The organism is Desulfovibrio psychrotolerans, from assembly GCF_013340305.1.
In the GTDB taxonomy this organism is placed as follows: Bacteria; Desulfobacterota; Desulfovibrionia; order Desulfovibrionales; family Desulfovibrionaceae; genus Halodesulfovibrio; species Halodesulfovibrio psychrotolerans.
The window spans coordinates 577,108-634,661 of the sequence record NZ_BLVP01000008.1 but is presented as its reverse complement, the minus strand read 5'-3'; the positions used below and the strand labels follow the sequence as shown (position 1 = coordinate 634,661).

Annotated in this window: 53 protein-coding genes (2 of these 53 only partly in view); 28 read left to right on the top strand and 25 right to left on the bottom strand. The window is 58.8% G+C overall.

Annotation, left to right across the window (positions count from 1 at the left end):
- Together HUV26_RS10500 and HUV26_RS10495 are read left to right on the top strand one after the other, a co-directional pair.
- Nucleotides 1–387, top strand: partial view of an HDIG domain-containing metalloprotein gene (locus HUV26_RS10500; protein ID WP_174410046.1) — the 3' portion only. The gene continues 174 nt to the left of window position 1, outside the view; the window shows 387 of its 561 coding nt (coding positions 175–561); its start codon lies beyond the left edge, outside the window; it ends in the stop codon at nt 385–387.
- Between the two features lie 21 nt (nt 388–408).
- Nucleotides 409–1,368, top strand: coding sequence for a glycosyltransferase (locus HUV26_RS10495; RefSeq protein ID WP_174410045.1), 960 nt, complete (start codon nt 409–411; stop codon nt 1,366–1,368).
- 122 nt (nt 1,369–1,490) lie between these two features.
- On the opposite strand, the gene HUV26_RS10490 is transcribed toward HUV26_RS10495, so the two are convergent.
- The 5 genes from HUV26_RS10490 to HUV26_RS10470 all read right to left on the bottom strand — a co-directional run bounded on the left by HUV26_RS10490 (nt 1,491) and on the right by HUV26_RS10470 (nt 7,921).
- Nucleotides 1,491–2,396 carry an isoaspartyl peptidase/L-asparaginase family protein gene (locus HUV26_RS10490; RefSeq protein WP_174410044.1) on the bottom strand — a complete coding sequence of 302 codons (906 nt, stop codon included), beginning with the start codon at nt 2,394–2,396 and terminating at the stop codon, nt 1,491–1,493.
- A gap of 44 nt (nt 2,397–2,440) precedes the next feature.
- Nucleotides 2,441–4,351: a 1,4-alpha-glucan branching protein GlgB gene (gene glgB, locus HUV26_RS10485; protein ID WP_174410043.1), complete on the bottom strand. Its 1,911-nt coding sequence runs from the start codon at nt 4,349–4,351 to the stop codon at nt 2,441–2,443.
- 22 nt (nt 4,352–4,373) lie between these two features.
- On the bottom strand, nt 4,374–5,825 hold the full coding sequence (gene glgA / locus HUV26_RS10480) for a glycogen synthase GlgA (RefSeq protein ID WP_174410042.1): 1,452 nt from the start codon (nt 5,823–5,825) through the stop codon (nt 4,374–4,376).
- A 404-nt stretch (nt 5,826–6,229) separates the two neighbouring features.
- Nucleotides 6,230–6,685, bottom strand: a complete 456-nt coding sequence (locus HUV26_RS10475) for an NUDIX domain-containing protein (RefSeq protein WP_174410041.1) — start codon at nt 6,683–6,685, stop codon at nt 6,230–6,232.
- Nucleotides 6,686–7,228: 543 nt separating this feature from the next.
- Nucleotides 7,229–7,921 carry an L-threonylcarbamoyladenylate synthase gene (locus tag HUV26_RS10470; RefSeq protein ID WP_174410040.1) on the bottom strand — a complete coding sequence of 231 codons (693 nt, stop codon included), beginning with the start codon at nt 7,919–7,921 and terminating at the stop codon, nt 7,229–7,231.
- A gap of 112 nt (nt 7,922–8,033) precedes the next feature.
- Between HUV26_RS10470 and HUV26_RS10465 the strand changes: the two genes are divergently transcribed.
- Nucleotides 8,034–8,504 (top strand): 23S rRNA (pseudouridine(1915)-N(3))-methyltransferase RlmH, encoded by a 471-nt coding sequence (locus HUV26_RS10465; RefSeq protein ID WP_174410039.1) that lies wholly within the window; start codon nt 8,034–8,036, stop codon nt 8,502–8,504.
- Nucleotides 8,505–8,578: 74 nt separating this feature from the next.
- Here the strand turns inward: HUV26_RS10465 and HUV26_RS10460 are convergent, their stop codons facing one another.
- Nucleotides 8,579–10,744 carry an STT3 domain-containing protein gene (locus tag HUV26_RS10460; RefSeq protein ID WP_174410038.1) on the bottom strand — a complete coding sequence of 722 codons (2,166 nt, stop codon included), beginning with the start codon at nt 10,742–10,744 and terminating at the stop codon, nt 8,579–8,581.
- A 515-nt stretch (nt 10,745–11,259) separates the two neighbouring features.
- Here HUV26_RS10460 and HUV26_RS10455 point away from each other — a divergent pair.
- A complete protein-coding gene (locus HUV26_RS10455; protein WP_174410037.1) occupies nt 11,260–11,484 on the top strand; it encodes a hypothetical protein in 225 nt (74 codons plus the stop codon).
- On the opposite strand, the gene rsmG is transcribed toward HUV26_RS10455, so the two are convergent.
- A complete protein-coding gene (gene rsmG / locus HUV26_RS10450; protein ID WP_243451348.1) occupies nt 11,445–12,101 on the bottom strand; it encodes a 16S rRNA (guanine(527)-N(7))-methyltransferase RsmG in 657 nt (218 codons plus the stop codon). The two genes, HUV26_RS10455 and rsmG, sit on opposite strands and share 40 nt — an antisense overlap.
- Before the next feature lie 169 nt (nt 12,102–12,270).
- Between rsmG and HUV26_RS10445 the strand changes: the two genes are divergently transcribed.
- The 8 genes from HUV26_RS10445 (at nt 12,271) to HUV26_RS10410 (ending at nt 19,955) form a co-directional block, all read left to right on the top strand.
- Complete coding sequence (locus HUV26_RS10445) at nt 12,271–13,230, top strand: ACP S-malonyltransferase (RefSeq protein ID WP_174410036.1); 960 nt, start codon at nt 12,271–12,273, stop codon at nt 13,228–13,230.
- 391 nt (nt 13,231–13,621) lie between these two features.
- Entirely contained in the window at nt 13,622–15,277 is a 1,656-nt protein-coding gene (gene argS / locus HUV26_RS10440; RefSeq protein WP_174410035.1) for an arginine--tRNA ligase, read from the top strand.
- A 12-nt stretch (nt 15,278–15,289) separates the two neighbouring features.
- Nucleotides 15,290–16,123: an SPOR domain-containing protein gene (locus HUV26_RS10435; RefSeq protein WP_174410034.1), complete on the top strand. Its 834-nt coding sequence runs from the start codon at nt 15,290–15,292 to the stop codon at nt 16,121–16,123.
- A gap of 183 nt (nt 16,124–16,306) precedes the next feature.
- Nucleotides 16,307–17,113 (top strand): MlaE family ABC transporter permease, encoded by an 807-nt coding sequence (locus tag HUV26_RS10430; RefSeq protein ID WP_174410033.1) that lies wholly within the window; start codon nt 16,307–16,309, stop codon nt 17,111–17,113.
- A gap of 21 nt (nt 17,114–17,134) precedes the next feature.
- Nucleotides 17,135–17,956: an ABC transporter ATP-binding protein gene (locus tag HUV26_RS10425; protein ID WP_174410032.1), complete on the top strand. Its 822-nt coding sequence runs from the start codon at nt 17,135–17,137 to the stop codon at nt 17,954–17,956.
- A 40-nt stretch (nt 17,957–17,996) separates the two neighbouring features.
- Nucleotides 17,997–18,443, top strand: coding sequence for an outer membrane lipid asymmetry maintenance protein MlaD (mlaD, locus tag HUV26_RS10420; RefSeq protein ID WP_174410031.1), 447 nt, complete (start codon nt 17,997–17,999; stop codon nt 18,441–18,443).
- 3 nt (nt 18,444–18,446) lie between these two features.
- A complete protein-coding gene (locus HUV26_RS10415) occupies nt 18,447–19,100 on the top strand; it encodes a Tgt2/MlaC family protein (protein WP_174410030.1) in 654 nt (217 codons plus the stop codon).
- Nucleotides 19,101–19,118: 18 nt separating this feature from the next.
- Nucleotides 19,119–19,955 carry an MlaA family lipoprotein gene (locus HUV26_RS10410; protein WP_243451347.1) on the top strand — a complete coding sequence of 279 codons (837 nt, stop codon included), beginning with the start codon at nt 19,119–19,121 and terminating at the stop codon, nt 19,953–19,955.
- 130 nt (nt 19,956–20,085) lie between these two features.
- Here the strand turns inward: HUV26_RS10410 and HUV26_RS10405 are convergent, their stop codons facing one another.
- The gene (locus tag HUV26_RS10405; RefSeq protein ID WP_174410028.1) at nt 20,086–20,403 is read right to left on the bottom strand and encodes a cupin domain-containing protein; all 318 of its coding nucleotides are present in this window, start codon (nt 20,401–20,403) and stop codon (nt 20,086–20,088) included.
- 270 nt (nt 20,404–20,673) lie between these two features.
- Between HUV26_RS10405 and HUV26_RS10400 the strand changes: the two genes are divergently transcribed.
- The 5 genes from HUV26_RS10400 to HUV26_RS10380 all read left to right on the top strand — a co-directional run bounded on the left by HUV26_RS10400 (nt 20,674) and on the right by HUV26_RS10380 (nt 24,085).
- Nucleotides 20,674–20,958, top strand: coding sequence for a LysO family transporter (locus HUV26_RS10400; RefSeq protein ID WP_174410027.1), 285 nt, complete (start codon nt 20,674–20,676; stop codon nt 20,956–20,958).
- Nucleotides 20,948–21,547: a LysO family transporter gene (locus tag HUV26_RS10395; protein WP_174410026.1), complete on the top strand. Its 600-nt coding sequence runs from the start codon at nt 20,948–20,950 to the stop codon at nt 21,545–21,547. The genes HUV26_RS10400 and HUV26_RS10395 overlap by 11 nt, the downstream gene beginning before the upstream one ends.
- Nucleotides 21,548–21,726: 179 nt before the next feature.
- Entirely contained in the window at nt 21,727–22,467 is a 741-nt protein-coding gene (locus tag HUV26_RS10390; RefSeq protein ID WP_174410025.1) for a basic amino acid ABC transporter substrate-binding protein, read from the top strand.
- A gap of 96 nt (nt 22,468–22,563) precedes the next feature.
- Entirely contained in the window at nt 22,564–23,355 is a 792-nt protein-coding gene (locus HUV26_RS10385) for an amino acid ABC transporter permease (protein WP_174410024.1), read from the top strand.
- Nucleotides 23,342–24,085, top strand: a complete 744-nt coding sequence (locus HUV26_RS10380) for an amino acid ABC transporter ATP-binding protein (RefSeq protein WP_174410023.1) — start codon at nt 23,342–23,344, stop codon at nt 24,083–24,085. Before HUV26_RS10385 ends, HUV26_RS10380 begins: the two co-directional genes overlap by 14 nt.
- An 87-nt stretch (nt 24,086–24,172) precedes the next feature.
- On the opposite strand, the gene HUV26_RS10375 is transcribed toward HUV26_RS10380, so the two are convergent.
- The 4 genes from HUV26_RS10375 to HUV26_RS10360 all read right to left on the bottom strand — a co-directional run bounded on the left by HUV26_RS10375 (nt 24,173) and on the right by HUV26_RS10360 (nt 29,449).
- Entirely contained in the window at nt 24,173–24,901 is a 729-nt protein-coding gene (locus HUV26_RS10375; protein ID WP_174410022.1) for a sulfite exporter TauE/SafE family protein, read from the bottom strand.
- 156 nt (nt 24,902–25,057) lie between these two features.
- Nucleotides 25,058–27,715 carry a [protein-PII] uridylyltransferase gene (glnD, locus tag HUV26_RS10370; protein ID WP_174410021.1) on the bottom strand — a complete coding sequence of 886 codons (2,658 nt, stop codon included), beginning with the start codon at nt 27,713–27,715 and terminating at the stop codon, nt 25,058–25,060.
- Between the two features lie 83 nt (nt 27,716–27,798).
- Nucleotides 27,799–28,137 (bottom strand): P-II family nitrogen regulator, encoded by a 339-nt coding sequence (locus HUV26_RS10365; RefSeq protein ID WP_174410020.1) that lies wholly within the window; start codon nt 28,135–28,137, stop codon nt 27,799–27,801.
- Between the two features lie 106 nt (nt 28,138–28,243).
- Complete coding sequence (locus HUV26_RS10360; RefSeq protein ID WP_174410019.1) at nt 28,244–29,449, bottom strand: ammonium transporter; 1,206 nt, start codon at nt 29,447–29,449, stop codon at nt 28,244–28,246.
- A gap of 443 nt (nt 29,450–29,892) precedes the next feature.
- Between HUV26_RS10360 and tpx the strand changes: the two genes are divergently transcribed.
- Both tpx and HUV26_RS10350 read left to right on the top strand, forming a co-directional pair.
- Entirely contained in the window at nt 29,893–30,408 is a 516-nt protein-coding gene (tpx, locus tag HUV26_RS10355) for a thiol peroxidase (protein ID WP_174410018.1), read from the top strand.
- A gap of 356 nt (nt 30,409–30,764) precedes the next feature.
- Complete coding sequence (locus HUV26_RS10350; RefSeq protein ID WP_174410017.1) at nt 30,765–31,217, top strand: hypothetical protein; 453 nt, start codon at nt 30,765–30,767, stop codon at nt 31,215–31,217.
- A gap of 121 nt (nt 31,218–31,338) precedes the next feature.
- Here HUV26_RS10350 and HUV26_RS10345 read toward each other — a convergent pair whose 3' ends face one another.
- On the bottom strand, nt 31,339–31,578 hold the full coding sequence (locus HUV26_RS10345; protein WP_174410016.1) for a hypothetical protein: 240 nt from the start codon (nt 31,576–31,578) through the stop codon (nt 31,339–31,341).
- Between the two features lie 114 nt (nt 31,579–31,692).
- Between HUV26_RS10345 and HUV26_RS10340 the strand changes: the two genes are divergently transcribed.
- The gene (locus HUV26_RS10340; RefSeq protein ID WP_174410015.1) at nt 31,693–33,867 is read left to right on the top strand and encodes a Tex family protein; all 2,175 of its coding nucleotides are present in this window, start codon (nt 31,693–31,695) and stop codon (nt 33,865–33,867) included.
- Between the two features lie 144 nt (nt 33,868–34,011).
- On the opposite strand, the gene HUV26_RS10335 is transcribed toward HUV26_RS10340, so the two are convergent.
- The 9 genes from HUV26_RS10335 to HUV26_RS10295 form a co-directional block, all read right to left on the bottom strand.
- Nucleotides 34,012–35,676, bottom strand: coding sequence for an AMP-binding protein (locus tag HUV26_RS10335; RefSeq protein ID WP_174410014.1), 1,665 nt, complete (start codon nt 35,674–35,676; stop codon nt 34,012–34,014).
- A 290-nt stretch (nt 35,677–35,966) separates the two neighbouring features.
- Nucleotides 35,967–36,524, bottom strand: coding sequence for a helix-turn-helix domain-containing protein (locus HUV26_RS10330; RefSeq protein WP_174410013.1), 558 nt, complete (start codon nt 36,522–36,524; stop codon nt 35,967–35,969).
- A 261-nt stretch (nt 36,525–36,785) separates the two neighbouring features.
- Entirely contained in the window at nt 36,786–38,345 is a 1,560-nt protein-coding gene (gene dnaA / locus HUV26_RS10325; RefSeq protein WP_174410012.1) for a chromosomal replication initiator protein DnaA, read from the bottom strand.
- A 358-nt stretch (nt 38,346–38,703) separates the two neighbouring features.
- Nucleotides 38,704–39,426 carry an FAD-dependent thymidylate synthase gene (gene thyX, locus HUV26_RS10320; RefSeq protein WP_174410011.1) on the bottom strand — a complete coding sequence of 241 codons (723 nt, stop codon included), beginning with the start codon at nt 39,424–39,426 and terminating at the stop codon, nt 38,704–38,706.
- Nucleotides 39,427–39,700: 274 nt separating this feature from the next.
- Entirely contained in the window at nt 39,701–40,657 is a 957-nt protein-coding gene (gene ruvB, locus HUV26_RS10315) for a Holliday junction branch migration DNA helicase RuvB (protein WP_174410289.1), read from the bottom strand.
- A gap of 26 nt (nt 40,658–40,683) precedes the next feature.
- Entirely contained in the window at nt 40,684–41,289 is a 606-nt protein-coding gene (gene ruvA / locus HUV26_RS10310; protein ID WP_174410010.1) for a Holliday junction branch migration protein RuvA, read from the bottom strand.
- 145 nt (nt 41,290–41,434) lie between these two features.
- Entirely contained in the window at nt 41,435–41,950 is a 516-nt protein-coding gene (gene ruvC / locus HUV26_RS10305; protein ID WP_174410009.1) for a crossover junction endodeoxyribonuclease RuvC, read from the bottom strand.
- A gap of 165 nt (nt 41,951–42,115) precedes the next feature.
- Nucleotides 42,116–42,859 carry a YebC/PmpR family DNA-binding transcriptional regulator gene (locus HUV26_RS10300; RefSeq protein ID WP_174410008.1) on the bottom strand — a complete coding sequence of 248 codons (744 nt, stop codon included), beginning with the start codon at nt 42,857–42,859 and terminating at the stop codon, nt 42,116–42,118.
- Between the two features lie 73 nt (nt 42,860–42,932).
- Complete coding sequence (locus HUV26_RS10295) at nt 42,933–43,580, bottom strand: RlmE family RNA methyltransferase (protein WP_174410007.1); 648 nt, start codon at nt 43,578–43,580, stop codon at nt 42,933–42,935.
- 53 nt (nt 43,581–43,633) lie between these two features.
- Here HUV26_RS10295 and HUV26_RS10290 point away from each other — a divergent pair, with 53 nt between their 5' ends.
- From HUV26_RS10290 to HUV26_RS10280, 3 genes are all read left to right on the top strand, one after another.
- A complete protein-coding gene (locus tag HUV26_RS10290) occupies nt 43,634–45,328 on the top strand; it encodes a glycosyltransferase family protein (RefSeq protein WP_174410006.1) in 1,695 nt (564 codons plus the stop codon).
- Nucleotides 45,329–45,660: 332 nt separating this feature from the next.
- A complete protein-coding gene (locus HUV26_RS10285; RefSeq protein WP_174410005.1) occupies nt 45,661–49,677 on the top strand; it encodes a response regulator in 4,017 nt (1,338 codons plus the stop codon).
- 93 nt (nt 49,678–49,770) lie between these two features.
- Nucleotides 49,771–51,381 carry a hybrid sensor histidine kinase/response regulator gene (locus HUV26_RS10280; RefSeq protein WP_174410004.1) on the top strand — a complete coding sequence of 537 codons (1,611 nt, stop codon included), beginning with the start codon at nt 49,771–49,773 and terminating at the stop codon, nt 51,379–51,381.
- A 130-nt stretch (nt 51,382–51,511) separates the two neighbouring features.
- On the opposite strand, the gene HUV26_RS10275 is transcribed toward HUV26_RS10280, so the two are convergent.
- The 3 genes from HUV26_RS10275 to rpmB form a co-directional block, all read right to left on the bottom strand.
- Entirely contained in the window at nt 51,512–52,195 is a 684-nt protein-coding gene (locus HUV26_RS10275) for an FxsA family protein (RefSeq protein ID WP_174410003.1), read from the bottom strand.
- 253 nt (nt 52,196–52,448) lie between these two features.
- Nucleotides 52,449–53,318 carry a DMT family transporter gene (locus HUV26_RS10270; RefSeq protein ID WP_174410002.1) on the bottom strand — a complete coding sequence of 290 codons (870 nt, stop codon included), beginning with the start codon at nt 53,316–53,318 and terminating at the stop codon, nt 52,449–52,451.
- Between the two features lie 438 nt (nt 53,319–53,756).
- Nucleotides 53,757–53,966 (bottom strand): 50S ribosomal protein L28, encoded by a 210-nt coding sequence (gene rpmB / locus HUV26_RS10265; protein WP_174410001.1) that lies wholly within the window; start codon nt 53,964–53,966, stop codon nt 53,757–53,759.
- 220 nt (nt 53,967–54,186) lie between these two features.
- On the opposite strand from rpmB, the gene HUV26_RS10260 reads away from it, so the two are divergent.
- The 5 genes from HUV26_RS10260 to fabG all read left to right on the top strand — a co-directional run.
- Nucleotides 54,187–54,717, top strand: a complete 531-nt coding sequence (locus HUV26_RS10260) for a YceD family protein (protein WP_174410000.1) — start codon at nt 54,187–54,189, stop codon at nt 54,715–54,717.
- 53 nt (nt 54,718–54,770) lie between these two features.
- Nucleotides 54,771–54,947 (top strand): 50S ribosomal protein L32, encoded by a 177-nt coding sequence (gene rpmF, locus HUV26_RS10255; RefSeq protein ID WP_174409999.1) that lies wholly within the window; start codon nt 54,771–54,773, stop codon nt 54,945–54,947.
- On the top strand, nt 54,940–55,992 hold the full coding sequence (plsX, locus tag HUV26_RS10250) for a phosphate acyltransferase PlsX (protein ID WP_174409998.1): 1,053 nt from the start codon (nt 54,940–54,942) through the stop codon (nt 55,990–55,992). Before rpmF ends, plsX begins: the two co-directional genes overlap by 8 nt.
- A 54-nt stretch (nt 55,993–56,046) precedes the next feature.
- Nucleotides 56,047–57,036 (top strand): beta-ketoacyl-ACP synthase III, encoded by a 990-nt coding sequence (locus HUV26_RS10245; RefSeq protein WP_174409997.1) that lies wholly within the window; start codon nt 56,047–56,049, stop codon nt 57,034–57,036.
- 136 nt (nt 57,037–57,172) lie between these two features.
- Nucleotides 57,173–57,554 carry the 5' portion of a 3-oxoacyl-[acyl-carrier-protein] reductase gene (fabG, locus tag HUV26_RS10240; RefSeq protein ID WP_174409996.1) on the top strand. Its footprint extends 362 nt past the window's final position, so only the first 382 of its 744 coding nucleotides appear in the window; its start codon is at nt 57,173–57,175; the stop codon falls past the right edge of the window.

Genomic DNA, 57,554 nt, shown 5'->3' with positions numbered 1-57,554 from the left:
ACCAAGGATTCTCCCGAACGCCACGGAATCATGGCCGCCGAGCTGCTGCCGGACACACTGCCCGCAGCCATGCTGCAGGCCATCCGTGCCCACAACTCGGAATATACCGGCCACGAGCCGTCTTCCCGCCTTGATCACGCGCTGCGCTGCGCAGAGAGCGTTACCGGCCTTGTCTCCACCAATGCCCTTGTCCGCCCGGAAGGAATGGACGGGATGCAGCCCAAAAGCCTGAAAAAGAAAATGAAAGACAAGGCATTTGCCGCCAGCGTGAACAGAGACCGGATACGGGAGTGTGAACAGGTTGGACTGGAACTTGGTGATTTCTTCCAGATTGCGATTGACGCGATCACACCCATTGCCGGCAATGTGGGGCTGGCAAAACGTTAAGACCGCAAGGAACAGCGCACAATGAACATCTCCTTTGTCATCGTCACGAGCAACGTGAAAAAGTTAATCGGCAACTGTCTGGAGTCCATTTTCGAAACCGCCGCTGAACTGGAAGGCGCGGATGTGAAAACCGATGTGGTGGTCGTGGATAACGCCTCTGCAGACGGCACAGCCGATACCGCCAAAAGCGCCTGCCCCCAGATCACCCTCATCCGCAACGCAGACAACAGGGGCTACGCCGCCGCTGCCAATCAGGGCATTGCCGCTGCTGCGGGCGACCTGATTTTCTTCGTTGATCCGCAGCTTGCGCTGGAACCCGGTTCCGCACGCCGCCTGCTGGATTACATGGAAACCAACACCGCCTGCGGCATAGCAGGCGGCAAGATAGTGGACCCGAAGGGCTTCGCGCTCAAGGCTTCGCGCCGCCTTCCCGGATTTGTTTCCAAAATGGCTTCCGCGCTGGGCATACGGTGCCGCTGCAAGGCAACCATCTCCCAGCCCAAGGAAGTCTGCGCCGTCGACTTTTCCTTTACCGTGGTGCGCAAGGCTCTCTTCTGCAACATCGGCAAACTGGACGAGCGGTTCTTCGGCACCCATGCAGACATGGACCTCTGCCGCCGCGCCCATAAAGCCCTCAATCCCACATGGAAGGTGGCCTATGTGCCGCAGGCAAGTGCCCGTGTGCTCGACCGCTTTGCCATGAAGGCAGAACCGGCAGACTTCGCCCTCTACGGCGAAGGCGTGGTGCGCGCCCGCACCCGCAGCGAGCAGATGTATTTCTGGAAGCACTATTGCTCTCTCACCGTGCTCTTCTTTGCCCTTACGGACATCGCCGTCCACTCCGTGCGGTACGGCATCAATCTGCTGCCCCGCATAGGCGATGCCGACAAACGAGCCTACCATTGCGCCGTGGTGCGTGAAACGTCTAATGCCATGCTGGATACCCAGCTCGGCAGCCAGTTCCCCACCAAGCCTTGGTAGCAGCCTCCGGGCTGTTTTCCCAAGCCGGAAACGGAAAAAGGGCGGGATGCGCATGCATTCCGCCCTTCTCTGTTCCGAACATTCCGTTCACCGGACTGCCGCTGAAAATTACCCGCAGCCCCTTACGCATCCCTGTGCACAGAGGCGTGCACGCTGCCGTCCGGCAGCACGTAGGCGTGAGCCATATGGTCCGTGTTGTGGAACAGGCCGTACTCGCCCTTGCTGTTCAGCATAATCAGCCCTGCATGACCCTGCACGCGGGCATGCAGCAGCTCTATACCCATGCGCGCGGCGGTCATGGCATCGTGCTGTGCCAGATAATCACAGGCGGAACGGCACATGAGCGTACGGATGATCCCCTCCCCGAAGCCGGTGGCAGAGGCCCCGCCCAGCAAATTATCACAATAGACACCGGCCCCGCAGATGGGCGCATCGCCCACCCGGCCGGGACGCTTGCCCGGCGTTCCTCCGGTGGAGGTAGCCGCAGCCATGTTGCCGTACCGGTCTATGGCCACCGCCCCCACCGTGCCCTGCGGCACAGGCTTAAAGGCATCGTGCGTGCAGTAGCCCTGCTGGTTGCATATGGTTTCAAAAAGCTTGAGCTCCCGTTCTGTCACCAGAGCGCGAGGGTCGCATTCCTTCAGCCCCTGTTCACGGGCAAACCGCTCAGCTCCTTCACCCACCAGAAAGCAGAACTCCGTTTCCATAAGCTTGCGGGCAATATCCACGGGTGTCATGAACCGCCGCACCGCCGCCACCGCGCCAAAATTAAGATCGCGCCCGTCCATGATAGAGGCATCCAGCTCTATCTGCCCGTCGCTGTTGAGCACCGCACCTCTGCCCGAGTCAAAGGTAGGGTCCATCTCCAGCACGTTCACCGCCGTCTGCACGGCGTCCAGCGCACTTGCCCCGCGTTGCAGCATGGGCCATGCGCGCTCCACCGCCTCGCGGCATCCGTCAATATGCGCCTTCTGGCGCTCGGGCGGAATGGTCCACGCTCCGCCGTGCACAATAATCTTCGGTTCCATGAAATTCCACAGTGTTTGAATGTTGCACAAAATGGCCCGGCCCGTTACCCCGCAGGGCACAGGCACAGCGCACCCAGCGGCGGCAGGGTGAGTTCCAGATAGTGGTCCCCGCTGAAGTGGTCCCGTTCCGCCGTAACCGCGCCGTTATTGCCTACATTGGAGCCGCCGTAAAGCTCGCTGTCAGAATTGAGCAGTTCCGACCACAGCCCTCCCTGCGGGGCGGCTATGCGATAGTGCGTGCGCACCACGGGAGTAAAGTTAAAGACCCACAGCAGCGGTTTTGCGCCGGGAGCCATACGTATAAAGCTGATGACCGAAGCCGCATAGTCCGTAACATCCACCCAGCGGAACCCGGACCAGTCATGATCGCACCTATGCAGTGCCGGTTCACGCACCAACAGACGGTTAAGCTCCCGCACAAGGCTGCGTATCCCTTCATGGGCAGGAAACTGCCTGAGGCACCAGTCCAGTTCCCGCGAGGCATTCCACTCGTTCCACTGCCCGAACTCGCCTCCCATGAAGAGCAGTTTCTTGCCGGGGTGTGCCCACATGTAGGCATACAGCAGGCGCAGGTTGGCCTGTTGCTGCCACATGTCGCCCGGCATCTTGGAGAGCAGGGCGCCCTTACCGTGCACTACCTCATCATGAGAAAGCGGCAGAACAAAATTTTCCGAGAACGCGTAAAGCATGGAAAAGGTAAGGCTGTTGTGGTGGTGCGGCCGGTAGATGGGGTCCTTGCGCATGTAGTCCAGCATGTCGTGCATCCAGCCCATGTTCCATTTGAACGTGAACCCCAGACCGCCCGTATAGAGGGGACGCGAAACCCCCGGCCACGACGTGGACTCCTCCGCAATGATGCTCGCGCCGGGAAACTCCGCATGAACCACCCGGTTCAGTTCGCAGAGAAAGGAGATGGCGTCCAGATTCTCCTTGCCGCCATGCTCGTTGGGCACCCAATCGTCCCCTTCCCGCGAGTAGTCCAGATAGAGCATGGAGGCCACCGCGTCTATGCGCAGTCCGTCAAAATGGAATTCCCGCAGCCAGTACAGGGCGTTGGCGAACAGGAAGTTGCGCACCTCATGCCGCCCGTAGTTAAAAATGTAGGTGCCCCAGTCCGGGTGTTCGCCTTTGCGGGGGTCCATGTGCTCGTACAGGGCACTGCCGTCAAACCGGCCCAGGCACCACTCATCCTTGGGAAAATGCGCGGGCACCCAGTCCAGCAGAACGCCTATGCCCGCCTGATGGCAGCGGTCCACAAAAGACTTCAGTTCTTCCGGCGTACCGAACCGCGAGGTAGGCGCATAGTAATGGCTGGTCTGATATCCCCATGACTCGTCCAGAGGATGCTCGGCCACAGGCAGCAGTTCCAGATGCGTGAACCCCATGTCCAGCAGGTACGGAATGAGCCTGTCGGCAAGCTCCCCGTAGGAGAGGAACGGCGCCTGCCCCTCGTACCCGTTGGGCCTGCGCATCCACGACCCCAGATGCACCTCATAGATGGAAATGGGAGAGGCCAGCGGCGGCCCTGTCTCACGCCTGCGGGCCATCCAGTCTGCGTCCTGCCACTTGTAATTGTCCACATCCCACGTCACCGCAGCAATGCCCGGCCGCAATTCCGCATACAGGGCAAGGGGGTCAGTCTTGTACACAATCCGCCCGTCTCCGCCCATCACACCGAACTTGTAGAGGGTTCCGCGCTCCATATGCGGCACAAACGCCGCCCATATGCCTGAAGACCCCACGGGGTATAACGGCAAATCGCCGTATCGCCAGTCATTAAACGGCCCTGTCAGATGAACTTCTTTGGCATTGGGAGCCCACACGGCAAAGCGGTATCCGGCCTCCCCCTCCTGTTCCACGGGGTGCGCCCCCAGAATACGGTACAGGTCCCAGTGTTCGCCCTTTCCGAAGAGGTACAGATCAAACGGCTCAATGAAGGTCGGTATGGTGTGCATGCGCTGTCCTTGCGATATCCGGCTACTGCATGCCCAATTCGCGGTAGAGTTCTATGTATTCGGCTCCTGAGTGCTCCCATGTGAACGCCTGCTGCATGGCCCTGCGCACCATGGCCTGCCATGCGTCCGGCATGGTACGCCAGACGGAAACGGCAAGCATGATCGCCTCGTAAAAAGCCTGTGGTGTGGGCTGCTCGAAGATGAACCCCGTGGCCTGCTTGTCCGGCCATGGGATGATGGTGTCCTTAAGGCCGCCCACAGCGGTTGCCACCGGGGGCGTGCCGAACCGCAGCGCGTACATCTGTGTAAGCCCGCACGGTTCGTAGGTGGAAGGCATGAGAAATATGTCGCACCCGGCCTGAATGCGGTGGGCCAAATCCTCGGTATAGCTCACCAGCGTGGCAAGACGTCCCGGGTAATCTTCCATCATGGCCAGCAGACGGGCTTCCTTTTCCAGATTCCCCTCGCCCAGCACCACCACGCCCACATCCTGCTGCATCAGCCGGGGCAGAATATCTATGAGCAGGTCCACACCCTTCTGCCGCCGCAGCCGCCCGATGAACCCGAGCAGAGGTCTTTCCTTCAGCGCGGGGTTCAGACGCAGTTCGCTGATGAGGTCCGCCTTGCAACTGCGCTTGCCCTTCAGGGCGTTGGCTCCGTAGTTGCATGAAATAAACTTGTTGTCGCCGGGATTCCATATGGAATAGTCCGCCCCGTTCAGAATGCCGTGCAGCTTGTGCCGCCGCGCCCGCAAAACTCCCTGCAATCCGCAGCCGAATTCATCGGTAAGGATTTCCGATGCGTAGCTCGGCGAAACCGTTGTTATCTTGTCCGCACAGGCAATGCCGCCCTTCAGGAAATTGAAGTCTCCGTAAAACTCCACCCCCTCGGGCGACCACGCTTGCGGCGGCAATCCGCAGTTTTCAAACAGACGCGAAGAAAAACGCCCTTGAAAGGCCAGATTGTGAATGGTCATGACACTGCGCGTATCCTGCCAGAACGGATCGTGCTGCCGCCAGTAGTGCAGATAGGCGGGAACCAGCGATGCCTGCCAGTCATGGGCATGCAGGATATGCGGCGCGGGTCCGAGCCGCTTCAAAAATTCCATGACCGCGCGGTTGAAAAAGATAAAGCGTTCGGCATTATCAAAGTAATCGCCCTTGTGGTCGTTGTAATAGAACCGCCGGTCGAAAAACTCGCTGCGGTGAACAAAGTACACCGGCATGCCGTGAAAATTCGCCTGAAAAATGTCGGCTGTTATGGGCCCCCACGGATACCCCACATGGCAGTCGGACCATGCCAGATGCACGCCAAACTGTGCCGAACCCAGCCTGCCGTAAAACGGCGTGACAACGGCCGTTCGTATACCCATGCGGTGCAGGGTAAGCGGCAGTGCCCCCAGAACATCTCCAAGCCCGCCCGTCTTGGAAAAGGGATAAATTTCCGATGTGACAAAGACAACCTGTGGTCTCATCTGTCTGTCTTCTCCTCCGTTCATGAACGGCTCGCGACACTCCCGGAATGTAGCCGCTCACAAGGCAGCGACACGTGTGCCCTGTTGCCGCTCCGGCCCTACCGTTCAACCCGCCCTTTCCGCCTGCCCGCCCAACTTTCTCGCCTGTCCACCCAAAGCTCTCGCCCAAATTTCTCGCCCAACCTTCCCACCTGTCCGCTCAGTCTGCGGAAACATCATCCGGTCACAACCATGATACATGGCCTGCAGACCGCACCATATCATACATGACCGGAAGCTCCCCGCACACACAGCAAAAAGAAATTAAATCCGCTCTATAGTACCGGGGCAAAAAGTCTCTCAACAATTATTTCCGGAATCCGCCCGACGTACTGCGCCAGCCACCGCCCTTACCGTCTCCACGCTTACCGCTTCAGCCTGTTCAGGCTCCGCTCAAAATCCCGGAGAATGCGGGCATGGTCAAAACAAAGCCCCGGCAGGTCGGAGAGCGGGAAAAACCTCGCCCGCCCTGCGTCGTCCCCCGCGCGCAACCGCGAAAGGTCCTCCGCCTCAGCCGTAAACACACAACTTATGGTGTGCAACCGGGCATCACGGGCAGGGTCGGAATACACGCCAAGCAATCCTGTAAGCCGCACATCCAGTCCCGTCTCCTCCCGCGCCTCACGAACGGCTGCGTGCTCCACCGTCTCGCCGTAGTCCACAAATCCTCCGGGCAGCGCCCAGCCCAAAGGCGGGTTCTTCCGCTCAATGAGCAGAACACCCAGCCTCGGTTCATGAACCAGGATATCCACGGTGGGAACGGGATTACGCCATGTGGGAACTGCCGCCCCGCAGGCGGGGCAGGGAATGGAGTGCTGCATGCGGTCCTCTTTTTCCGGTATGATGCCAGCATACCGCAATATGCGGACAAGGTGTACAAAAAAACGGCCGTATCGGGTGCCACCCCGTACGGCCGTTTTTTGCAAAAGAAAGAAGGTATATCTCTTTAAGCAGAAATTGTGCCAACCTCCCACCGCACACATCCGCCCTTTTCATCTCGCACCTATCTACTCGCAATAAAAAAACTTTACCACAAAGCCCATCGTGCAATGCCGCGCTTTGACGCGTACCGCCCGTGTAAAAAACTGAACCGCCGGAAAGAAACGCCTGTGCCCCAATGCCTGCGGATTCAACTTCTTGAACCAAAACGCGCGCGACAATGCCCCGGAAACGCAGCAAACCTGCAGTCCCCCTGCCCTCCGCGCGCTCTTTCGGAAGCCGGACAAGGGTACCGTTCCCGCACGCTGCACCATAACCAACGGGAAGGTACAAAAAATCAGACCCCGCGCATGCTAGCACGCGCCAAGGCCTGAAAAGTCTGCACCGTCTGCATCATATAAGGCTTTTCACCGGATAAGGGTATGTCAAATCACCACGGCAAACCCTGCCGCGCGCAGGGCCTCTTCGTCCACAGCACCATGGCGCACGATGCGCACCGTCTTCTGCCCTGCAATTTCCACAAGGGTGGATGCCTTTCCGCCCGCCGGGGCCGGAGGCATGTCCAGCACGCCCCCTGTTGCCGCCACCAGTTCGGGATCAAGCGACTGCGCAGCCGTAACCGGAGCTCGCCCGCTTATGTTGGCACTTGTGGAAACAAGCGGTCCGCACACCTCACGGCACAGTTCCCGCGCCACGGGATGCGGGGTGAGCCGCACGGCAACCCGGCCGGATTCTCCCGTGAGCACGGCGGGCACCCGCACGGATGCGGTTACAAGCACAGAAAGCGGCCCCGGCCAGAAGGCCTTTGCAAGGGCTTCCACCGTACGCGAACCGGTATCGGTAAGCATGGCGAGTTGCTCCATATCCCCGATAATCACCGGCAGGGGCATGGCTTCCGCCCGTTTCTTGACGGCAAAAATCTGATTGATGGCAAACACGTCAAAGGCTGAGCATCCCACCGCGAAAAAGGTCTCCGTGGGGTAGCAGACCAGTGCCCCCTCGCGCAGCAGCCGTGCGGCAGCAGCCACATCCAAGGCAGAACCGGGTGCGGCGGAAACGGCTGAAAGGCCGGGTATGCCTGGCTGGCAAGGCGTTACTGGAATCTTATCATGCGTCATGGCTGCACCTCCTCTCAAACTGCGCTCTGTTCCGGCACTTGCGGGTTGACATCTGCGCGCCCGCCGCTCACCTTTGAGCAGCATCCACACCGTAGCACAGCGCAAGGCAAGAATGAAACAGATACGCATCATCGCAGTGGGAAAAATCAGGGAACCTTTCTGGGCACAGGCTGCCGGGCACTATCTCAAACGCCTGAGCCATTCGATGAAGGTTCTAGAGGTCATAGTCAAAGACGGCAACGCCCGCATGTCCACCGAAGCCCGTTCCGCTGAAGAAGGCGAACGCATACTTGCCGCCCTGCTGCCCACGGATATTCCCATATGCATGGACGAACACGGCAAAACCCGCACATCAGTGCAGTTTGCCCGGTTTCTGGAAGACGCATTACTGGACGGCAACCGCACGCCATGCTTCATCATCGGCGGCGCATTCGGCCTTTCCGCCCCCGTGCTGGAAGCATGCCGCCACAAGATCAGCCTCTCCCCCATGACCTTTACCCACGAGATGGCCCGCGTGCTCCTGCTGGAGCAGCTGTACAGGGCCGATTCCATTCTGCGGGGCAGCCCCTACCACCACGAGTGACCCAACCGGGCACGCAATATCCGCCAAAATCTTACGGGCATTTCCCCTGCAACTGGCTTTACGGGAATTACCAGCTACAGCACCTCGTACACACGGGTGTGGGCATTCCCATGCACAAGACGGAAATAGGGAGCAATATCCTCAGCTTCGGGATTGCCGACAAGCAACCGCACCATCATGCTCCGATACATGTTGGTATCCATGATGTAACGGGTGTCAGTCAGGTCGTCGATGACAAGATGCACCCCGTTGAAGCGGAAAAACTCCCGGTGCTGCACGCCAGAGGTAGTGATAATGTCCACGCTGTCCACCGCCATGGGAGTACGGATACTTCCGCTGGTTTCCGCAAAAGCTCCCATCTGCAGGTTCAGGGAAATCTGTCCGAGTTTGGTAAGATTATACCCCGTCATGCTGGCGGTGGCAAAATCCCACGTCCCAAAGCGTGAAATCCACGCCCCCAGCTTAAGTGAGTCCACACTGACAACCAGATACTGCGGACGCCGCAGGGGAATATCCATATCCTTTTCCCGCAGGTCCTGCATGAGCTGCAGCACCTCTTCCCGGCTCTGGCCTTCAATGGCAGGATACATGCTCTCGCCATGGGCCATAGTATAGCGAATAAGCTGGTTGGCAAACCGGGGATTATCCGTCGCATACACCGCTGCAGAGGGGTACAGCCTGTCTGAGTTGTGCCGTGCGCCGTCCGCAAAGGTGCGCAGCCCGGTAAAATACTGCGAGGCAAATCCCCAATCCCACCAGGTCCATATCGTGCCGCCGGGAGTGAGCTTGGGCTTGGCAGCCTTAAGCACCTGGACGTGCGGCACGGATATGAACGGCACAACGGGCAACTGAGGCATCTGGTTGACCACCGGAATAATCAGCAGACCCGTCAGCGCGGCGGCAAGCCCCACCCGCACCGCTCTCCGGCCGTATCCTGACTGCCAGAAATACCGCAGCAGCAGGTGCAATGGCACCATCAGCCCCGCAGCCATTGCGGGGGCGGCAAACATGGCCATACGTCCGCCCAGCTTAGGACTGAGCAGGCCCAGCGCAAACAGGGGCAGCAACATGGCGAGCGAAGGCGCAAACCACAGTGCCACGAGGTATCCGGCACATCCCAGAATGGAGACGATGGCCAGCGGGTAGAAATACTGGAACATCTCCATCCATCGCAGGTTCTGTGCTTCGATAACGCTCTGCACCACCGCGGGGAAGGAAACAGCCAGACTGAAGCCTCTTTCCGCATCCCCGCCTGTCGCTTCCGGCTTCAAATACAGTTCAACACGGGTGATAACGGAATGGATAAGTTCCCCGTCCACCCCGATGAGAACAATACCCGCCGCCAGCAGAGGGGCGCAGTAGCGTGCTGCCAGAAACCGCTCTGCCCATGCGGAGGGGCGAACCAAAGCCGCAAAAAGCAGCAGCGCCAGCAGCGTACCAAACAGTTCTCCCCCCATGGGCAGGGCATACAACGCAACACCGGCGAGCAGCGGCAGCCGCCTGCCGGAACGCCCGAGCACCAGCACAAGCCCAAGAGCAGTAATAGGGAAAATTTTGGAAAGATAATCGAAAAAGACGTGCAGGTCGCGCATCATCCATCCGGCTATGCCGGTGAGCAGCAGCATCGCCCATAGAACCATGCCCGCTTCGCGGTCTTCCACATTTTCGCGGTCTTGCTTTCTGCCGGAGGAACGCCCCTGCTGCTCCTTGCCCAGCCACACCCGCAACGCTTCACCCGGCGTAAGAATACGCCCGTGCAGCAGATAGATGGGCGCTATAACCAGCAGAAGGGGACAGAGCAGGGTCACAAGGTCGGTATCATAGAACCCGTGCAGGGTGCGGTACAGAAAACTCGGGCTAAGCGCAGTTATCACGGCGGCCGCTACACCCAGTTCTGCACACCCCACTGCAACACAAAGGCACAACATGGCCACTGCCACCAGACTTGCCAGCACGGCGGGTGACCAGAACGCCAGCGTATCATAGGAAAGGCCTGTCGACGATTTAAGCACAGAGGTCAGAGAAGCAAAAGCGTCTCTCCCGAACGTTGCCGGGTCAATGGCACGCACCACCCAGTTGTAGGCGTCATGCGTGGCCAGCAGACGCTCTCCGTCCACCATGGTCGCGGCATCGGACAACGGAAAGGGCTGCAGGAAACGCACCCCCAAAACCACGGCATAGGCAAGCAGCCCGTACAGCAGGCTCAGCTTCCAGTCGAAGGAACGGTAGGCAATTTTCATGCGGACACCCGGACAGGGTTTAATGGTTTACACTTGGCGGCCTATTGAAACGCGCTCCCGCAGACCAGCAAAAAGAGAAAAGGCAGTGCGCTGAAAATTTTCAGCGCCACCGCAAAGAATCCACATGCAAAGGCTGATTCTTCATAAACGGGCAGCCATCCGGCTTCAGCGGCCTTTCAGAACGACCGCCGTCTCACATGCGGAGAATCCGGCATGGTCATGTTTCATGCTGCGCGTACTGTACATGGTGACAGGCGGATATTCAAACACAAATCCCCTCCGGGAGCCGAAGAGCCCCAGCCCCTTCCCGGCTGGAAACACTGCGGACCAACCCAGCAATTCCCCTCTTCCCGGACAACAAAATTTCAGGTACACCTGCCCCGGATTGCATTGGCGCAGAGTGCCCACATGACGGACACCAAGACCGCTCACCGCATCCGGCATCCGCAACAGGGTCTCCAACAGGTCCCCTAACCGCACACGGCATAAAAACCAACTCCTGCGAGGATTACCCCATGGCCGCACTCAATCTGCAATATCTTCAGCAACTCGGTGAATACATGTCGTCCGGCAACATGCTTGAGGACTTTGAAAATTCTCCCGAAGAACGTCGGCACGAGATGCTTGAATTTCTGGAAACCCTCATGGACATCGCCGAACTGGCGGATGAAACTGCTACCAAAATGATCTTCAAAAATTCTCAGATGGGAACGCTGCTCGGCCTGAGCGACCAGAAATAACGGCGGTCGCGGCCCACGGCATACTCCTGCTGCACCTCGGCGGACCAGCCTGCGGGCAGACTTGCCGGAGCGGACTCAAGAGCCAGCACCACAACCCGTCCCTGCGGGTCCACATGGGGGCGAACAAAATCCAGCAGTTTCTCCCAGGGCATAAACGCCCTGCTCAAAATCACGTCTGCGGGCTGCCTGTCGCGCATAAAGTCCTCTGCACGGCCACGGAAAACATGGGTATCCGCCAGCTTCAGGCGAGTCACAACCTGTTGCATGAACAGGGTACGCTTCTCCCGCACTTCAACCAGATGATACTCACCCGCCTTCCAGACAATGCGCAGGGGAATGCCCGGCAGCCCCGCCCCTGCCCCCAGATCCCAGCACCGGGGGGCGTGCGGCAACTGCAGCCCTTCCAGAAACCGGGCAAGGTGCAGGCTGTCCATTATCAAAATCCGCAGGGCCGCCTCCCATCCATACGGCCCCACAAGGTTCATGGCCTTGTTCCACTTCATCAGCAGTTCAAGATACTCGGTCAATGCCCGCGTTTCCTCTTCCGACTGCGCAAAGCCCTGCTCCCGCACTATTCCGGCCACTGCCGGGATACCCAAAGGAATGTTCTGCTTCAACAACCTGTCCTCGCTGGCATTTGTCTTTCACGCCGTACCATGCGGCCACAGTGCGGCAGGGAACAAGCTCTACTGTACGATGGCGGCACTTGCAAGCTCCCCGCTTATACCCTATTACCTCTCCACGCATGAGTCCATGCACCAAACATTCACTATGCGGAGAGTTTGCATGTCCCACCCCACCGTTCTTTCCATTCTCTTCCCCGGCCAGGGCTCGCAGGAGCCGGGCATGGGCAGGGACGCCGCCGAGGCGGATTCCGATGTCATGAACCTGTGGAAGAAGGCAGAAGCCATAAGCGGCGCGGACCTGCGCGGCATATACTGGGATGGCGAAGAAGCGGAAATGGCCAACACCCGCTACCTGCAGCCCGCTCTCACCGTGGTCAATCTCGGCCTATGGATGCGGCTTGCGGGCAAGGTTGCCCCTGCCTGTACCTCCGGACACAGCCTCGGCGAATTCAGTGCCTTGGCTGCGGCAGGCGCATTGTCCCCCAATGAGGTGCTGGAAACCGTCTCCCTGCGCGGCAGACTCATGGCGGAAGCGGACCCGCAGGGCACCGGTGCCATGGCTGCCGTTCTGAAACTGCAGCTGGCAGACGTGGAAACGGTTGTACGCGAGTCCGAACAGGCTGTGGGCGAAATGATCCGGGTGGCAAACTATAACACCCCCGGCCAATTTGTGCTTTCCGGCACCCGCGCCGCCATTGCCGACGCTTCGGAAAGGGTCAAGGCTCTCAAGGGCCGCGCCCTGCCGCTGGCCGTTTCCGGCGCCTTCCACAGCCCGCTCATGGCGGAAGCAGCCAAGGAACTTGCCAAGCATCTTGCTTCCGTGCAGTGGAACAAGCCCAAATTTCCTGTTTTCTGCAACGTGCACGGCAAGGCGGTTACAGACGCAGCCTCGCTGCGGGACATCATGCCGCAGCAGATGACATCCTCCGTGCAGTGGATAGACACCATCCGCAACCAACACGCCGCAGGGGTTCGTTCGTGGATGGAGGTAGGCCCCAAGGGTGTTCTCGGCAAGATGCTCGGCCAGATTCTCGCCCCTGTTGCCGATCCCTCGGAATGGACCGGCACCTCCGTGGGCAATCTCGCCGCTGCAGAAGCCTGCCTCACTGCTCAGGCATAGCGGCCGGCAGAGCGTTCGCCGGTCCGTGAAACGGCAGATGGCTCTTGCTGCAAACCGGCTTGACACCTGATCGGATGAACCGACGGATAACCTGGCGTCTGCTGGCGGATAAACTGGCAGTCGGGTAATCAGGTTCGCCTGAAGGCAGAAAGCCCCCGCAGAGAGATGCCGCTCACGGCCTTCACGGCAGGGCATCTTTTCATCCGGGAGTAATTCGGCTATGTAGAAAAGTTCAGGCCGGGACGTCTGCTCCAAAACGTTCCGGACAAGTATTATGAACAAACAACGGGCACCGGCGGAGCGGAACACCAGGCCGGGCGGGCCTCAATAACCGGCTCTCCGCCCGTTTATTCCACATCATACAAATAACCACCATTCAGAGTACATACCGATGCGCGCAAAGAACCATCTGCTTCAGTCCCTCCAGACCATCGTAAGGGAAATGGATCTCACATGGCCGGAAAAGGCCACCATAGAACCGCCCAAAGACAGGCAGCACGGCGATATGGCCGCCAACATAGCCATGGTTCTGGCAAAGCAGGCCCATATGAGCCCGCGCGACCTTGCCGCCCGCATCGCCGGAGCACTGCAAAAGAACGATCCGCACATCGAGCGCATAGAAATTGCCGGTCCCGGCTTCCTGAACATAACCTTCTCACGGGATTTCTGGCGGCAGACCATGCGCGTCATTGAGCAGAGCGGCGACCGCTACGGCTCGGTAACGGTGGGCGCAGGAAAAAAAGCCCAGGTGGAATATGTTTCCGCCAACCCAACGGGGCCGTTGCACATCGGTCACGGACGCGGGGCCGCAGTGGGCGACAGCCTTGCCCGCCTGCTCCGCTTCGCGGGCTACACAGTTGAAACGGAATACTACATCAACGATGCCGGCCGGCAGATGTTCATTCTGGGCAGTTCCGTCCTGTTCCGGGCACGCCAGCTTTCCAGCCAGAACCTGCCCGACCCGGAAGATTTCTACCGTGGTGACTACATTAAGGATATAGCCGCAGAGGTGCTCAACCTGCACCCCGGCCTCATGTCCATGCCGGAAGAAGAGGCCCTGAATATCTGCCGGGACTATGCCCTGAACACCATTCTGGACGGCATCAAGAAAGACCTTGCCGACTTCAATGTTGAGCATCAGGTCTGGTTTTCTGAAAAATCCCTGCTGGCAGAAGGAGCCGTGGACAAGACCTTTGACCGCCTGCGCAAGGCCGGTCTTGCCTTCGATCAGGACGGAGCACTGTGGTTCCGCACCACCGATTTCGGTGATGACAAGGACCGCGTGCTGAAAAAATCAGATGGCCTTCTCACCTACTTCGCTTCAGACATTGCCTACCACGACAATAAATACGACCGTGGATTTGACCTCTGTGTCGACATATGGGGAGCAGACCACCACGGCTATGTGCCGCGCATGCGCGCCGCTGTGGAAGCGCTGGGTAAGCCCAAAGAGAGCTTCGAGGTCATTCTCGTGCAACTTGTCAACCTGCTGCGCGGCGGCGAACAGGTGGCCATGTCCACCCGCGCCGGTCAGTTCGACACGCTGGAGGAAGTGGTCAAGGAGGTGGGCAGGGATGCCGCCCGGTTCATGTTCCTTTCCCGCAAGAGCGACAGCCACCTCGATTTCGACCTTGATCTGGTAAAACGCCAGTCCATGGACAACCCGGTCTATTATGTCCAGTACGCCCACGCGCGCATTGCCTCTGTGCTGCGCAAGGCTGAAGAACGCGGCATCCGCCTGCCTGCCACTTCCGACGCCGCACTCCTTGCCGCCCTGAACGCGCCCGAGGAAATGGACATACTCCGCCTGCTGGAACAGTTTGAAGACGTGGTGGAGTCCGCCGCGCGGCAACTTGCTCCCCACCACATCAGCTTCTACATGCAGGAAGTGGCAAGCGCCCTGCACCGTTTTTACGCCAACACCCCCATCCTGAATGCGGGCGATGAAACCGTGGTTGCGGCCCGATTGGCCCTGCTCAAGTGCGTGGCCTGTGTCATCCGCAACGGGCTGTCCATTCTGGGGGTAAGCGCCCCCAAATCCATGTAGTACGGAACAACCATGGGAATCCGCTTTACACGGGAAAAGGATGCCGGAGAATCCGGCAGACGCAAATTCATCATAAGCCTCAGCCCCGCCGGTATGGCGGGGCTGGGCGCGATATGTCTGCTCTCTTTCATATGGGTCTTCGTGTTCGGCCTTCTGGTGGGCCGGGGATTCCAGCCGGAAGAGGCGATTCCCGAACTTAAGCGTTTTATGCCCACGGCGGACTCTCGGACCGGGTCCAACGCCAGCACGGCGTCACCCGCCCCCTCTCCGGAAGCCAACGCCACCGCAGGCATTATCAAGCCCGAAGATTTGAAGTTCTATGACCATCTGAAGACAGAGGCGGCTCCATCTCCCAAGCGCGCTCCTGTTCCCCAGCCCAAACCGACCACCGTTACGCAAACGCAGCAACCTGTCCAGATTGTGGAACAAATACCTTCCTCTGCCGCACAGCCTTCCGTGTCCGCCCTCCAGCCGCAAAAGCAGCCCAGACAGGCCAATGCGGTACCGCCTACAGCCCCCGTGCAAGATTCAGTCAGCAGTCTGGCAGACCAGATAACCGCAGGGGCCAAAGAAAACAAAGGTGGCGCAGATGATGCCACCGTGTATAATTATGTCTATCAGGTGGCGGCCTTCCGTGAGCGTGGTGCGGCGGAATCACTGAAATCACGCATAGAAGCATCCGGATTAAAGGCAAGAATAGAAAGCATTGCGTCAAACGATGCCACATGGTATCGGATTCAGGTTCTTTTTCAGGGAACGCCTGAAGACACGCGCCGGATGAAGGATGCTCTGCTGCCTCTGGGCATAAGCAAACCGTTACTCAAGGACAAACAGCTGGCGCGTTAACATCTGCCCGCCGCAACAGCGGTACACCACAGATATTCAGGCAGCCTGCCGTGACTGGGGGCCGAGACTCGCCCGGAGCGAGTATTGACTTTCATGCGATTCACATACAAAGGGTATGGAGAACGGCCAACCGCGCTCTGAGCGCACACTCAAGAGAGCCCACCCGGGCCGACTACAGAGACAATGAATACCACGCACGAACACGCTCCGAATCTTTTCGCCAGAATAGGCATACGCACACTGGCTGTGCTGGGCGAAATGGGGGCCATGTTCCTCTTCCTGCTGCACGGTTTGTGGCACATTTTCACCTCGCCCAAGCAACTGCGCAAAATCGTGTACCAGATGTACTTCATCGGGTCCAAGTCGCTGCTGGTCATCTGTCTCATCGGCTTATTCACGGGCATGGTGCTCGGGTTGCAGGGCTACTACACGCTCATTAAATTCGGTTCCGAAGGCCTGCTGGGAACAGCCGTTGCCCTTTCGCTCATCCGCGAACTTGGCCCGGTGCTCACTGCCATCATGGTCACAGGCAGAGCAGGTTCCTCCATGGCTGCGGAAATAGGGGTCATGCGCATAACAGACCAGATTGACGCGCTTGAGGTCATGGACATAAACCCCATCAGCTACCTGGTAAGCCCTCGCATTGCCGCCTCCATTCTCTGTTTTCCCCTGCTCACGGCGGTGTTCGACGTCATCGGCATCATCGGCGGCTACCTTACCGGCGTCGCCATGCTGGGCATCAACTCCGGCATCTATTTCTACCGCATTGAATCCAGCGTCGTCATGTCCGATGTTGCAGAAGGCTTTACAAAGGCCCTGCTGTTCGGGGTTATCGTCGCTACGGTCAGTTGCTATCAGGGTTATTACACGCACATGCGCAAGGATGGCGTGGGGCCGGAAGGCGTTTCCAACTCCACCACCTCTGCCGTGGTTATGTCATGCGTGCTGATTCTGGTGACGGACTATATTGTAACCTCTTTTCTGCTTTAGTTACGCAGCCCCGGAAGAATAATGACCGACTCCAAGGGATGGGACATACGGCTGGAAAAGCTCCGCCTCGGCTACGATGACAACATCGTGCTGGACGACATTTCCACTACGCTGCCTTCAGGCAGAATATCCGTCATTCTTGGCGGTTCCGGCTGCGGAAAATCCACCCTGCTGCGCCACATCCTCGGGCTTAAAAGGCCCATGTCCGGCAAGATTTTGCTTGGCCCGCACGATCTGTTCAGCCTTTCCTCCAAAGTATTCCGCAAAGTCAGGCGGCGCATGGGCGTGCTTTTTCAGGATGGCGCACTGCTCGGATCGCTTTCGCTGGGAGAAAACGTAGCCCTGCCCCTCACGGAGCATACCCGGCTGGACAAGGCCACCATACGCAAGATTGTGCTGCACAAACTGGAACTTGTCGGGCTGGAGCAATATGCGGATTATTTTCCCAACCAGCTTTCCGGCGGTATGCGCAAGCGCGCAGGGCTGGCGCGCGCCATTGTCATGGACCCGCCCATCCTGCTGTGCGACGAGCCCACATCCGGGCTGGACCCCATCAATTCCGCGCAGATGGACCGCCTGCTCATGGACATGCGCACCCATTTCCCGGAAATGACCATCGTGGTCGTGAGCCATGACCTTGAAAGCCTGTATACCATTGCAGACTACGCCGTGGTGCTGCACAATAAAGGTGTTGCTTTCAGTGGCGATGTGAAGGAACTGACCAAGACAGCTGACCCCTATTTGCGGCAGTTCCTCGATCGGTCTCCCGGCGAGATGACAACACAGGCTCTGGAATTGGGCGAAGAAGTGAAAAGCGCCCTGAGACAGTGGCTTGAAAAGTAGCTGCTAAGACGTAGCAGCGTAAACGATACGGGAAACTGCGATGAAAAAGTACTCCAAAGAAACGTCCGTGGGTGTCTTTGTCCTCATCTGTCTGCTGTGTGTGGGCTACCTCACCGTCAAGCTGGGCAAAATGGAGGTGCTGGGCGATAATACCTACCCCCTTTTCGCGCGGTTTTCCTCCGTGGCGGGCCTTCGTTCCGGGGCAGAGGTGGAAATAGCGGGCGTGCCCGTGGGCAAGGTTGCCTCCATCTCGCTGGACAATGAAGAAGCGCTCGCGCGGGTGGTTCTGGCCATCCGCAAAGACATCCAACTGTCCGAAGATGTGATCGCCTCGGTAAAAACCAGCGGGCTCATCGGCGACAAGTACATCAAGCTCACCCCCGGCGGCTCTCTGGATATTCTGGAACCCGGGGACGAGATTACAGAAACTGAATCCGCTGTGGATATTGAAGAACTTATCAGTAAATACGTGTTCGGAGGCGTCTAGTCCATGCGTTGTCTGTTCCCCGCCCTGTGTAAATTTCTGTGCCTTCCGGCGATGGTCTGCCTCTGTCTGGTCGCCACTGCGGCCTATGCCTCCAATCCTGCCGCAGAAGCGCGCGATACGCTCAAGCTGTCGCTCGACACTGTGTTCACCATGCTTTCTGATCCCGAATATCAGAACCCGGACAACCGGGAGATCATGTACGAACGCATTGAGGATGTTGTCGAATCCATATTCGATTATGAAGAATTTTCCGCCCGCACGGTGGGCAAGCGCTGGCACAGCTTTACCCCCGACCAGCAGAAGCGCTTCACCGCCGCCTTTGCAGACCTTCTGCGCGCCACCTACATTGAACGCATACGCGGCTATGACGGCAAAGGAGCGCAATATGTGGGTGAACGCATGAGCACAAAGGGCGACAAGGTTGAAGTGCGTACCCTGCTGGACCTTGACGGAAAATCCATTCCCATTGACTATCGCATGGCAATCAAGGAAAAATGGGTTATCTACGATGTCATCGTGGAGGGAGTGAGTCTGGTCAAAAATTACCGTACGCAGTTCCAGGAACTGCTGAGCGATAAGGATGACGCGGAAACGCTCATCACCCGCGTTGCCAACCGGGCTGGCGAGGTTCGCAGCCAGAACAACGCAACAAAATAAGCCACTGTGAGCATGTCTATGAACCGAATCGCCCCCCTGCTGGCAACCTGCGCACTCCTCTTCACCCTCGCGCAGCCCGCCATGGCAGACCGCCAGCCTCCGCTTGCCTACTCCATGCCGGAGCTTTTGGCCAGCATGCCCCTGCTTGCCTCTGCGGATCAGGCTCAGGGCAGGCTCCACGCACGGACTTCCGGGCTTGCCACCTTTGATGACGATGCGGAATACGACCACGAAACAGCCCCCGGCATCAACGACCCCTTAGAGGGCTGGAACCGTTTCTGGTTCGGATTCAACGATACGCTCTACCTCGGCGTCCTGAAGCCCCTGCACAAGGGCTATTCCGCGGTCACTCCGTGGGAACTGCGCGCGGGCGTTTCCAACTTCTTCCACAACCTGCTCTACCCGGTGCGCTTCGTCAGTTCTGTCTTGCAGGGCAAATTCAATGAGGCTGCGGTAGAGACCGCCCGCTTTGTGGTGAACACCACGGCAGGATTCGGCGGACTCATGAATCCGGCGGCAGACAAGAAGGCACTCATCGAATACAGCCCGGATGAGGAAGACCTGGGACAAACCTTGGGCGTATGGGGCTTCGGAGAAGGCTTCTACATTGTGTGGCCCTTCATCGGTCCCTCCTCTCTGCGCGACTCAACGGGCATGGTGGGCGATTCCTTCCTCAACCCCGTCAGCTATGTCACGCCGTGGCATTCCTCTCTGGGACTCAAGGTGTACGACCAGTTCAATTCCTTTGACAAGCAGCTGGCCCAGTACGAAGAGATCAAGAAATCCGCCGTGGAACCCTACAGTGCCATCCGCAACGCATACGTGCAGTTGCGCCGTTCACGGGTAGCGCAGTAGCAGAAGCTGCGTTCTTTTTTGCAAAAGTTAAAGCCCGTCCGGAGCATACCGGACGGGCTTTTATGTGTATGGGATTTTTATCTATAGGTTTTTTATGGCAGCTGCTTCTTTGCATCTGCCATTTCCGCTGCTAGATGGGCGGAGCGATGGTCACCAGCACACTCATGTCGGTAATGGCGCGCACTCCGTGCGGTTTGCGGATTTCAGAGATGAGCACGTCCCCTGTTTCTGCGGGAATAACCGCGCCATTGTCTCCCAGAAACTCGCCGCGCCCCGCGATAACCACAATGGACAGTTCTCCGTCCAGATCGTGGCTGTGAATGGGCAACTGCTGGCCCGCCTTGAAGTTGAAATTCAGAATCTTAAAATTCTCGGACTCATGCACCAGATGCTTGTGAAATCCGGTATCCCTGTAGTCACGTACCTGCGTAAGACTCGTCTTCTTCATAATGATTCTCCCGGGCATACGCCCTAGTTACCTGATTTACTTCGTCCGCACCCCCAATATAGTCACTCGGAACAAGGGGGATGTGATAAAGGTCACAACAAGGCACATCTTTGCAAAAAACCTCCTGTCCCCAATCCGGGCAGGCTGCCCGGATTGACTTCTCCGCCCATGCGGTATACCCGCAGCAGAACCGGATAGGGCCGGGGGCCTTGCACAAAAGAAAAATGCGGCCATCCTCCCTGCACCATTCGACATTCAAGGAGCAACCGCGTGTTTCTGGAAGTAGGCTGCATTGTCGCTGGCATCCCGCTTGGCTATGCCTTACGCAGGCGGGAAAAGGTGATTTACACCGTAGACAAGCTGACCATGTGGGCCATATACGGCCTGCTCTTCCTGCTGGGCGTCTCTCTGGGCTCCGATGCGGAACTCATTCGCCAGCTTGGCACCATCGGCGCGCAGGCGTTTGCCATAAGCCTGAGCTGCCTTGCAGGCAGCGTTGCCGCCGTATGGTTGCTGGATCGCTTTATTCTGCGGGGGCGGCTGGATGAAAGGTAGTCTCATCATTCTGGGGTTCTTTCTGGCAGGCTGCCTGTCCGGCAGGCTGGACCTTCTGCCCGGCTGGCTCGCCGATGGCGCCCTCGCAAGCTACGCCCTCTACGCTCTGCTCTTCCTTGTAGGCATGTCCATGGGGTTTGATACCCGCAGCTGGCGCATCCTGCGGGAACTGCACGTTAAGGTGCTGCTTGTGCCCCTGTTCGTCATGGCCGGAACCTTTGCAGGGGCCGCCGCCATCTGGCCCTTTCTGGGCGACATGCCTCTTCGCCACGCCCTCGGTGTGGGGGCGGGATTCGGCTACTACTCCCTGTCCAGCATCATGATATCCAAGATGGTCAGCCCGGTGCTTGGCTCTGTGGCGCTGCTGTCCAACATCATACGAGAACTCACCACCCTGCTTGCCGCTCCCCTGCTTGCACGGCACTTCGGCAAGCTTGGCCCGGTGGCTGCCGGGGGTGCCACATCCATGGACACCTGCCTGCCCATCATCGTGCGCTTTTCCGGAGAACGCTACGGCATCATCGCCGTGTTCAGCGGCATGTTCCTTACTGTTGCCGTTCCCCTGCTGGTCACGTTCATCTTCAGTTGACCGCGCAAACGCCCCGGAGATAACACCCCGGTGTCATGCAAAAAATCGATGTCACAACACTCGCCAGTGCACCGGAATTGACGAAATTGACGAATTTGCATTGACAATTTGCCTGTTCGCGTACAACAAAGACAGGTATCCATTTTCCACATAATTCAAGTAGTTCAGGAGAGACAAGGATGCTGAAGAAGACCCTGCTTACACTGCTGGCCGTGCTTATGACCGCCAATCTGGCCTTTGCCGCAAAGCCCATTGTCATCGCCCACGACGCCACTTGGCCGCCCATGGAGTTCATCAATGCTGAAAAGCAGATCGTTGGCTACTCCGTGGATTACACAGATGCCATCGCCAAGGAACTGGGCATCACGGTTGAGCATAAGAACGTGGCCTGGGACGGCATCTTCGCCGGTCTTGCCAACGGCAACTACGACATGATCGCCTCTTCCGTGTCCATCACCGAAGAGCGCAAAGAAAAGTTCGACTTCACCACCCCCTACTTTGAAGTGAAGCAGGCCGTCATCCTTGCTGCCGACTCCGCTGCTGCCACCCTTGCCGACCTCAAGGGCAAGACCGTCGGTGGCCAGATAGGCACCACCGGCGTCTTTGTGGCCAAAAAGGACGGCGGCGTTGTCACCAAGGAATTTGATGAAGTGGGCCACGCCGTTGAAGCCCTGTTCACCGGTCGTATCGATGCAGCCATCTGCGACGACGTAACCGCATACGACTACGTGCTGAACAACGAAAAGTATTCCGGAAAGCTGAAGGTCGGCTTCATCGTGGAAGCGGACGAAAAGGAATACTATGGTTTTGTTGTTAAAAAGGGTAACACCGAACTGCTGAACCTGCTGAACAAGGGAATTGAAGCAGTAAAGGCCAAGGGCATAGAAGCTGAACTCCGCGAAAAGTGGGTCGGCAAATAACCTTTCGGAATACATGAATATAGCGGGACTGGTGCTGGTGTGCCAGTCCCTTGCTTTTGTAAGCACCCAAAAGACCACAATCCCCCAGAGCAGCCCATGACTGTAGAAAAAAAAGAGGTGCGCATAGCGGTAACGGATGGCATGCTCATCCCGTCCAGCAAAGACAAAACCCTTGTCTCCGCATGGACCATTTCGCTATGCCTTGCCATCGGCACAATTTTATACCTATGTATAACGCAGCCCAAACCATACTACGAAATTCTTAAATTCCTGCCGGATGGCATAATTGTCACCTTTCAGGTTACCATCTCTGCCATATTCGTCACCATTCCCATAGGTCTGGTTACCGGACTGGGCCGTCTCTCCAAAAACAGGGCCATCAATCTCATCGCCTCCACGTATGTGGAAGTCATCCGCGGCATCCCACTGCTCGTTCAGCTCTTTTTCATCTATTACGCTCTCGGAGAGTTCTTCCAGCTACCGGACCTCGCCTCCGCCGTCATCGCCATGAGTGTCTGCTACGGGGCCTATATGGGCGAAGTATTCCGCGCCGGCATAGACGCCATTGACAAGGGACAGACTGAAGCAGCCCGCTCTCTGGGATTCAACCCCCGCGAGACTATGTTCCTAGTGGTTCTGCCGCAGGCGTGGCGCACCATTCTGCCCCCCGTGGGCAACGAATTCATCGCCCTGCTCAAAGACTCCTCCCTTGTCTCCATCCTCGCGGTTTCCGAGCTGTTCCGCCGCGGCAGGGAATACGCCTCCGTTACCTTTGAGTATTTTGAGGCCTACCTGATGGTGGCCCTCATCTATCTTCTCATCACCCTGCTGCTGTCCAAGGCGGTCAGCATCATGGAAGCCAGGCTGAACTACTATGACGAACGCTAATACCCCCATCATACAGATCCAAAACGTCTACAAGTTCTTCGGACAGCTTACCGCGCTCAACGACGTGTGTCTGGATATCCAGCCCGGCGAAAAAGTGGTGGTCATCGGCCCTTCCGGTTCGGGAAAGTCCACCATGCTGCGCTCCATCAACCGGCTGGAAACAGTGAATAAAGGGAAAATAATCGTAGACGGGCAGGATGTGAACGACCCCGCCAACGACATAAACGCCATCCGGCAGGAGCTGGGCATGGTGTTTCAGAGCTTCAACCTTTTCCCGCACAAGACCGTCATGGGCAACCTGACCATGGCCCCCATGCGCCTGAAAAAAATGCCCAAGGACGAAGCAGAGGCTCGCGCACTGGCCCTGCTCAAGAAAGTGGGCATATCCGAAAAGGCCAACATGTACCCCTCCAATCTCTCCGGCGGGCAGCAGCAGCGTGTGGCCATTGCCCGCGCGCTGGCCATGAATCCCAAGATCATGCTCTTTGACGAGCCCACCTCCGCACTGGACCCGGAAATGATCGGCGAAGTGCTGGACGTTATGGTCAATCTCGCCAAGGAGGGCATGACCATGGTCTGCGTAACGCACGAAATGGGCTTTGCCCGTGAAGTGGCGGACCGCATCGTGTTCATGGATAAGGGGCAGGTTCTGGAAGTGGGCACCCCGGAGCACTTCTTCACCGCACCGGAACACCCCCGCCTGCAAAAATTCCTCGAACAGATCCTGTAGCCAGCACACCACAAGACAACAAGAGCCGCCTTCCGGATGAAAGGCGGCTCTTTTTCCATGTCAGAAAGAAGCTGGGACAGCCGTGCTTCACGCTCCTGCAGAATACAGCATCATGCCCCCCATAGCGGCAAGCAGGATAAAAAGCATACGCCTGTAGGAATGCTCCCCGATGCGGCGCGAAACAATAATGCCCGTATGCGCTCCCAACCACACTGCCGGAGCGGCAACAGCCACCAGCAGCATCACCCGCATGTTCCACATGCCGGAGGCCATGTGCGCCAGAGCGGAAACAACGCACACGGCGAGAAAAAAACAGGCCAGCGTGGCCTTCACCGCATCCTTGGGCCAGCCGGACAACGTGGTATAAACCACCGTAGGTGGCCCGCCCGCGCCAAAAGCCGCGCCAAAGGCCCCGGAGCAAAACCCGGCCACGTATCCCCATAACTGCGAAAGGCCGCGCAGCCTTGCCCGCTCCCAGAACAGGCCGTATGCGGCATAGGCCAGCAAAAACACGCCCATCCCTGTCTTCATGGCATGCCCGGGCACAAGGCGCAGCAGCACCACCCCGACCAGCACACCGGGCAAGGCCCCTACAAACAGCGGGCGTAACCGGTTCCTGTCCGCAAACCTGCGGTAGCTCCATCCCAGTTGTGCGTTGAGCATAGTACCGCACAATACGGACATTGCCACCGCAGAAGGAAAATCCAGATACATGGTGATGAAAGGAATGGCCACCAGCGCAGACCCGAACCCCGTCACGCCTTGCAGGAACCCTGCAACCGCGTAAACGGCGGCAGTCATAATATACTCGTTCATGCCCGTCTCCCGCCTGTCTTCTAAAAAACACGCATACTACACAGGCACGCAAAGGCTGGCAATGCAGGCACCGCAAAGTGCCCAACCCGACTGGCAAAATAAGCGGCTCCGCTGAGAGAAGCGGGAATCAACATGCGTTCCCGCGCACCGGGTTGCTCACTGCCGCAGAGCATGCATAAGAGCGTTGCGCACCTCGCTCACCTGCTCTGCATCCGTCAGTTTCTGCCCGTAGGTATCGCGCACGGAAAAACTGTCATTGGTCCGGGAACCCAGCGTGGCAATCTTGGCAAAAAGAATATCCAGCCGCATGGCCTGAAGCGTCCTCGCCACGTCATACAGCAACGCGGGCCGGTCAGGGGCGGCTATCTCGATGACGGTGTGGAAGTCCGACAGGCCGTTGTCTATGTTCACCGCCACATCGTTATGGCCCGTATGCACGGGAAAGGTGCTCCGTTTCTGGTCAATACGGTACTCCAGCGAGAGCTTACCGGTAAGCGCGTACTGGATGGACCCGCGTACTTTGACCCAGAATTCCCGTGCGTACAGGGGGTCCGGGGGCGCGGAGACATGAAAGATATCCACAACGGTCCCGTCACGCCAGACAAAGGCATCCGCTGCGTACACGCGCAGGTTGTGCAGTGCCAGCACGCCTGCCACCGTGGCAAAAAGGCCGTGCTGATCACGGGCCACCACCACAAGCTCCCACACATCACTCTGTCTTCCTTCCAGCGGTCTTGGATCAAGCAGCACAATACCCCGTGCCGCCCTCTCCTCGCTGAGCCGCCGTTTCGCATCAGTAATCTCACGCGCCAGTTCACGGGCAAGGGCCATATGCCGAAGAATGTCTTCCGGATCCACCACCAGCGCATACCGGGTGGGCAGCATTTCCAGCAACGCCATCCCTTCATCGCCGGATACGGGCGCACCGCCCTGACCGAGCAGCGCTTCCACCCGGCGGCGGGTATCGTTTATGGTCCGGGCAGAAAGCGGCGTGGCAAGGGTGTTGTCGCGCAGCATGTTGGCAACCTTACCATACAGCTCCTCCAGCAGCGAAGCGGACCACTGACTCCACGCCTTGGGTCCGGTTGCCCGGGAATCTCCGTAGGTGAGCAGATACAACAGGTCCAGCCGCTCCTGCGTGCCTATAATCCCGGCGCAGTGCGCCACCACAGACTCATCCGAAAGGTCGCGCCTGTGCGCGGTACGGGCGAGCAGCAGATGGTGCTCCACCAGAAAGACCACTTCGTCCACCACGGCCTCCGGCATACCCCACGCCGTAAGCTGTGACCGGGCCATCTCCGCTCCCTTGGCGGAATGGGACGAGGCATCCGCCCCGCCCTTGCCAAGGTCATGGAACAGGGCTCCCAGCATCAGGGTGGTAGTATCCCGCAGCCCGTTCCAGAGCGGGGTGAATTTGGGATGTCCGTCCACCGGCAGGCTTTCCAGATAGCGAAGCGCAAACAGGGTATGCTGCCCCACGGGATAGGTATGAAACCCGTCAAACTGCACCCTGTCGCGCACTCTGCCAAAATCAGGCAGCAGCACGGAGAGCATGCCCACGCCCACCATCTGCTCCAGAATATCAAAGGCACGCCCCGAAGTGAGAATGGTCACCAGCACGTTGCGTATGCCGCTCAGTTCCGCCAGCCTGGCGGGGGCTTCTGTCACCAGACGCGCCAGCACCTGCCGCGTTTCCCATGCCAGCACGGGAATCCCTTCGCACTGAACATTGGCGGCAAGAGTAAGCGCTTCCAATGCGAGATGCGGCTGTTCAAAAAGTGCCTGAGGGGGGCATACATGCACCACGTTGCCCTGCACATGCACACTTCCTGCCGCAGGCGCGCAGCCAAGAACAGCCTCGTCCGCATCGCCTGCCACAGAGCGGAACGCTGCCGCAAGGGCCTTGATATCCCCCATACACCGGTGCAGATCGCTCAGGAAAAGCTCCACCGCCAGCATACCGTCCCTGTCGGCGTAGCCCATGCGCGTGGCGATTTCCGGTTGCAGGTCAACGTGCAGTTGATCGCTCTTGCGACGGCTGAGCACATGCAGGCGGTTGCGCACGCTGTGCAGAAAATCCACATTGCGCTCAAGCAGCGCGTAATCCTCGTCACTGAATCCGGCGAGGCGCATCACGCCGCATACATCGCCCGTGCCTCCGCGCAGCCGTGCAAGCCACAGCAGCCTGTGGTAATCGCGCAGCCCGCCCACGCCCTCCTTCAGGTTCGGCTCCAGCAGCATGGCTCCGTCGCCGTGTGTCGCCAGCCGCTGCGCATGCTCCTCGTCCAGCCATTGCAGAAAGGCCTTTTCCCGCCGGGCAAGCACCTTCTCGCGCATGCGCTCCTGCAGTTCCTCAAAAATGGAAGCATCTCCCGTCACAAACCGCGCGTCCAGCAGCGAGCAGAGCACCTTGTTGTCTTTGGCGCCCAGCTTCACGCAATCCGCAATGGTCCGAAAACCGTGCCCCAGCGTGTATCCGGCATCCCACAGCGGCAGAAACAGAGGCTGCGCAACATCTATGGCCTGCGGAGGAATACTGCGTCGGCACAGGATGATGATATCAATGTCAGATCCCACGCACATTTCCCCGCGCCCGTAGCCGCCCACGGCCACAAGGGCCAGTTTCAGCCTGTCCGCGCCGGTTTCCACCACGCGGGTCTGGAAATAGGTATCCAGCAAACGGGAAAAAGCCCTTTCGAAACGCTGGGTTGTCGATAAGGGCAAGGCACTGAGATCGGGGATAAGTGAAGCCCGTCCGGCGGCAAGAGCCTTTATGGCATCACCGCCGGACGGGTTTAGAATGTCTTTAACCATGCGCAATGCGTATCAAGTTTGCCATGAGATGTCACCTTTCGCGGCATCACCGACTGCGTTTACGCATCGGCCAGAGGTGGGCCTTAAATGGCTTCCTGTCCTGTTTCACCGGTACGGATGCGCACCACGTCTTCCACGGGAATGATGAATATCTTGCCATCACCCACCTTGCCGGTGCGGGCGGCGTTGCTCACGGCGTCTATGACCTGCTTCACCAGCGGATCATCCACCACAACTTCCACCTTGACCTTGGGCATGAAGTCCACCTGGTACTCAGCCCCGCGGTATACTTCCTTATGCCCGCGCTGGCGTCCAAAACCCTTCACTTCCGTAACGGTCATGCCCTTTATGTCCAGCCCGGTCAGGGCCATTTTCACATCGTCCAACTTGAAGGGACGGATAATGATCTCAATCTTCTTCATGATACCTTTCCTCTGTCAGCCCGTGCCGGGCCGGATGGTCTTGTGCAACGGAGCTGCAGCCCCGCAGTATTCTCACCCTAGGCCAGATTAACAATTCCGTCAAAACCTAACCGGTATATGCGGTTTCGTTGTGCTCGCTCACGTCCAGACCGGCCTGCTCGGCATCGGCATCCACACGCAGCCCCATCACCAGATCAATGGCCTTGAAGAGGAACAGGCTCATCAGGTAGCAGAACAGCCAGGTCGCGATAACAGATACGAACTGCACCCAGAGCTGGCCCGGAGCACCATGCAGCAGGCCGTTCACGCCGCCATACTGCTCGGCCGCCCATATGCCTGTGGCAAGAGCGCCCCACGTGCCGCCCACGCCGTGAATACCTACCACGTCAAGGGCGTCATCATACTTGAAAACCTTCTTGAGCAGAATACCGCCGAAGCAGAGTCCACCTGCGCCAAGCCCGATAATGAGTGCGGGCATGGGCCCCACAAAACCTGCCGCAGGGGTTATGGCCACAAGCCCCGCCACTGCGCCGGAAGCCGCACCCAGCGTGGTGGGCTTGCCGCTGTGCATCCATTCTATAATCACCCAGCTTACTGCAGCGGCTGCGGCAGCGATATGCGTGGTTACAAAGGCCATCACGGCCACGCCGTCTGCAGCAAGTGCGGAACCGGCGTTAAACCCGAACCAGCCGAACCAGAGAATACCCGCGCCCAGCACAGTCATGGGCAGGTTATGCGGCACAAAGGCCATCTTTCCATACCCGCGCCTGCGGCCCAGCACATGCGCCGCGGCAAGGGCTGCTGCAGCGGAACTCATATGCACCACGGCTCCGCCCGCAAAGTCCAGAGCGCCCATGCTGTGCATCCAGCCGCCGCCCCACACCCAGTGACACATGGGCGCGTAGACCAGCAGTATCCACAGCACGCTGAACACCACCATGGAACTGAACTTGATGCGTTCCGCAAACGCACCCGAGATAAGCGCCGGAGTAATGATAGCGAACATACACTGAAAAATCATAAACAGGGCGTGCGGAATGGTATCCGCAGGCCCGGGCTCCACGCCCACCCCATTGAGGAACAGATAGTCCAGACCGCCTATGATGCCGCCATGGTCCGTACCAAACGAAAGGGAATAGCCCACGCTCACCCAGACAAGAGTGACAACACCCAGCAGGAAAAAGCTGTGCATGACCGTGGAAAGCACGTTCTTGGAGCGTACAAGCCCTCCGTAAAACAGTGCCAGCCCGGGAGTCATGAACATAACCAGTGCCGCACAGATGATGATAAAGGCGGTATCCGCCGCGTTCATAATGGAGCCTCCTCGTTTACCGGTTCTGGTTGGTGAAAATGGCCGGAGAAGCTCGTCCCGCACTGCTCAGACAACAAAGCGGCACCCCGCACTCCCGCAGACATAACGGCGTAACAGGCAAGAGCCATGCCAGAACCCGGCGAGCAACCAACGACAACAGTTTGCGCAATACGCCACATCACACGACTTGTCTTTTTATTCAAAATTGTAATTTTTGCATGTTAGTGTTTTACACAATTGTTAAATAGCATTCGATTTTGTACATCCATAATTGTATCTGACTGACGCACGGCAGCTACCAACTTTTTTTGATGAGAATGGTTCCCATTTTTCTTCCGATGTCATATAGTCAGTAGTCAGTGGTTCACAATCCACAGTGCAGGCCTTAAACCTTCCACTGTCGAAAAAAATAGACACCACACTTGCATTCAAGGAGAATTTTCATGATCGAACGTACCGGCGCCATTACCTTCAAAGGAACCCCGCTGACCCTGCAGGGAGCCCCCGTTGCCGTGGGAGACAAAGCTCCGGACTTCACGGTTCTGGGCAACGACCTCTCACCCAAGACCCTTGCAGACTACAAAGGAAAGGTGCTTATCATCTCAGCCGTCCCCTCACTGGACACCCCCGTATGCGATGTGGAAACACGCCGCTTTAATCAGGAAGCAGCCAAACTTGGCTCTGATGTGGCTGTTCTGACCATCTCGGCCGACCTTCCTTTCGCCCAGTCCCGCTGGTGCGGTGCTGCGGGCATCGACGCCGTCACCACCCTTTCCGACCACAGAGATATGTCCTTCGGCGCAGCCTACGGGCTTATTATCAAAGAACTGCGCCTGCTTACACGCGCTGTTCTGGTGGTGGACAAACAGGGCCTGATCACCTACCTGCAAATCGTGCCGGAGGTAGCCCACGAACCCAACTACGATGCCGTCATCGCGGCTGCCCGAGCCTCCATGTAGTGTTTGCAGCGCTCCGCACAGGAGTGCACACAAAAATGAAGAGAGGCGGTTACACTTCTGTGTGACCGCCTTTACATTTTTGTACAAATTAATACCTGCACGTCTCGCACCCACGCAAGGGCAAATGACCGGCCATCTCCCGCCCCTGCGCTTGCGTCTGAAAGCGGCATGCAGTAGGTTCGCCTCTCAGCAAAGAACCGCAGACAGAACCTGTACCGACCACTGCCAATCCCCTTCACCGCGCCTCTCAGCGCTCCAAAGCGGCGCTGCAAGGAGTTTCAGGGGATTCGCAGCAAACAGTGCCACAAGCAAAAGACGTACGTAGCACCACGCCCATTGTACCGAAGGACCACGCCATGAACACGCACGACATTCGCGAACACATCTCACGCACCGTACTTGCCCGCCTGTCCGATTCCAACCTTCGCCGCGCCGAGGCGCTGGATGATTTCATGGGCGTGACCATGCCTTCCGTGGACGGACGCGCCGCCCGTCAGATTTCCCCGCTGGTGCCGGAAATTCCCGCCGCCGTGTATGCAAAGTGGGTAGGTATGTTCGCCGACCGTCTGCTGGAAACCGTGCCGATTGAGCAACTGACAGAACTATGCGGCGGAACAGAAGAAAACAACGCCACCATCGCGCTGGTATATGTCATGTTCATGGAATCGGAGCGTATGGAAAAACAGGTGGCTGAGGACCTTGCCCGTCTGGGCATGGAGCAGGCAGAGCAGGACGATGTGGGCAACACGCTGGCAGAGTATCTTCGGGCCAAGCTTGCCAGCATGCGCGGAGACCTGCCGCCGCAATAGCGGGACCGCTCATGCGGCCCCGCTGCAAAGGCTTATCGTGTTGCTGACAAACCGGACAGGCCGCCCATACCTTCAGCGCAGGAACATGAAGGACAGCCTCCCGCCGGACTGCCTCACTGTATCAGGCCATACGCTCCACGCGCAGTCCGTTGTCGTCTGCGGAAAGAAGGTAGCGCGTGCCGCCACTTTCCAGTTCAAGGTTCATGCCCGGAAAAAGCGTTGCCCGCGAGGACCATTCGTCATCCACAAATACATCCCTCGCGCCGCCGCTTTCCTCGTAGCGCACCACCATGCCTCCGGCCAGCGTAGCCATCTCGGCCTCCCGGATACAAACGGGGAAATCAGAATCAGTATAGTTCATGCCCATCCTCCTTTTCGTTGCGTACGCACCACCTGAGGGTACAGCACCCTTCACGAAAAACAATGTAAGCACATACTAGCACACGACAACCTCCTGATGCAAAAAGAAACGTACATGAATGCCAGCACACTACGCATTGCCGAAGAACTGAAGCTCTCCGCCTCCAAAGTAGACGCCGTAATAGCCCTGCTGCAGGAAGGGGCAACCATCCCCTTCATGGCGCGCTACCGCAAAGAGCTTACCGGCGGCATGGACGAAGTGGTCCTCGCAGCCCTGCGTGACCGCCACGAGCAGATTATTGAACTGGAAAAACGTCGCACGGCCATCATGCAGTCTCTGCAGGAACGCGAGCTGCTCACTCCTGCATTGCAGACAGCCCTTGGCAACGCCCAAACCCTTGCCGTCCTTGAAGACATCTACCTGCCTTACCGCCCCAAACGGCGCACCCGCGCCCAAATCGCCCGGGAGCGCGGTCTGGAACCGCTGGCAGACCTGCTGTGGCGGCAGTCGCCGGAAGACATTCCCGCCCGTCTGGCAGAAGCCTTCATCGCACCGCAGAATGATGTTCCCGATGCGGAGACCGCCCTCGCCGGTGCCCGCGACATCCTTGCGGAACGCATCAGCGAAGACGCAGAAACACGCAGGGTTATGCGCCTCATGTTCACCATGCGCGGCGAAATAGTTTCCACCCGTGCAAGAACAACCAAGGAAACCGCCGGCGAATCACAGGCAAAGGGTAAAGATGACCCCTCCGCCACCTACCGTGACTACTTCGAGTGGAAAGAACCTGTGCGCACCGCGCCCGGCCACCGCATTCTGGCCATGCTGCGGGGTGAACGGGAAAACGTGCTCTCTCTTTCCGTCCGCCCGGATGAAGCACAGGCCCTCACAGCGCTGAAAGGGCATTTTATCACCACTGCCAATGCCTGCTCGCGCGAAGTGGCCCTTGCCGTGGAAGACGGTTACCGACGCCTGCTCGCTCCCTCCATGGAAAACGAAACCCGCACCCTGCTCAAAACCAGGGCCGATGAAGAAGCCATCGCCGTATTCGCAGCCAACCTGCGCGAACTCCTGCTCGCCCCCCCGCTGGGGCAAAAACGCATTCTCGCACTGGACCCCGGCTTCCGTACCGGAGCCAAGCTGGTCTGTCTGGATGCGCAGGGCGCCCTGCTGCACACGGAGACCATCTACCCCGTCACTGGCGGCCCGCGCGCAGAAGAAGCCAGCGTGCGCGTGCGCTCTCTCGTGGAGCGCTTCGCTGTGGAGGCCATCGCCATAGGCAACGGCACCGCCTCCCGCGAGACGGAAGCCTTTGTCCGCTCGCTTGGGCTCCCTGCCGCCATTCCTGTGGTCATGGTCAATGAAAGCGGAGCATCGGTCTATTCCGCATCCGAAACAGCCCGCCGCGAATTTCCCGATCACGATATCACTGTGCGCGGCGCGGCCTCCATCGGCAGGCGCCTTGCCGACCCGCTGGCAGAGCTGGTGAAAATCGACCCCAAATCCATCGGCGTAGGGCAGTACCAGCATGACGTGGATCAAGCCGCGCTTAAAAAGGCGCTGGAAGACGTGGTCGTCTCCTGCGTGAACAGCGTGGGCGTGGAACTGAACACGGCCAGTGCTGAGCTGCTGTCCCATGTTTCCGGTCTGGGGCCTGCCCTTGCGCAGAATATCGTGGCGCACCGCACAGAGAACGGCCCTTTCCGGTCACGCAAAGAACTCCTGAAGGTCAAACGGCTCGGTCCCAAGGCCTTTGAACAGTGCGCAGGGTTTCTGCGCATCCATGATGCGGCCGACCCGCTGGACGCCTCGGCCGTGCACCCCGAATCGTACCCTGTGGTGCAGGCTATGGCCAAAGAACTGGGCTGCCATGTGGCCGATCTCATGCGCGATGCTGCCCTGCGCGACAAAATCCATCTGGAACGCTATGTTTCGGGCAACGTGGGCCTGCCCACACTACGTGATATCATGGCTGAACTTGCCCGCCCCGGGCGCGATCCCCGGCCCCCCTTCACCGCCTTCTCCTTTGCGGAAGGCGTGCACGAGATCAGCGACCTCTCCCCCGGCATGGTCCTGCCCGGTATCGTCACCAACGTCACCAAGTTCGGAGCGTTCGTGGATATCGGCGTGCATCAGGACGGCCTTGTCCACGTCTCCCAACTTGCCGACACCTTCGTGAAGGACCCCGCGCAGGTCGTGCGGGTGCAGCAGCGGGTGCAGGTGCGTGTGCTGGAGGTGGACGCCCCCCGCAAGCGCATCAGCCTGTCCATGAAGGGGCTTCGCGCGTAGCCGCCCCTTGCCTCTTCCCATACATAACGCCCCGCCGTGCGGTCTGTACCGCACGGCGGGGCGATGTCTCATACCATAAACTTGTCAGCGAACCCATGGGGCGCAGGGTGGACGAACAGCCCCTTCCTTTCCCGCAATCCGGCTCTATGCCTTGGAAGCAGCCTCGTCCCGCTGGCGAATCTCCACCCGGCGTATCTTGCCGGAAATGGTCTTGGGCAATTCAGACACATAGTCGATGATGCGCGGATACTTGTACGGCGCGGTCACCTGCTTCACATGATCCTGCAACGCCTTGGTCAGTTCTTCCGAGGGTGCGAATCCGGGAGCCAGCACCACGGTTGCCTTGACTATCTGCCCGCGCAGTTCATCAGGAACGCCCGTCACCGCCGCCTCCACCACCGAGGGGTGCGATACCAGCGCAGATTCCACCTCAAAAGGCCCTATGCGGTAGCCGGAAGACTTGATGAGGTCGTCCACCCGTCCGAGAAACCAGAAGTACCCGTCCCCGTCCATCCACGCCTTGTCACCGGTATGGTAGTAGCCGTTCAGCATCACGGATGCCGTCTTCTCCGGGTCTTCCAGATAGCCGGTGAACAGCCCCACGGGTGCACCTTCCGCCACCCGGACGCATATCTCCCCTTCCTCACCGGGAGGACACTCATTGCCCTCCGCATCACGCAGAACAATGTCCCACCCCGGCGCAGCACGGCCAATAGAGCCGGGCTTGGCCTCCATAAACGGCAGCGTACATATCTGCAGGGTAGTCTCCGTCTGGCCGTACCCTTCATAAATGGGCAGCCCGGTCAGCCGTTTCCAGTCGCGGAATACGCTGTCGTTGAGCAGTTCCCCTGCCGTGGTGCAGTGGCGCAGCCGGGAAAGGTCGTAGCGGGCAAGCTCCTCACGCACCAGAAACCTGTAGACGGTGGGCGGCGCGCAAAACGTGGTTATACCATGCTCCGCAACCTGCTCCAGCAGGCGCGCAGGTTCAAACTTGCCGCGAAAATCCCAGACAAAAACCGTGGCACCGGACATCCACTGCCCGTAAAACTTGCCCCACACAGCCTTGCCCCATCCGGTATCAGCCAAGGTCAGATGCAGGTCACCCTCCCGCAGGTCGTGCCAGTACGCCCCGGTAACAAAATGGCCCAGCGGATAGGTGTGAATGTGCTCCACCATCTTGGGCATACCTGTGGTGCCGGAAGAAAAAAAGATGAGCAGAGGGTCAGTGTCGCATGCCAGCGCATCCCCTTCCGGTTTGGGGAAAACCGGCGATGCCTCGCGGGACAAGGCTTCATAGTCGTGCCAGCCTTCGGGCAGGTTTCCCCCCCCCACCTGCACAAGGCAATGGAGGCTTTCACATTCCGGCCTGGCCGCTTCCACCCGCCCGGTGATGGAACTGTCCACAATCATACCGCGAATGGCCGCCCTGTTCACCCGGAACACAATGTCCTTGGGAGTAAGCTGAGCGGGTGAAGGAACAGGCACCAATCCCAGCTTATGGCAGGCAAGCATGGATACCCAGAACTCAATACGCCGGTACAAAACCAGCATCACACGGTCGCCCTTGCGCAACCCTTTGTCGCGCAGGGCATTGGCAAGCCGGGCAGAAGCCTCCTTAAGCCACGCGAAGGTATAATCCCGGCGTATGCCATCATCGTCCACATGAACGATGGCCAGCGGATTGGCAAACTCCGTCTGCCCGTCCGCCATGCGGTCCAGATGATCAAAGGCAAAATTATAACGGGAAGGAAGCTCCAGCGCAAAACGCGCGAGCAGGTCCTTATAGCTGGAACAGGAAAGTTTCTGCATGGTCTGCATCCTTGAAAATGAAGGGCGGGGCGATCGTCCTGTAGTTTTTCAGTAAATTTGTCTCAGGATTCGTCATAAAACGATACGCCGCCATGAACACGGGTGCGGCGCAGTCGCCGCCAGTCTCTGCCGGAAAAGCCGGGCCGCGCGGGCCTGTTTCCATCCGGGTGCATCAGCCGCCTTCAGGGCAAGGGCTGATATGAACACGCCGCACAGCTCACGGAACAACTTCCGGAGCACGCCCGGCGGGAACACCGGCACGGCGGCTTACCGCCATGCCCGGATGGAAACTAGCTAATCACATCCAGAAACACCGCTTCCTCCTCGTTCAGACCGCGCAGCGCGTGGGGGATGGTGGAATCAAAATAGATGGAATCGCCCACCTCAAGCTCATGCCTGCGCTGGTCAAGCCATATCTCCAGCGTGCCCTTAAGCATATAAATAAATTCCTGCCCGCCGTGCTCGTTCCATACAAGCTCGTTTTCGTCCTTGGGCGGCACCGTCACCAAAAACGGCTCCATATGCTTATGAGTGAACCGGGAAGCCAGGTGAAAATAGTCGTAATCCGCCCGCCGCGCTACGCTCAAGCCCTGCCCTTTGCGCACAATGGTATAATCATGCAGGTGCGCCTCATGCCCGGCAATAAGGGCTGTCAAGTCCACACCACAGGCAGCGGCCACATCCTTGAGATAACTTACCGGTATCTCGGATTCGCCTTCTTCATACAACACCACTGTCTGCGGACGCACTCCCACCTTGGCGGCCAATTCCTCCACGGTAAGCCCCACAGACTCCCTCAGCCCCATAAGCCTCGGGGCTATTTCAACATACGCCTGTCCCCTTTCCATACACACTCCTTGTGACAAACAGAGGGATAGTCCCCGGAACTGCGGCCTAGGCCCGCACTCATCCCTTGGCGCTGCCCGCGTTGCATACGGCCAAACGCAAACGGTCTATTTCTGTACCCATTTCCGCAACGGTTGAAAAGGCCCGCAAACGGCAAAAAGGCACAACCGCCAACGGTTATGCCTTCTCTGCGTAAAAAACAAATTCCGGAACGTCCGCATTCATGCAGGCCGTGCCGGAAAAAAACTAACCGTCTGTTCCGGTCAGGTGTAAAGAACCCGCCCGTTGCGCTCAATCAAGGCCACCGTGCTGGCAACCTGCCGCCCGATGGGGGTTTCGCGGCTCATCTCGCGTTCAAGGTTGGTAATACCCTTGAGCACGGTGGAGTGCTTGCGGTTAAAGTGGTCTCCGATATCCTTGAGGGACATATCCGTATGTTTCCGGGCCAGATAAAAGACCGTGTTGCGGGCCACCACCAGTTCACGGCGGCGGCTGCGCGAGTTGAGCTGCGACGGCGACAGGTCAAACCCGTTGCACACGCAACGGACAATGCTTTCCATATCCATGACGGTTTCGTGCGAGGCGTACTGGCTGATCACCTCCCACGCAATGTTCATGGAAATCTGCTGATTGAGAATGCGGGCCTTCAGAATAAGATTGTGCAGGCAGCTTTCAATCTGCCGCACATCGGCCCTAATATTCTCAGCCAGCAGGTCGGTCACGTTGTCCGGCAGCGTAACCTGATACTGGCTGGCTTTGCGGCGCAGAATGTCCCGTCGGGTGGCAAAGTCAGGCCGCTCAATGGCGGCAAGAAATCCGGAGCAGAACCGGGATACAAGCTGGCTGTCCAATTCCTTCAGGTCACGGGGAGCAAAAGAACTGGAAAGCACCACGCGCGAGCCGCGTGACTGCAGGGCTTTAATGGTGGCAAGCACCTCGTCCTGCATACGTTCCTTGCCCTGCAGAAAGTGCACATCTTCCAGCAGCAGCAGGTCCACATCGCGGTATCGGGCCTTAAACCGGTCCACCTCACGGCTCTTCAGGGCGGCTATAAGCCGGGTGCCGAACTCTTCCGCCGTAAGATACTCCACCCGCACACGGCTCCGGTTGCTGCTGCGGCACAGCTCGTTGCCCACAGCCTGCATAAGATGCGTCTTGCCCAGCCCCGGCCCGGAACTCAAAAACAGCGTGTCGGCGGACTGCGACGAGCGGGTTATGCCTTGCGAGGCGGCAAATGCCAGATTGTTGCTGGGCCCCACCACAAAGCTCTCAAAATCGAACCGCCAGTCAACGACCCTGCTCACCAACGGCTGGCTTATGGGCAGCGACATCTGCCGGGTTTCCGCAAAACCTGCCTGCTGCGTCATGGAATACTGGGTGCCACCGGCAACGCCGAACCGTTCGCCGGACGCGGCAAATCCGTTCGCCACCTCGCCGGCATCGCAGATACGCCAATCCGCAACGGTCTTTGCACCAAACGCAGCCTCCGCATGGTCCGCCTGATTCAAAGGCAGAACTCCGGCCTGAGTGAGAGTACGTGCAGGAGCCTGCTGCGGAGTCTTGCTGGCGCACACCGTCACAACGGGCATCTCTCCCGTTGCAGAAAGGTCATTCTGCGACAAACTCATTACTTCGGCAGCCGCTGCGGTAATATCATCAAGCAGCCTGTCGCGCACCCAGGATGCCACAAAATCATTAGGGGCGGTCAGGCGGATTTCCTTCCCTGACACCTCGGCTGCAAGCGGCGTTATCCAGACCTTGAACAGGCCCGGAGTGAGTCTTTTTTGCAGAATCTGCTGAATATGCGGCCAAATTTCAATCATAGGAGGCTTTCTACGTTCTATCAGCCCTGAGCGCAATGTGCGAATACTGCCTGAAGCCCCACGGTATCAGGCATGATTTCCCCACCACCACACAGATGGCAACACGCTTTAATCGTTAAACATTCTCTCTATGCGGCGGAATTCCAGCATCGCCATGAAGCCTTGACGCGCAAGCATTTCCCCACGTTATCCACACTCTCTCCACAGGATGAAGAAAAAGTTTTCCACACCCATTAAACCCATTATCTCCGTTTTTCGAATGCTCTGATTAAATTTTACATTCGCCCTGAAGACTAACGGGAATTTTTCCTACCATACAGATGCGTAACACGTCTCCATGTATGGCAGCCAAGGCTTTTTAGGGAAGCGGATACTTACCGCAGGTGAACTTTTCCCCTTCCGGGCAGTATCCCAGCCGTTCGCAACGCGCTCCCGCCACGTCGAAAATGACAGGCAGCACCTCACGGCAGATGCCCAGCATGCCGTTTGCCATGGAGCGTATTTCCCACTGCGCACGGGTGCAGCAGCGGTGTTCAAAAAAATTGATAAGGCTACGGCAGTTCATGGTGAAAACAATCTTGGATTCAGCAGCCTGCGGCAGCACAAACCGGGCATCCTCCTTGGCCTTGTCTCCCCGGCCATTGGCCTCCAATATGGCTTTCAGGTCACGGTAGGCACTTCCCACCTCAGCCATAAAGGCTTCAAAGCGGGCCTTGGCCTCAGGAATACGGGCAATGGCAGGGGGCAGAATATAGTCACAATCCGACCCGTCCACATAGCGCTGGCTCTGCTGCGAATACGAGGCAATTCTGTGTCGCACAAGCTGGTGCGTAAGCGCGCGGGAAACCCCTTCCGCCGCAAAGGTAAAGCTCACATGCTCAATGGGGCTGGTGTGCCCGGACTCCATGACCTTGGCGATAAAGGCCCGTTGCTTGTCATGAGCCACCTCTCCCGCCAGCAGACGGGGCCACATGTCGCCCACAAATCCGGCGTGATAGCATTGGCGGAAGGCAGCATATATTAATGAAGTCGGGTCCGGCGTGGACGCGAGCAGGCTCACACGGCATGTCGTCTGCGGCATGGGGAACTCCACCTTGAAAAACGTTGCGTGGGCAGTCCGTTTACACGGAGCGCATAAAACGATGCGCCGCGGTGCGGGGGAACAGTCGGAAACCAGTACGTAATCGTCACGAGTCGGGCACGTGCCAGTCACAGAACAAGCACTGAACTGGCGTTGAACAGGTGCTGAACAGGCACCTAACTGGCGCACCTAGCTGGCGCTTTGCAGGCACATAACTGACGCTTAGCAGGCGCAGTAAAGGCGCGTGAGCAACCTGCGCAGCAGTAAGCCGCCCTCAGGCCAGCAGGTTCAGATGACGGTAGGCACGGGCCGTTGCCATTCTCCCGCGCGACGTGCGCTTGAGAAAGCCGCACTGGATCAGATACGGCTCATAAATATCTTCTATGGTGCGCACTTCTTCGGAACAGGCCACCGCAAGGGTTTTCACCCCCACCGGCCCGCCGCCAAAATGCTCTATGAGCACGGTGAGCAGCTTGCGGTCCATCTGGTCCAATCCGCTCTCGTCCACGTCCATCCGGCACAGGGCTTCCGCAGCCTGTTCCGTGTCCACGGCACCGTTCCCCTTCACGCTGGCGAAATCGCGCACCCGCCGCAGCAGCCTGTTGGCTATGCGCGGCGTGCCCCGCGAACGGCGGCCTATCTCCAAAGCCCCGTCAGGTGTCAGGTCCACACGCAGAATACGGGCCGTGCGCGCCACAATGCGGGCAAGCTCCTCAGGGCTGTAGAACTCCAGTCGGAAAATACACCCGAAACGGTCGCGCAGAGGAGAAGAGAGCAGGCCGATGCGCGTGGTAGCCCCCACAAGGGTAAAGGGTTCCAGCTCAATCTTAACCGTACGCGCTCCCGGTCCCTGCCCGATGACGAGATCGAGCTTGAAATCTTCCAGCGCGGGATAAAGCACCTCTTCCACGGCGGGCGGCATGCGGTGTATCTCATCCACAAACAGAATATCATGACGGCCCAGATTGGTCAGAATCGCCGCCAGATCACCGCTGCGCTCCAGCACGGGACCGGATGTGGAGACAAGGTTCACCCCCAGTTCGCTGGCCATAATCTGCGAAAGGGTGGTCTTGCCCAGCCCCGGATTGCCGTAGAAAAGAGTGTGGTCCATTGCCTGCCCGCGCGCACGGGCGGCCTGCAGATACACATGCAGATTGGCCCTCAGCTCCTCCTGTCCGATAAACTCGTCCAGAGAAGGGGGGCGCACGGTGTCATCCACGCATGAGGGCATGCGGCAGGCGTCGTCATCCATCTGCATCAGCGCCCCCTGCCCAGCGCCTTGAGCGCGGCACGCAACGCCCCGCCCACATCAAGGTCCGGTTCTTCCTTTAGTACGTTCTTCAGCACCGGAGCGGCCTCGTCCTCGGAGTAGCCAAGATTGCACAACCCCGCCAAGGCATCGCGGAACAACGAGCCAGGCGCAGCACCACTGAGCACGGCTCCTCCGGGAACGCTCTCCACCTTGAGCTTGTACTTGAGTTCCAGAAAAATATGCTGCGCGCTCTTCTTGCCAATACCGGAAACACGCGTCAGCGCCGTCACATCATCCTCCGCCACCACCTGCCGCAAATCGGCGGGCCGGAACTGGGAAAGAATGGCAAGGGCGGTTCTGGCTCCCACCTTGGAAATGGAAATGAGCACCGCAAAGGTCTGGCGCTCGTCCCAGGTATGAAACCCGTACAGCTCCAGCGCATCTTCGCGGACCACGGTATAGGTGAATACGGCCAGCGGTTCGCCACTGGCGGGCAGCCGTGCCAGCGTGTGCACGGGCAGATGGACAAGATATCCCACGCCGCCGGCAGTAACCAGCACCACGGCGTTTTCCGCGACTTCCGCGAGACGTCCTTCCAGATATGCTATCATGTCTGTGCCCTCGTCACGGGTTGTAGCGCAATCCCCGCCCAAAGTTAACAGCCCGTTGAAAATCAATCCCGGAAGACAGCTTCCCTGAGGGAAACCGCAAAGCAGACCGGCAGGCAACGAAGCGGCACCTGCCCGGCTCGTCCGGTTACAGGCGGCCTCCGTTCAGCCGTGCCAGCCTGTTGTAGCGGCGCATGGTCAGATGGCACAGGGCCACAGCCAGCGCATCGCTTGCGTCCACAGCCCACGAAGGCTTTTTCACGCCGAGAATGGTGGCCACCATAAAGGCTACCTGCTGCTTTTCCGCCCTGCCCACACCCACGATAGCCTGCTTCACCTTAGTGGGTTCATAGCCGTGCACGGCAATATCCTGCACGGCACAAGCCGCCAACGCGGCCCCGCGCGCCTGCCCCAGCTTGAGGGCAGAGGCGGGATTGCGGGCGGTGAACACCTCTTCCACCGCCGCCTCATCCGGGCGCAGCGCGGTTATTACATCTGTCACACCGCGAAAGATAATTCCCATACGGCGGGCCATGTCCGGCTCCGCCGTGCGCACGGTGCCGCAGTCCACCAGCGTGACCACGCCGGAAACCTCGCGCACCACACCCCAGCCGGTAATGCGGGAGCCGGGGTCTATACCCAGAACGGTACAATCTTGCGTCATGCTGCTCCTGTTCCGCTCCGGTTCGTTATCGTCCACGGGTGCCACCAGTGTTCCACGGATTCCACGGATGCCACGGGTGTCACGGATGCGAGCATTCCCGTCAGAACGAACGTACGCAGGCAAAAAAGCCCGCCGTCATCCGGCGGGCATCGGCAGGCGTTGCTGCTAGCTCAGTTGCGCCAGAACCTCGTCGGACATGTCAAAGTTTGCCCAGACGTTCTGCACATCATCGTTGTCTTCCAGCAGGTCAATAAGGTTCAGCACCTTCTGCCCCACCTGCGCGTCCACCTCTATGCTGTTCTGGGGAATCATGGCCAGTTCCGCCGAATCCACCTCTATGCCCGCCGCCTCAAAGGCCGCGCGCACAGCTTCAAAGTCGGCAAGTGCGGCGCGCACTTCCCACACGGAACCCTGATCGACCACGTCTTCAGCACCGGCTTCCAGTCCGAGTTCCATCACCTGTTCCTCGGATATTTTTTCCTTGGTCACGGTAACCACGCCTTTGCGGTCGAACATCCAACCCACGCAGCCCGCTTCGCCCATGGAACCGCCGCCCTTGTTGAGCAGATGGCGCACTTCCGCAACGGTGCGGTTGCGATTGTCCGTGGCTGCTTCAATAAGCAGGGCCACGCCGCCCGGTCCGTAGCCTTCGTACATCACTTCCGCAATGTCGCCACCGGCCAACTCGCCGGTTCCCTTCTTTATGGCATTCTCAATTTTATCCTTGGGGAGGTTCACCGTCTTGGCGGCGGCAATGGCGGCGCGCAGACGGGCGTTACCAGCTGGGTCGCCGCCACCTTTCGCTGCAATGATGATTTCCTTGGCAGCCTTGGTGAAGGCCTTGGAACGCTTTGCGTCCTGGCGTCCCTTGCGATGCTGGATGTTCGCCCATTTACTATGTCCGGCCATGTTTCCTCCTTAAAATCATACGGCGCACATCTGGGTGCGCCCGCTGGCAGCGCAGTTGCTTCTGCGCGCCGGGTTATTGGTCTGCATCGGGTCCGGCTGCGTGTCCCGCAGAATCATCCGCGTTTTCCTGTCCACCCTTGAAACCCATGCCGATGTAGAATATTTCCTTGCTCTCGGCACGGGAGCTTTTGGGCTTAAAGGTCTTCACCGAGGTGAAGTGCACGCGCATTTCCGCCGCGAACTCGTGGAAATCCGGCCCCATGAAAATTTTCACGATAAAGCTGCCGCCATGTATCAGGTATCTGGCGGCCACGGCAAGTGCTTCGCGGCACAGGGCCGCAGAACGGGCCTGATCCGTAAAACGGTGCCCTGTGGTGTTATGGGCCATGTCGCTCATCACGATATGCAGCGGGCTCATAGCCGCAAGGGCGTCTTCAAACGCCTGAGAACGCTCAAACACGTCCTCCTGCATAAAGGTGACATTGGCGGGAAACCGTGTTTGAGTGGTCTGAAGGTCAGCGCCGAGCACCCTGCCCTGCGGGCCGATGATTTCAGCTGCGCCCAGCGACCAGGACCCCGGCGCCGCGCCAAGGTCCAAAACGCGCATTCCCGGCCTGAACAGGTGGAAACGCTTGTCTATTTCCTTGAGCTTGTAGACAGACCGGGCAGGATAGTTTTCCTGCTTGGCCTTCTTGAAATAATGGTCACGATATACTTTCATTGTTTCACCTGCGGCACTTGTAACGCAAAGTGCCTGTAACGCCAAGGCCGCACATGGACCGACGCCCGGAACGGATACGCATCATACACGAACTTGGCAAGCCCCAATCACTGCCTGCGGGCGAAGACCAGTTCGACCGATACGGCCCCGCCATTCTGCCGGACAGGGCATCTTTCTGTGCAGACATGCTCCTGCTCGGGCTTGGTCCCGACCCTGCCGTTGCCGCAGCGGCTGTATGCTCCGTTGCCGGCCCCTGCGGCCCTGCCCCGGACGCCGCCGCCCCGCGCAAAACCGTACACTATGTGGAATGTCCGGAGTTTGAACGCCAGATGCCCGCGCATTGGGCAGCCGCCATACCCGGCCACTGGCAACGCATATCCCCGCAGCAATGCACGCCGGAACTGCTGGCACGCAGCACAACGCTGTTCTACCGCCAGAACACACGACTTTTTCCCTCTTTCTGGGGGCCTTTGCTGGCCGCCGCCCAATGGGAACACCTGCGGCACAACACTGCCTGTGCCGCCGTCGACGCACCTACGCCATCCCCGGCTTCCTCAGCGTCTCCTGCATGTCCGACATCTCGGGAAAAATCGGCAAAATCTGCGGAATCGGCAGACCGCACCGTCATCCTGCCGGGCACAGAGCAGGGCCTGCTCATACGCGAACTGCGCGAAGCCTTTACCGATGAAGGCTGGCATGTGCTCACGGTACCGCCGCAGGACATGGCAACCACCCTGCCCCGGCTGCTGGCGCAGCATTCACCCCGGCTTTTCTTCAGCGTGAACTTTCAGGGACTGGACATGTTCGGCGAACGCCACCACCTGCTGCGTGCCGCCGGAACCGAGGTGGCGGCATGGTGCGTGGATACGCCGTGGCACATCCTCTCCGGCTGCAAGGCCCCTTTCTGGAAAGATACGCACCTGTTCGTCACGGACGACACCTTCCTTCCGGACCTGCGGGCGACGGGCGGCACAGACGTGCATCACCTGCCTCTGGCCACCGACCCGCGCATCTTTTCCCCCTCTGATGCAACAGCCGAAAGGCAGCATGACGCCCCTCAGGACCATGAACTTGCGCAGGCGGCCGTCTTTGTGGGACGCTCTGAATTTCCCGAACGGCGCAAATACTTCTCCGGGCTTGTGCCCGATTCCGCCCTTATGGCCAAAGCCACGCAGATGCTCAGCACAGGAGAAAGGCCGGACTATCACTGGTGGACACGACAACTCGGCATTACCGGCTTCTGGCCCGACACCCCGCGCCACGCAGGTGCCGGAGCAGAAGAGGCCTCCCGACGCTGGCGGGCCCTGTGCCTTGAACAGGCCCTCCCCCATGGCCTAACGGTCTTCGGGGACCAGGGTTGGCATACCGCTGTGCCCGGCCTGCGCCGCCTGCACCCGCCCGTAGACTACTACACCCGTCTTCCCGCCATTTACAGGAAGGCGGGCATAACCCTGAACATCACCGGCCTGCTGCTCCCGGGCGGGCTCACACAACGTCACTTTGACGTCTGGGCCGCAGGCGGGCTGCTGCTCACCGATGCCAATCCCGGCATGCACATCTTCCCCGCCCATCTTGCGCAGGCGGTGACCTACCACCGCGCCGATGAACTGCCGGAGCGCATGGCGGCATGGCGCGCCACTCCCGACAGCACAAAAGAACTACGGAGCATGTGGCGGAATGTCATACTGAACGGTCACACCTACCGCCACCGCGTCCGGCAGGTTCTTGCCGCCGTATTTGCTTCCTGACCCTGCCCAACCGTCCGCATTGCGGAACCGTCTTTCCAATCCGCCCCTCACGGCACCACATACACCCGATGCACATCGGCTCCGGTCGGCTCCGGTCGGCTCCGGTCGGCTCCGGTCGGCTCCTGATCCGGCGCCTTTTCCCATCCGGTCTTTCACGGTATCGGGTAACCTTGCCGCCACCCGCAACCACCACTGGCAGCACACCACCCGTACGCATACTTCATTATTATTTTCACGAATCATATTGTTCCAGCCGAAATAATACGGTAATCTATAGGATAATTGCCAACCCTATTGGATAAACAATTAAAATCGGCACATTGCACTCAATCATGCGCACACTTGATAAACAGCAGCTCTTTAAAGAGGCGGGCAAGTTCTTTCTGCCCGTCACCCTTATTGCGGGCATCATCATCGCCTACGTGGCACATAACGAAGCCTCCCTGCGCGAATCGCTGCTGAAACGCAGGCAGAGCGTGCATGTAGATTTTGTGGCCAAGTCCACGGAACTGGAACTGCAATCCATTTTGCAAGACCTGGTCAACCTGTCCCATCAGGCGGGGCTGCAGGACTATCTGGCTGATTTTTCAGAAGACTACCGCCGCAAGCTGGAAGCCGAATACTTCGCCTTCATCCGCAACAACCGCAAATACGATCAGGTGCGCCTGCTGCTCCTCTCCGGCATGGAGGATATCCGCGTCAACAAGCAGCGCAGGGGAGCCGCCGTGGTTTCCCGCAAGTCTTTGCAGGATAAAGCCAGCCGCTACTATTTTGTGGAAAGCAAAGACCTGCCCCCCAACAACGTTTTCGTATCTGAAATGGACCTGAACGTAGAAAACGGAAAGCTGGAAACTCCCATCAAACCGATGGTCCGCGTTGCCACGCCTTGCTTTGACGCCAAGGGCGACCGCAAGGGCGTTCTCATGCTCAACTATCTGGCGCAAGGGCTGCTGGATACCATTGCCCGTTCCAGCGAACTGGAACGCTCCCACACCATGCTGCTGAACAAGAACGGCTACTGGCTGTACTCTCCGCACCCGGAGGACGCGTGGGCATTCATGTATCCAGAAAGACAGAACCGCACCTTTGCCAGCCGCTACCCCGAGGCGTGGAGCAACATCCGTGACACACTGAACGGACAGTTTATGCACGAAGGGGCACTCTTCACCTTCAGCACCGTCCACTTCCTTCCGCCACATGACGCACAAATAGCGCTTACCTCGCCCATCGCGTGGAAACTGGTAAGTATTGTCGCGCCGGAGCAGATATCGCTGCTTATCGGCACCATTTACAACCGGTTCCTGTACGTGTTTACGGTCATCACGCTGCTCATAGGCACGGCCGCCTTTCTGAACGCCCGGCGTCTGCTGGAAAAAGCCGCCAGCCTTAAGGCCATTCAACAAAGCCAGAGCCGCTTCAAACAGATTGTAGATTCATCGTGGGATATCATTTGGGAAGCGGACCAGCAGGGCCGTATCACCTATGTCAGCCCCCGCGTACATGACATTCTGGGTTTCACACAGGAAGAGGTGCTGGGCCGCAGCCCCTTCACTGTGGATTCTCTTCTCTCTGCGGTGCAAGGCGGTGCCCCCCTGCAAGCACTGCCCGAACATTTTCACTGGGATGAAGCCGCCGCGCACAGGGAAGGACACACCGTCTGGCTGCACACAACAGGGAACCCCGTCTTTGACGATTCAGGCTCCCTGACGGGAATACGCGGCATCTCACGCGACGTGACAGACAGGATTCTCAACGACAGGGAACTGGAAAACGCCCGTATGCAGGCAGAAACGGCCAACATGGCAAAAAGTGAATTTCTTGCCCGCATGAGCCATGAAATACGCACCCCCATGAATGCCATTCTGGGCATGACCTACCTTGCCCTGCGCACCGAGCTGACCCCCAAGCAGCAGGATTACCTGCTCAAGATCAAGCAGTCTGCCAACTCGCTGCTCGGCATCATCAACGACATTCTGGACTTCTCCAAGATTGAGGCAGGCAGGCTGGAGGTGGACCCCAGCCCCTTCTCCCTGCATGCCGTCATGGAAAACACCGTCAATATTGTCTGCCTGCCTGCAGAAGAAAAGGGCATAGAACTGTTGCTAGCCGTAGACAGCGATGTGCCCGCCGGGTTGTACGGCGATTCGCTGCGCCTGGGTCAGGTGCTCATCAACCTTGCCAACAACGCCATAAAGTTCACGGAAGAAGGCGAGGTTGTCGTGTCCGTTTCTGTTGAAAACAGAACTCCGGAAGGGGGGAACCTCCGCTTTTCCGTGCGGGACACGGGCATAGGGCTTTCCCAGGAACACATGGCACAACTCTACACGCCTTTCACGCAGGCCGATGGCTCCACCACGCGCCTGTACGGAGGCACGGGCCTTGGGCTGAGCATTTCCAAAAAACTGGTGGAGCTTATGGGCGGCGAACTGAACTGCCAAAGCACGCAGGGTCTGGGAAGCGAATTCCACTTCACACTGCATTTCCCGCTGGCAGATGTGCAGCACAAACAGCCCATGGCCCCGCAGACTCTCAGAAAATGCCGCATACTGGTGGTGGATGACAACGCCACCGCGCGGCAGATAATGCGGGATATCCTTGCCTCGTTCGGGTTGCGTGCGGATCTGGCTTCAGGCGGTTCAGAGGCACTCGAGGCGGTGCAGCACGCGGAACCGCCGTTTGACCTTGTGCTCATTGACTGGAAAATGCCGGACATGGACGGATTCGCCTGCATACGCGCCATACGGGAGATGCCGAATGTCCAGCGGCTGCCGCGATTCATCATGATTACCGCCTACGGGCGGGACGAGGTGCGCCACAGGGTAAAAACAGAAAAACTGGACGGAATGCTGCTCAAACCTGTCAACCGCTCTCTGCTTTTCAACACCCTGGTGGACGTGCTCAGCACAGCCTGCGACGGAAATACACAGGGTCAGGCACCGGGACAGGAGGCGCAAATCTCCCACAGCGCGGCGGAACCGGTAAATGGCACCATCGCATCCGCCCGGTACGACATGGCGGAAGAATGCGCCACCGGAGGCGGGACGTTTGCCCCCCGTGTACCGCAGCACATCCGGGGTGCCCGAATCCTGCTTGTAGAAGACAATGAACTGAACCAGCAGGTTGCCACGGAACTTCTTCAGGGCAGCGGGTTGCACGTTACACTGGCGCGAAACGGGCAGGAAGCGCTGGACCGTGTACGCAGGCAAGAATTTCAGGCCGTTCTCATGGATGTGCAGATGCCCGTGATGGACGGACTGGAAGCCACCCGGCTGATACGTGAAATTCCCAGCCTGCAGGGGCTGCCCATTATTGCCATGACGGCCCACGCTATGAACACGGATAGGGAAATGAGCCTGCAAACGGGCATGAACGCCCATGTGAACAAGCCTATTGACCCGGACGAACTGCTTGCCGTGCTGGGCAGGTGGATAGCTTCGGGCGGATGGGAACCTGTGAGCGGAACTGCCCGGACCGGAATGCCCGATGACGCGGGCGGAGAATCTGCACAGGCAGCCTCCAAAGAAACAACCGTGCCGCCGTACGGTGATGAGATTGCAATGGCGGAAGGCTTGCGCAGGGTGCGTGGCAATGCAGCCCTGTACACACGGCTGCTCTCGGATTTCCTTCGGGAGAACGCCAACGTCACGGAGCGGATTCTGCACTGCCTGAACCATGAAAGCAGAGACACCGCCTTTCGGCTTGCACATACACTGAAAGGCGTTGCGGGAAACATAGGGGCCATGCAGGTGCATGAGGCGGCAGCCGCTCTGGCAGACGCCATTAAACAGCGCAGGCAGGACATCCCCCCCCTGCTCACAGAAGTGGAAAGCACCATTCGACGCGCAGAAATGGCCGCCACCCACATTCTGGAGTCGTTTACCGCCGCAGGAAGCGCAACAGCGGCACAGGCGGACAACTCCGCGGCAGATTCGGGAGAACAGGCTCCCGCACGGGATGCCGCCCCCAAGGCGACCACATCGGGCAGCGCACAGAAAGCGCCAACGCCTAATACCCCGAAGAAGCCCTCCACGCATGGCGGACCGGAAGCATCCACATCCGCCGCTGTCACCGGCGGGCTGGAGAGCAGCGAATTTGCCATGGCAGTGCGCGAACTGGCGCAGCACATTGCCACGCACGACATGAACTCCCTGACCCTCTTCGAAACATTGCGCACCGCGCTGGAGCAGCGCGACAAAGCGGAAACCGAACGACTGGGTCAGGAACTTGCCGCCTTTGCTTTTAAAAAAGCAGGATTGCGCCTTGCCGCCCTGACCACCATGACAAGGGAAGGCGGCGCGCAGAAAGAAGAAGAAGAAGAAGACGTTCCGGCAGAGAAACAGAAACCATAGTCCCGGAACAGCGAAGACTGTACAGATGCACAAGCGTAACCAGCAATACCACCGCCACGTGAACAATACCGACGGCGGAAAAGGAGATGAGGCATGATCCGGCACACGCCCTATCGTGTACTTGTTGTGGACGACACGCCCGCAAACATAGAGATGCTCTACGCCATTCTCCAGCCGGAATATGCTGTAAATGTGGCCATGAACGGGGCAGATGCGCTGGAACTGGCACGCGCCCATCCCCCGGATATCGTGCTGCTCGATATCGTCATGCCCGGCATGGACGGATACGAAGTCTGCCGCCGCATGAAGGAATCACCTGAAACCGCTGCGGTGCCCGTCATCTTTGTCACCGCCCTGAGCAGCAGCGAGGATGAGGAAAAGGGGTTCGGCCTCGGCGCAGTGGACTTCATTTCCAAACCCTTCAGCCCGCCCATCGTGCTTGCCCGCATCAAGACCCATCTGGCTCTCTACAACCAGAACAGGGTTCTGGAGGAACAGGTGGTCCGCCGCACAGCGGAACTCACCGTTGCCAAGGAAGCGGCGGAAGCGGCAAGTCAGGCCAAAAGCATCTTTCTTGCCAATATCAGCCACGAACTGCGCACCCCGCTCAACGGCATACAGGGCATGGCACAGTTGCTGGATGGCAGCCCGCTCTCGCCGGAACAGAAGGAACTGCTCTCTTTCCTCAACCACTCGGCGGTCCGTCTCGCCTCGCTTGTGGCTTCGCTTCTGGAACTCTCACATATAGAGACGGGCAAACTGCGCCCGGAACGCCGCAACATGAACCTGAAGGAAACCCTCAACCCCATTCTGGACATCATCCGCGAACAGGCCCGCGTAAAGGGGCTGGAATTCCGCACCAGCATATTCCCTTCCGTCCCGGAAGAAATGATCGGCGACCCCGGCGGCGTGAAGCAGATTCTCTCCAACGTGCTGTCCAACGCCGTGCGCTACACCAAGAAGGGCAGCGTCGAGTTCAGCATCAGCACCAACGGCGAACAGCACGCCTCATCATCACGCTTCATCAACCTGCTGTTCACAGTGAAGGACACAGGCATAGGCATTGCCCCGCAGGCGCAAAAGCACATATTCAAAAGCTTTACCATTGCTGAGGACTTTATCACCAAGGAATTCGGCGGGGCCGGGCTTGGGCTGGCCATAAGCAAGAATCTGGCCCGCGCCATGGGCGGACGCATATGGGTGGAAAGTGAGGAGGCCAAAGGGAGCACGTTTTTCATACTGCTCCCGTTTGAGGCAGTACAAAGCTCTGTGCAGCAGGGTGAAACCGCTGCGGAAAAGGCAACGGAACAGCCAGGGCCACTGAACATCCTGCTGGTGGAAGACGATGTGGTAAGTCAGGCGGCAGGCAAAGGACTGCTGGAACTGGACGGGCACAGCGTAACCGTGGCGCAGGATGGCACAGAGGCCATGACCATGCTGCGGAAAATGACTTTCGACGCCGTGCTCATGGATATTCAGATGCCCGGCCCGGACGGGCTAGAGGTGGCGGGGCGCATCCGTGCCGGAGAATGCGGGGAAGCCTCGGCAACCGTACCCATTATCGCACTTACCGCCTTTGCGGATAACAGGCGTCTGCTGGCAGGGGCAAGCGGCATTCAGGGCGTGCTGGCCAAGCCCTATTCGCGGCAGGAATTGCTGGATGCCGTGCGCGCCGTGCACCGCCCCACCGCACGCTCATCATAATGCCACAGCAGCACCTGTCCCTGCAGAGCTGCGGTTAACCGGCTGTTGGCCTGTTATAAGGCGCAGCCAGTTAACAATTACAAGGCCTGTCATTGCCTCGCGCAAAAACGGCACGTGCTGTTCAGTCGGGTTATTTACCGGAACCGTTGTCATCGGTGCGGGTATCGGACTCTGCGGAGGGATGAACAGGTTCACAGTCTATGACAACGGCCCGGCGTGGCGGAAGATTGCCGCCGTCTCTGACCCCCGTCATTCCTGCTGCTCCCGTTGTTCCCGCAGTTCCCGCAGTTCCGGAGTTTTCCGCATCCCGAATGCGCGAAGCCGCGCCGTCTTCCCTGCCCGCGTCACGGAGAAAGCTCTCGCGCCTGTCACCGTATTGCCGGGTAGAATGCCACGTATAGTAGGTGAACCCGGCACCACCGGCTCCCCCCTGCATACCAGCACCATGCACGCGCACCGCTTCACCGAATTCCTTGCGCAGCCAGCGGGCAATACGCCGCCGCGAAGGGGGCAGCAACAGCACAAGTCCTGCCGCATCCGTTATCAGGCCGGGAGTAAGCAGCATCAGGCCAGCCACAAGAATAAGCAGGCCCTCCACCAGTTCATCAGCGGGCATCTTGCCCAGATTCACATTCTCCCGCACCTTCATCATGGTGTTAAAGCCTTCGGTGCGGGCGAGCCACGCCCCGGCAACGCCGGTGGCAATGACCAGCAATATGGTGGTTCCGGCTCCCAGAACAGAGCCGACCTGCACCAGGAGGTACAGTTCAATGATGGGAACAAGAATAAACAGTAGCAGCAGTTTTGGAAACATCCCGCGTCCCGTGTTGACGTTCTCCGCGCTCCGAGCCTTGTGTATGCGGACATTCCGGCGCGATTGGGTTCCGACATTGGTAACCATTCTGCCACGGAAGGCAAGTCCTTTCGGATCAGCCGGTCAGGCGCAGGAACCAGAACGCACCGGTTTGTCAGGAAATAGCGCACAACACAAACAGGTCCGCTTGCGGCACAGATACCATTCCTGCCGGGTCCGGCAGGTCGGGGCAATTCAGATAACCGGAACAGGCTCACCCCCACAGCGCAATGACCATGGCTCCCGAGGCCATGACGGCGGCCCCGGTTAACCTGCCGCGCACGTAGGGATCTTTAAAGAGCACGCCGCCCAGAATAACCGCAATAACGCCATTCAGACGTTTTATGGATATCATGTACGCCGCAGCCACCATGGTTATGGCGGAATAATGGCAGGCAATATGCGCCAGCAGCACAAACCCGGAAGCAAGACCGGCCACAGGATGCCGCAACAGCACCGCGGGGGACGCCTTGCGCAACGCAAATAGTCCCACCACGAACAGGGCGTTGTGAATGACAAAAAACATGGCCCCGGCGTAGACCGGGTCGCCGGAAAGGGCAAGCCGCTTGGAGATAACCGAGGCCACAGCCCAGATAAAGGAAGCCGCAAGGGCATAGCGCGATCCGCGTTCGCGCACGATGGCCCGGAAAGGTTCCCAGAAGGCCCGGCTCCCGTTTCCGCCTGCGCTGAGCACCCAGCTTCCGGCCACAATAAGCCCCATGCCCGCCACGCCCCATACTGTGGGCAGCTCCCCCAGAAACAGGTGGCCGGTAAGAATCATGAAAACCGGAGTGAACGCCATGAACGGCATGGTCAGAGCAAGCGGCGCGGCGCGTATGGCCTCGTACTGCAGATACGTGCCCGCCATGTTGAGCGGAACCATAAAGAGCAGATTGCTCCAGTAGGCGGGAGCCAGCGGCTGCCACCCATGTATCATTATATAGAGCGCGAACAGGAGCCAGCTCCACCCCAGAAAGCAGGCCAGCATATCCCAGCGGGAAAGATGCCCCAGCCAACGCTTGGTGACAGCCGCCTCAAGGGCGGAGAAAAAGGCGGTTCCCAACGAAAGCACAAACCACAGCATGAACGGCCTCCTTTCGATGGCGAATACCCCAACGGCACGGAATAATCATGCCGGAAGCGTCACAATACGCATAGAGTATCTGCTGGGAAAGCCATCTTCAGGCCGCACAAAAAATGTCGGGCAGGATTCTGCTGTCTCCGGAGCCGAATGCCAGCCGGATGCCCGACCAGGTGCCGGACGTATGGCCTGCCCCTGTATGGATGGAAGCCCGGATGCCAGAACGGATACCCGAACGGATGCCAGAACGAGTGCCAGAACGAGTGCCAGAACGTATGCCAGCCCGCCCCAAGAACGTGCAGCCCAAAGCTGCTTCTGGCCGGGACAGCACACGGGCCCCGGCTGCATGGTTCCGGACGGCAGGCTCACGCGGGAACAGAAAGCACGAAAAAAGCCCCGGCCGGGCCGGGGCGTTTTCATCCTCGAAGGATCGCGGAAAAACTAGGCTTTCTTGGCTGCCACAGGCTTAATCACAGCACCGGAGCGGATGCAGCGGGTGCATACGCTGATGCGGCGAACTTCACCGTTGGGCAGCTGATGGCGCACGCTCTGCAGGTTGGGCAGGAAACGACGCTTGGTCTTGATGTTGGAGTGGGAAACAAGGTGACCTGTCTGGGGTTTCTTGCCGCACATTGCACATTCTTTGGACATGACGATCCTCCATATATGATGAAAAAATATCTGGTTCGCATCAGCGCAGGCATGGTAGCAAACGGAGCGCGCGCGGCGGGCCGCTTCCCAACCCGGTGTACCTGCAAAGAGATGGGTGTATTATACCCTCGGTACAAAAAAGGCAACCTTTTTCTTAAACCCTTTCCTTGACAAACTGAACTGGTCGCATGTAGAAATCGCCTTCCGCAAGGATACACATATGCCGCAAATCTGGATACCATTGAAAGACATCCCCGCAGAAGGCGGGGAGATTGTTGTGGACAACCAGTCCATATGGCTTGAACCCATAGCCGAGTTCAAGCTGCCCTACCGCATTGCCCAAGCGCCTGCCGCCACGTTGCACCTTACTCCGCAGGAAGAAGGCTGCCTTGTGCGTGGCCGCGTTTCCGGCACTGTTGCCGTGCCCTGCGACCGTTGCGCCGAAGAAGCGATGGTAACGGTAGACCAGCGGTTCAGCGAACTCTTCTCCATGCAGGAAGACCTGCGTGACCCGGGAGAAGAACCCGCCATCCGCCCCGCCCTGGACGGGCAGGGACTGGAAATAGAAGTGGGCTCGCTGCTCTGGGAAGAATTTCTCGTTTCACTGCCCATCAAACCTTTGTGCAGCGAAACGTGCAAGGGTCTGTGCCCCCAGTGCGGTGCCGACCTTAATACTGAACCCTGCAACTGCGAGAGCGGAACGGAAGACCCCCGCCTTGCGGTGTTGCGGAACCTGAAAATTAACAAGTAGCACTACTGCCTTTCCGGGCAACACACCGGAAGGAAAACAAGAGAGGGATAGTCATGGCTGTAGCTCAGGCAAAAAAATCCAAGTCCAAGAAGGGTATGCGCCGTTCCCACCATCGTGTGGCCATTCCCACCATCGTATTCTGCCAGTGCGGCGAAGCCGCCCTGCCCCACCGTGTGTGTGCCGCCTGCGGTGCCTACAACGGCCGCCAGATGATCAAGGAAAATGCCTAACACCCCCGTTATCGCCGTGGACGTGATGGGTGGGGACCACGGCCCCGCCGTTAATATTCCCGGTGCCATCGAGGCAGCCCGTGCATACGGTATCCGCCTCGCGCTTGTAGGCGATTCGGAGAAAATTCAGGCCGAGCTGGACAAACTGCCTTCCGGGACCCTTTCCGGGAAGGTGGTCTATGACATTGTCCATACCGACGAAGTGGCGGGCATGGACGAAAAGCCGTCCGACATCCTGCGCCGCAAGAAAAACGCGTCCATTCAGGTGGCCTGCCGTCTGGTAAAGGAAGGCAAGGCCGACGGTGTGGTAAGCGCGGGCAACTCCGGAGCCACGGTGGCCTGCGGCATGTTCATCATGGGACGTATTCCCGGTGTGGACCGACCGGCGCTTGCCAGTGTCATGCCCACCGAGAAAAAGCCCATCGTCCTGCTGGACGTGGGTGCCAACGTGGACTGCAAGCCGCACCACCTGTTTCAGTTCGGCCTTATGGCAGACGCCTTTACCCGCGACCTGCTCGACTGCCCCTCTCCCCGCATCGGGCTTTTGTCCATCGGCGAAGAGGAAGGCAAGGGCAACTCGCAGGTTAAAGAAGCGTATGACCTGTTCAAGATGGCAAAGAACATCCGGTTCGTCGGCAATGTGGAAGGGCGCGACCTTTTCACCGGCGATGTGGATATCATCGTGTGCGACGGCTTTGTGGGCAATGTGGCGCTCAAGCTCAGCGAGGGACTCAGTTCGTCCATGAGCCGCATCCTCAAGCGGGAGTTGCTGTCCAGCCTGCTGGCAAAAATAGGCACCCTGCTTGCCAAAAGCGCCTTCAAACGTTTTGCGCGCATGGTGGATTATGCCGAATACGGCGGGGCACCCGTGCTCGGTCTGAAAGGCATAGCCATTGTCTGCCACGGAGCATCCAACGCCAAGGCCATTACCAATGCGGTCAAAATGGCAGCCGCCTTCGTGGAAAAGAAAACCAATGAACGACTTGTGGAAGCGATCAGTGCCAACGAGGAACTGACCAGCTTCGGCAAGGCCGTTAAGAATTGATCGCCAGTCCGGCGGCACGCACAGTGCCGCCGGACTGCGTTCCGGACATCTGCCATGACCAAGCCATGCTATATCAGGGGATTCGGCTCCTTTGCCCCGGCAAAGCTGCTGACCAACCGCGACCTTGAAAAAATCGTAGACACCAGCGACGAGTGGATCATATCCCGCACGGGTATTGAGCAGCGTCACGTGGTGGTGGAAGGACAGTGCACCTCCGACCTCGTGGCGGAAGCCGCACGCGCCGCCCTTGCCGATGCAGGCATGCAGGCGCAGAACCTCAGCCACATCATTGTGGCCACCTGCACCCCCGATGCCTACTGCCCCAACACAGCCTGCGTGGTGGAAGACAAGCTCGGAGTCAAGGGCCTGATGGCGCTTGACATAAGCGCCGCCTGCTCCGGCTTTGTGTACGGGCTGGACGTAGCCAGAGCCATGGTCTGCTGCAAGCCCGACGCTGTGGTGCTGCTTTCCGGCGGCGAGACCATGACCAGCCGCGTGAACTGGGAAGACCGGAACACCTGCGTGCTCTTCGGCGATGGAGCCGGGGCTGTGGTCATTACATCCGAACCCGGACCGGACAGTGCGCAGATTGTGGATATTGAGCTGTCTTCCGACGGCTCCCTGCGCGACCTGCTCACCATTACGGGCGGCGGTTCCTCCATGCCGTATACCCTGAACCAGCCTGTACCCGCCGAGCACTTCATCCTCATGCAGGGGCGCGAGGTGTTCAAGCACGCCGTACGCAGCATGACCGGCGTGTGCGAAACGGTGCTGCAACGCAACGGCCTTACCACTGCGGACGTAGACCTGCTCATCCCCCATCAGGCCAATATGCGCATTGTGGAAGCCGTGGGCAAAAAGCTGGAATTACCTGCGGAGAATGTCTTCGTGAACCTGCATAAGTACGGAAACACCTCTGCCGCCTCCATTCCGCTTGCCCTGGCCGATGCACGGGCGCAGGGACGCATACGGCCGGGCATGAACGTGCTGCTCACCACCTTCGGGGGTGGGTTCACGTGGGGATCTGCCCTGCTCAAGTTCTGAGGCAACACGCGGATCACCCTGTAATCACGGCGCATTACCCCCGTGATGTGATGAGGCGTTTTGGCAATTGAAGTTATACTTTCTTTAGGGTATAAGGCAGTGCTTTTCGCAACCTAACCCAAAACGTGAAGCGACTATGACTGAATTACTCTCTACGGCACTGGTAACTGGCGGCTCCAGAGGCATTGGCAAAGCCATTGCAGAAACGCTGGGTAAAGCCGGTTTTCAGGTCTATCTGACCTACGTTTCCAAGCCGGAAGAAGCGCAGGCCGTTGCCCAGTCCATCACCGATGCGGGCGGCAAGGCTGCGGCGTTCCGGCTGAACGTTGGCAACGCGGACGAGGTGACGGACTTCTTCCAGAGCGAAATACGGGACAAGGTCCGGCTGGACGTGCTGGTGAACAACGCCGGCATAACGAAGGACGGTCTTGTGCTGCGCATGAAAGACGAAGACTTCGACGCCGTTCTCGGCATCAATCTGCGCGGAGCCTTCATAGCCGCGCGGGAAGCCGCCAAGA

Coding starts and splice junctions, on each gene's coding strand:
- rpmB (WP_174410001.1), bottom strand. CDS start 53,966: ATGTCCAAAGAATGTGCAATGTGCGGCAAGAAACCCCAGACAGGTCAC.
- HUV26_RS10405 (WP_174410028.1), bottom strand. CDS start 20,403: ATGAAGAAGACGAGTCTTACGCAGGTACGTGACTACAGGGATACCGGA.
- HUV26_RS10340 (WP_174410015.1), top strand. CDS start 31,693: ATGAATGCCAGCACACTACGCATTGCCGAAGAACTGAAGCTCTCCGCC.
- HUV26_RS10335 (WP_174410014.1), bottom strand. CDS start 35,676: ATGCAGAAACTTTCCTGTTCCAGCTATAAGGACCTGCTCGCGCGTTTT.
- HUV26_RS10280 (WP_174410004.1), top strand. CDS start 49,771: ATGATCCGGCACACGCCCTATCGTGTACTTGTTGTGGACGACACGCCC.
- HUV26_RS10295 (WP_174410007.1), bottom strand. CDS start 43,580: ATGAAAGTATATCGTGACCATTATTTCAAGAAGGCCAAGCAGGAAAAC.
- HUV26_RS10275 (WP_174410003.1), bottom strand. CDS start 52,195: ATGTTTCCAAAACTGCTGCTACTGTTTATTCTTGTTCCCATCATTGAA.
- HUV26_RS10350 (WP_174410017.1), top strand. CDS start 30,765: ATGAACACGCACGACATTCGCGAACACATCTCACGCACCGTACTTGCC.
- HUV26_RS10360 (WP_174410019.1), bottom strand. CDS start 29,449: ATGAACGCGGCGGATACCGCCTTTATCATCATCTGTGCGGCACTGGTT.
- HUV26_RS10495 (WP_174410045.1), top strand. CDS start 409: ATGAACATCTCCTTTGTCATCGTCACGAGCAACGTGAAAAAGTTAATC.
- argS (WP_174410035.1), top strand. CDS start 13,622: ATGCGCGCAAAGAACCATCTGCTTCAGTCCCTCCAGACCATCGTAAGG.
- rpmF (WP_174409999.1), top strand. CDS start 54,771: ATGGCTGTAGCTCAGGCAAAAAAATCCAAGTCCAAGAAGGGTATGCGC.
- HUV26_RS10365 (WP_174410020.1), bottom strand. CDS start 28,137: ATGAAGAAGATTGAGATCATTATCCGTCCCTTCAAGTTGGACGATGTG.
- HUV26_RS10475 (WP_174410041.1), bottom strand. CDS start 6,685: ATGCAGCACTCCATTCCCTGCCCCGCCTGCGGGGCGGCAGTTCCCACA.
- HUV26_RS10290 (WP_174410006.1), top strand. CDS start 43,634: ATGGACCGACGCCCGGAACGGATACGCATCATACACGAACTTGGCAAG.
- HUV26_RS10390 (WP_174410025.1), top strand. CDS start 21,727: ATGCTGAAGAAGACCCTGCTTACACTGCTGGCCGTGCTTATGACCGCC.
- HUV26_RS10345 (WP_174410016.1), bottom strand. CDS start 31,578: ATGAACTATACTGATTCTGATTTCCCCGTTTGTATCCGGGAGGCCGAG.
- HUV26_RS10300 (WP_174410008.1), bottom strand. CDS start 42,859: ATGGCCGGACATAGTAAATGGGCGAACATCCAGCATCGCAAGGGACGC.
- HUV26_RS10455 (WP_174410037.1), top strand. CDS start 11,260: ATGGCCGCACTCAATCTGCAATATCTTCAGCAACTCGGTGAATACATG.
- ruvA (WP_174410010.1), bottom strand. CDS start 41,289: ATGATAGCATATCTGGAAGGACGTCTCGCGGAAGTCGCGGAAAACGCC.
- HUV26_RS10470 (WP_174410040.1), bottom strand. CDS start 7,921: ATGACGCATGATAAGATTCCAGTAACGCCTTGCCAGCCAGGCATACCC.
- HUV26_RS10375 (WP_174410022.1), bottom strand. CDS start 24,901: ATGAACGAGTATATTATGACTGCCGCCGTTTACGCGGTTGCAGGGTTC.
- glgB (WP_174410043.1), bottom strand. CDS start 4,351: ATGCACACCATACCGACCTTCATTGAGCCGTTTGATCTGTACCTCTTC.
- HUV26_RS10465 (WP_174410039.1), top strand. CDS start 8,034: ATGAAACAGATACGCATCATCGCAGTGGGAAAAATCAGGGAACCTTTC.
- HUV26_RS10330 (WP_174410013.1), bottom strand. CDS start 36,524: ATGGAAAGGGGACAGGCGTATGTTGAAATAGCCCCGAGGCTTATGGGG.
- HUV26_RS10435 (WP_174410034.1), top strand. CDS start 15,290: ATGGGAATCCGCTTTACACGGGAAAAGGATGCCGGAGAATCCGGCAGA.
- glnD (WP_174410021.1), bottom strand. CDS start 27,715: ATGGTTAAAGACATTCTAAACCCGTCCGGCGGTGATGCCATAAAGGCT.
- HUV26_RS10395 (WP_174410026.1), top strand. CDS start 20,948: ATGAAAGGTAGTCTCATCATTCTGGGGTTCTTTCTGGCAGGCTGCCTG.
- HUV26_RS10385 (WP_174410024.1), top strand. CDS start 22,564: ATGACTGTAGAAAAAAAAGAGGTGCGCATAGCGGTAACGGATGGCATG.
- ruvC (WP_174410009.1), bottom strand. CDS start 41,950: ATGACGCAAGATTGTACCGTTCTGGGTATAGACCCCGGCTCCCGCATT.
- plsX (WP_174409998.1), top strand. CDS start 54,940: ATGCCTAACACCCCCGTTATCGCCGTGGACGTGATGGGTGGGGACCAC.
- HUV26_RS10410 (WP_243451347.1), top strand. CDS start 19,119: ATGAACCGAATCGCCCCCCTGCTGGCAACCTGCGCACTCCTCTTCACC.
- HUV26_RS10415 (WP_174410030.1), top strand. CDS start 18,447: ATGCGTTGTCTGTTCCCCGCCCTGTGTAAATTTCTGTGCCTTCCGGCG.
- dnaA (WP_174410012.1), bottom strand. CDS start 38,345: ATGATTGAAATTTGGCCGCATATTCAGCAGATTCTGCAAAAAAGACTC.
- glgA (WP_174410042.1), bottom strand. CDS start 5,825: ATGAGACCACAGGTTGTCTTTGTCACATCGGAAATTTATCCCTTTTCC.
- mlaD (WP_174410031.1), top strand. CDS start 17,997: ATGAAAAAGTACTCCAAAGAAACGTCCGTGGGTGTCTTTGTCCTCATC.
- ruvB (WP_174410289.1), bottom strand. CDS start 40,657: ATGCCCTCATGCGTGGATGACACCGTGCGCCCCCCTTCTCTGGACGAG.
- HUV26_RS10245 (WP_174409997.1), top strand. CDS start 56,047: ATGACCAAGCCATGCTATATCAGGGGATTCGGCTCCTTTGCCCCGGCA.
- HUV26_RS10285 (WP_174410005.1), top strand. CDS start 45,661: ATGCGCACACTTGATAAACAGCAGCTCTTTAAAGAGGCGGGCAAGTTC.
- HUV26_RS10260 (WP_174410000.1), top strand. CDS start 54,187: ATGCCGCAAATCTGGATACCATTGAAAGACATCCCCGCAGAAGGCGGG.
- HUV26_RS10425 (WP_174410032.1), top strand. CDS start 17,135: ATGACCGACTCCAAGGGATGGGACATACGGCTGGAAAAGCTCCGCCTC.
- HUV26_RS10460 (WP_174410038.1), bottom strand. CDS start 10,744: ATGAAAATTGCCTACCGTTCCTTCGACTGGAAGCTGAGCCTGCTGTAC.
- thyX (WP_174410011.1), bottom strand. CDS start 39,426: ATGCCGCAGACGACATGCCGTGTGAGCCTGCTCGCGTCCACGCCGGAC.
- HUV26_RS10380 (WP_174410023.1), top strand. CDS start 23,342: ATGACGAACGCTAATACCCCCATCATACAGATCCAAAACGTCTACAAG.
- HUV26_RS10270 (WP_174410002.1), bottom strand. CDS start 53,318: ATGCTGTGGTTTGTGCTTTCGTTGGGAACCGCCTTTTTCTCCGCCCTT.
- tpx (WP_174410018.1), top strand. CDS start 29,893: ATGATCGAACGTACCGGCGCCATTACCTTCAAAGGAACCCCGCTGACC.
- HUV26_RS10445 (WP_174410036.1), top strand. CDS start 12,271: ATGTCCCACCCCACCGTTCTTTCCATTCTCTTCCCCGGCCAGGGCTCG.
- HUV26_RS10490 (WP_174410044.1), bottom strand. CDS start 2,396: ATGGAACCGAAGATTATTGTGCACGGCGGAGCGTGGACCATTCCGCCC.
- HUV26_RS10430 (WP_174410033.1), top strand. CDS start 16,307: ATGAATACCACGCACGAACACGCTCCGAATCTTTTCGCCAGAATAGGC.